Origin of the sequence: Actinomadura sp. NPDC048394, assembly GCF_040651755.1 — a bacterium.
Classification (GTDB): Bacteria; Actinomycetota; Actinomycetes; order Streptosporangiales; family Streptosporangiaceae; genus Spirillospora; species Spirillospora montaniterrae.
Map to the genome: position 1 here is coordinate 1 of NZ_JBEZJL010000075.1, position 54788 is coordinate 54788.

Below are 54788 nucleotides of genomic sequence, written 5' to 3' on the forward strand. Positions count from 1 at the left end.
ACGTCGCGCGCCCCCGGGCGGCCCCCGCCCCGGCGCCCGCGCACCCCCCCCCCCCCCGCGTCGCCCGCGGGGGCGGGGCCCGCCCCCCCCCCGCCCCCGCCCGGCCGCCCGGTGCGGCCTTAAGAACCTCTTATGCGGGGCGGCCACCGTGGGCGCATGGCCAAGACAACCAAGACAACGATGCTCGGGCTCGGCGCGATCACCGCGGGGGCGGTCGCGGCGGTGACCGCGTGCGGCGTGCCCGTCGCGGCGGCGCCGGCGGCCGCGAAGGAACCGGTGAAGGTCGAGGGCGGGCAGGTCGTCGTCCCGGTCAGCGGCGGTTCGGCGCGGGTGGACGTCGCCGGCCTGGCCGTGACCGCGCGGACCGGCGGCGGCGCGCCGCTGACGCTGTCCGCGCCCGTGCGGGGGCTCGGCGCGCCGAGCCGGATCACGCACAAGGACGGCGCCGCGAGCTGGTCTTACCCGTCGCGCGGCATCACCGTCACCGCGCGGGCGCGCGCCGGGCGGCTGGCGATGCACCTGCACTCCGACCGCGCCGGCGACCTCCGCTGGCCGCTGACGGGCACGGACCGCTCGACGTCGCGGCTGTCCGTCCCGACGGGCGAGGGCCTCGGCATCCCGGTGGACGACCCGTTCTGGAACTCCGGCGAGGCGAGGTTCGCCGGCTCCGAGATCGCCATGGCCGGCGGGATGACGATGCCGTTCTGGGGGTTCCAGGACGGCTCCCGATCGGCGACCTACATCGTCCCGACCGACATCGGCACGTCGCTGACGTTCGTCTCGTCCGGCGGGCGCCTGCACGGCGAGACCGCGCACGACTTCGGCGAGGCCAAGGACTACGACGTGGAGTTCTCGCTCGGGGACTCCTCCCCGGTGGCGTCCGCGCGGGACTACCGGCTCTGGCTGGCCCAGCACCATCAGCTCGGGTCCCTGCGCAAGAAGATCGCGCGCGATCCCCAGGTCGGCGAGCTCGTCGGCGCCTACCACGCCTACCTGTGGGGTCCGGCGCGGTCGGCGGCGTCCGTCCAGAAGATGAAGCGGCTCGGGCTGGACCGGAGGTGGCTCGGCTACGACTCCGGCGCCGACCCCATGAAGCCGGACGCGGTGGACGCGGCGAAGAAGAACGGCTACCTCGTCGGGCCGTACGACTCGTTCGCGAACGCCCAGGACCCGAAGACCGCCGACAACCCGTCCTCCAAGTGGCCCACCGGCGTGTACCCGGACGGGTGCGTCCACGATGCGCAGGGCAGGCCGGAGAGCGGTTTCGGTGACCGCGGCTGCTACCTCAGCTCCCAGTACCTCAAGCAGCAGGAGCCGTCGAAGCACTACCTGGCGCAGCGCACCAAGCAGATGACGGCGAACGGCGCGAACAGCTACTTCCTGGACGTCGACGCCGCCGGTGAGCTGTTCGACGACCGCAGCCCGTCCCACCCGATGACGCAGGCGCAGGACCGCGCCAACCGCGCCGAGCGGATGGGCAGGCTGTCCGGCGGCGGGCTCGTGCTCGGCTCGGAGAACGCCGCTGGGTGGGCGAACCAGGCGATCGCGTTCGACCACGGCGCCGCATCCGACGGCCTCAACGTGCTGTGGCCGCTGCAGAAGGACAAGGCCACGTGGGGCGGCTACTACCCCGCCAACGACCCGAAGTTCTTCTTCAAGCCGGTCGACCTGCCCGCCGACGCGGTGAAGAGCATGTACGACCCGGCCTACCGGCTGCCGCTGTACGAGACGGTGCTGCACGACTCGGTCGTCAACCTGGACCGCTGGGAGCTGTCGCTCTACAAGCTCCCCAACGTCAAGACGGCCAGGATCCTGCTGAGCATGCTCTACAACATCCCGCTGAACTTCGCCGTCGACGGGACGACCCTCGACCGGCACGGCAAGGAGATGGCGTCCCTGCAGCGGTACTTCCAGCCGCTGCACCAGATCGCCGCCACCAGGCCCATGACGGACTTCCGGTGGCTGACCTCCGACCACCTGGTCCAGCGGACCGTGTTCGGCGACGGCGCGCTCACCATGACCGCGAACTTCGGCACGAAGGCCTACCAGGGGCTCAAGCCGGGCTGCGTGCAGGCGACCGCGCACGGGCAGGCGCCGCGGACCCTGTGCCCCTGACGGGTCACCCGAAGACGGGTCACCCGAAGACGAGGCGGACGACCGTGCCGCCTCCGGGGGCGGGCTCCGCCGCCGCCCGCGCGCCGTGCTCGCGGGCGACCTGGGCGACGATCGCCAGGCCGAGACCCGAGCCGGGCAGGCCGCGGGCGGCGGCGGACCGGTAGAAGCGGTCGAACACGTGGGGGAGGTCGGCGGGGTCGATGCCCGGCCCGCGGTCGCGCACCGCGACCTCGCCGCCCTCCGCCGCCGGCCCCGGTCGCACCCGGACCTCCACGGGCCGCCCGCCGCTGAACTTGGCGGCGTTGTCCAGCAGGTTCGCCAGCGCCCGGCTCAGCCGCCGCGGGTTCCCGGCGACCACGGCGGGCTCGGCGTCCACCGCGAACTCGACGTCCGGCCACCGCGTCCGCGCCTGGTCCGCGCAGTGCCCGGCGAGGCGGTCGAGGCGGACGTCCTCGACCTCGCCGGCGGGCTCGTCGCCGCGCGCCAGCTCGATGAGGTCGCCGACCAGGTCGCCGAGCCCCGCGAGCTGCGCGCGCAGCCGCCGCCGGACGCGGTCGCGGCGCGGCGGCGGCAGCTCGTCCAGCAGCTCGATGTCGGCGCGCAGGCTGGTCAGCGGCGTGCGCAGCTCGTGCGAGGCGTCCGCGACCAGCCGCCGCTGCGCGGTGACCGACTCCTCCAGCGCGGCGAGCATCGCGTTGAAGCTGGCGGCGAGGCGCGCCAGCTCGTCGGACCCGGCGGCCGACATCCGCAGGCCGGGGTCGCCGGTCGCGGCGATCCGCTCGGCGGCCCGCGTCAGCCGCGACACCGGACGCAGCGCCCCGCGTGCGACGAGGTGTCCCAGCAGCGCCGCCACGACGACGCCGCCGACCACGGTGGCGAGCAGGGCCAGCCGGACCCGGTCCAGGGTGCGGTCGGTGTTGTCCGCGCGCGTCCCCACCTGCAGCGCGCGGCGCGAACCGTCCGGCCCGAGCGGGGCGGTGTACACGCGGACCGGCAGGCCGCCCGCCGTGGCGTCGGCGAAGAACGGCCTGCTCCGTCCGTTCGCGACCCGGACGACCCGGGGCGTGACCGGCAGGTTCGCCTCGTCCGGCTCGGTGGTGCCGTCACCGCGGACGATCTGCGCGCACGGCGCCGTCAGCCACGCGCACGTCCCGGTCCGCGTCGTCCAGCCGCGTGCCTGTACGTCCCGCGCCACCTGCGCGGCCTGCCGCTGCAGCGAGCGGTCCAGCTCGACGTGCAGCGCCTGCCGGACGGCGAGATAGCCGACGACCGCCGCCCCCGCCACCGCGACGGCCACCGCGAGCGCGGCCAGCACCGCCATCCGGGTGCGCAGCGGTACACGCCGCCACCAGGGAACCCGCCCGCCGTGCACGCGGCCGCTCATCCCGCCCTCAGGACGTAGCCGACGCCCCGGACGGTGTGCACGAGCCGCGGTTCGCCGCCGGCCTCCAGCTTGCGGCGCAGGTAGCCGATGTAGACGCCCAGCGAGTTGGACTCCGGCCCGAAGTCGTACCCCCACACCCGGTCCATGATCACCTCGCGGGGGAGGACCTGCCCGGCGTTGAGGACCAGCAACTCCAGCAGCGCGAACTCGGTCTCGCTGAACTGGACGAGCCGGTCGCCCAGCCGACCCTGCCGCGCCTCCGGGTACAGGGTGAGGCCCGCGTACCCGAGGGTCCCGGCGGACGGCGCCGCGCGGACGCGGCGCAGCAGCGCCCGCACGCGCGCCCGCAGCTCCTCCGGGGCGAACGGCTTGACGAGGTAGTCGTCGGCGCCCGCGTCCAGGCCGTCGACCCGGTCGCTCACCGCGTCCCGCGCCGTCAGCATCAGGATCGGCGTGCGGTCGCCGTTCTCCCGCAGGGACCGGCAGACGGCCAGGCCGTCCAGGCCCGGCATCAGGACGTCCAGGACGATCGCGTCCGGTGCCGCCGCGGCGGCCTCGCGCAGGGCCGACGCCCCGTCCGGCGCCGTCCGGATCTCGTAGCCGTCCAGGCCGAGCGTGTCGCCCACGGACTCGCGTACCGCCGGCTCGTCGTCGACGACCAGCACGCGAACGTCGTCCCCCACGTGCCGAACCTACCGAACGGGCCGGGCGGGCGCCGTCAGCCGGTGGGCGTGCCGGGCCGCCGGTCCCTGAGGAGGATCCAGGCGGCGACGGCGGTGGCCAGCAGGACGGCCGCGCCGACGCCCGCGGTGCAGCGCAGCCCCGCGGCGAACGCGTCGCGCGCGGCGGTGAGGAGCGCCTGGCCCGCGGGGCCGCCGAGCGCCTCGGCCGCCTGCGCGGCGCCCCCGATGGAGTCGTGCGCCGCGGCGGCGGCGCCGGCGGGGACCCCGTCCGGGGTCGCGAAGCCGCGGTAGACACCGGTGGTGATCGAGCCGAGCAGCGCGATGCCGAGCGCGGCGCCGAGCTCGTAGGCGGTCTCGGAGACCGCGGACGCGGCGCCGGCCTGCTCCTTCGGCACCCGGGAGACGATCATGTCGGACGTCGTCGCGAAGGCGAACCCGGCGCCCGCCCCGGCGAGCAGCAGCGCGGTGAACAGCAGCGGGTAGCCGGTGCCGGCGTGCAGGCCGGCGAGCAGCGCCAGGGCGAGGCCCATGGCCGCGAGCCCGCCCGCGACGACGGTGCGGGCCGACGTGCGCCGGACGGCCAGCGCGGCGAGCAGCCCGGTGACGACGGAGCCGATCGTGGCGGGGAGCTCGGCCAGGCCCGCCTCGAGCGGCGAGCGGCCCTGGACGAGCTGGAAGAACTGGGACAGGAAGAACACCAGCCCGGCCAGCCCGAGCACGGCGAGCATGTCGGCGGCGACGGCCGTGGAGAAGCCGCGGTCGCGGAACAGCCGGACGTCGATCAGCGGCGAGTCGAGGGTCCGCTGCCGGTGCACGAACCAGGCGAGCGCGGCGATCCCGACGACGGCGGCCGCGCCGACACGCGGCGCCACCCCGTGCGCGGCGGCCTCCTTGATCGCGTAGACCACCCCGATCATGCCGACGAGGGACAGCGCGGCGCTCGGCAGGTCCCACGGCCCGGGCGACGGGTCCTTGGTCTCGGGGAGCAGCCGCGCGCCCGCCACGACCAGCACGGCCATCACCGGCAGGTTGACCAGGAAGACCGACCCCCACCAGAAGTGCTCCAGCAGGAGGCCGCCGACCAACGGTCCCGCCGCGGCGCCCGCCGAGAAGCTGGACGCCCAGATCCCGACGGCGAGGGAACGTTCCCGGGCATCGGTGAAGATGTTCCGGATCAGCGCCAGCGTCGCCGGCATCAGCGTCGCGCCCGCCACCCCCATCAGGGCGCGCGCCGCGATGAGCATTTCGGGGCCGGTCGCGTAGGCGTTGAGCACCGAGACGCCACCGAACGCGGCGGCGCCGGTGAGCAGCAGCCTCTTGTGGCCGATCCGGTCGCCGAGGCCGCCCATGGAGACCAGCAGGCCGGCGATGACGAAGGAGTAGACGTCGCCGATCCACAGCAGCTGGGCGCCGGACGGCCGCAGGTCCTCGCTGATGAACGGGGTGGCGAGCCCGAGCACGGTCGCGTCGACGGCGACCAGCAGCACGGCGAGGACGAGCACGCCGAGCGAGATCCAGCGGCCGGAGGCGCGGTCGTGCCGAACGGGCGCGTGCGGCGGCGCGGTGGTCATGGTCCCACTGTCCTTACGGGTATTGCCTTACGGGTGTCGCGAAGAGAGGTGACGGGTGCGGCGGGTCAGGGCCGCGAGGTGCGGCGGGTCAGGGGCGCGGGGCGCGGCGCTCGACGCCGCCGAGCAGCAGCCCGGTGACCATCGCGGTGTAGTCGCGGGGCGCGGTCTTGCCGGACTGGATCGTCCAGGCGGCGGACGCGATGAGCCCGTACAGGGCCTCGGTGAGCCACGCGGGGGACAGGTCGATGCGGAACTCGCCGGACTCCTGGCCGCGCCGGAACAGCGCGGTGATGCGGGCGTCGAGCCGTTCCCAGCCCGGGTTGATCGCCTCGCCCTCGAACAGCTGGTTCTCGGTCGCGAGGAAGGCGAGGAAGGCCGCGACCGGGCGGCTGGCCTCGACCAGCCGGACCAGCGCGTCGGTCGCGGTGCCCTCGTCGGGCCGGGCCTCGTCCATCACCGCCTCCAGGCGGCGCAGGCCGAGCTCCTCGAGCGCGCGGACGAGGCCGTCCCGCCCCGCGAAGTGGCGGTGGAGGGTGGCGCGGCTGATCCCGGCGGCCTGCGCGATCTCGTCCTGGGTGGCGGTGGACTTGCGCGACAGCAGTTCCGCCGCGTCGGCCAGGACCCGCTCACGATCGAACGTCATGAGACGATGCTACCTCGTGTGAGACATCATTGTCTCACACGAGTGGTCAGTGTCACCCGCGAGCCGGGGGTGCCGAGAAGCGCCCGCCCGCCTTCGCCGAGCCGGCCTAACCTCTGCCCTGGGCGGGGTTAGGACGCGCTGCGGACGAGGTCGTGGACGGCCTCGCTCATCGTCACCGGATCGACGTCGCCGAGCGGCACGGAATTCTGCGGCGTGCGGGCCGGCGCCGGACCCGCCCACAGCGCGGTGACCTTCTGGTCCTCGCCCTCGCCGTACATGTAGTAGCCGAGGCCCGGGCTCAGGCTCGCCACGACGTACAGCCCCGCCGGGTCGCGCCGGGCGAGCCACCCGCCGGTGAAGTCGCCGTTGGCGTCCACGGACTCCCAACGTCCCTGCGAATGCCCCTTCGCCTTGCCGTACGACAGGACGAGGCCCTCCACCCGGGCGAGCCTGCGCGCGCTCCGCTCGTCGTCCGCGAGCCGGTAGACGGGCCGCCCGAGCTGCTCGAACGGCTGCAGGATCTCGTAGTCGGCGAACAGTTCCGCCCACGCCTTGAGGTCGTCGCCCAGCAGCAGCGGGTGGGCGATACCGATCCGGGCGTCCGGCGCGGGAGTGAAAGCGTCGTCGTCGATGTCGGCGTAGGTGCGGTCCTCGGCGACGCGGAACGCCGTGCCGTCACCGGTGATCCACACCAGCCGGCGGACGATGTGCCGCAGCAGCGGATGGTCGACGAACAGGCGGCGGAAGCCGTCCGGCGTCCAGCTCCGCCGGGTGATCATGGCCTTCTCCAGGCGCTTGATCTCCTGGTCGGCGATCGTCCGCAGGTCCGCGCGCAGGCCGGTGAACAGCGCGTGCGCCGCCGGGGCGAGCGCCGGGTCGTCCTTCGGGCCGGGCTTGGGCGCGCTCTTGCGGACCTTGCCGTTCGCCTCTACGACCAGCGGGACGAGTTGCTGGTCGAAGGTCACCGTGAACCGGCGCGGGCCGTAGTCCAGGACGAGCGTGCCCTGCTCGTCCAGGCCGAAGTCGGGGACGGCGCGGTCGGCGAGGTCGTCCGGCGTGATCCCGCGCGCCGCGGCGATCTCGTCGATCTTCTGCGCCGCCTTGGCCTTGAGCCCCTTGTACCTGCCGCGGCGCGTCAGCTCGAACAGGTGCGTGAGGGCGACGTCGGAGCCGATCCCGGCGAGCACGTCCAGCGCGGCGACGGCCCGGCCGCTGCCGCCCTCGCCCGGCCACTGCCTGATCAGCGGCGCGAGCCGCCGCACCGTCGTGTCGTCCCCGATCAGGCCGAGCTGCGCCAGCGCCCAGTTGTGCTTGGACGGCGCCCCGAGCGCGTACCAGCGCTGGAACACCGCCCAGGAGAACTCCGCGAGCGAATGCGGGTCGCAGAAGCCGCGGACGTCCGCCGCCTCGGGCGCCTTCTTGGCGAGCAGCCCCAGCAGGCGCTTCGTCGCGTCCTCCGGAAGCGCCCGGTCGCGGCCGCGGGTGAGTATCCGCGGGAGCAGCGCAGGGTCGGCCCAGTCCGTCTTCGTACTGCGGGCGGGCCGGCCGGCCAGAGCGGCGGGCAGGTCGTCGCAGTCGGGGACGGACCGGCGCGGCAGCAGCTCCTCGGCGGTCCCCGGCGGAAGCGCCTTCGCCAGTTCCGGCTCCGCGTGCAGCAGGCTCCGCACGAGCCCGGCCGCCTGCAGGCTCCGGACCGTCTGCCCCTGCACGAACGGCGCCAGCCCCCGGACCGCCTGCACCGGATACCGCCCGGCCGCCTCCTGCAGCGCGGCCGGCACGCCCTTGATCCCCATGCGGCCGAGCAGGACGGGGAAGAGCCGCTCGTCCGCGATCCCGAGCAGCGCCTTCAGCACGACCGGACGGGTCTCGTCGGGGTCCTGGTGGCGGTAGGCGAGGGCGGTCTCGAGCAGCGGCAGGGCGTCCGCCCCCAGCCCGTCGAGCAGCGTCGCGAGCACGCCCGGCACCACCGGAATCCAGCCGATCCGGTCGGTGTGGGCGGCGGTGGACAGCGAGCACAGCAGGTGCTCGTGCCCGAGGACGCTCATGCCGGGCGGATCGTCGAGGGTTTCGTCCATCCAGGCGGCCTCGGTCGGCACCAGGTAGGACGCCGTGGAGCGGCGCACCGGGTCACCGCGATGCGCCGCCAGCCGCGCGACGGCGTCGCGGTACTCGTCCTCCGGCGCCGCCGCCAGCAGCGCGCGGAGCCGCTTCACCACGGCGTCCTCGGCGATCCGCCAACTGGCGCCGGCCTGGCCGCCGCCCGAGCGCCGGACCTCGCCGCGCCACCCCTTCGGCGGGTTCACGTGGCTGTAGGCGACGCCGATCACTCGCATCACGCCGTTGGGGCCGGCCTTCGGCGGTTCCGGCGGCGGGCCGAGCGCGATGGAGGACGCTTCGGTGAGCGCGCACGCGGCGAACGCGAGCCCGTGGTCCAGCACCCAGGCGTCCACGAAGGGCGCGCCGTCGGCGGTGCCGTCCAGGTACCTCACCGCGATGGCGGCGAGGGCCGCCGCGCCCGCCGGGTCCGCCTCGCCGTCCAGCCGGGCGCGCAGGGCCTTCCCGAGCTCCGGGTCGGTGCGCTCGTGCTCCGCCATCTCCCCGGCGATCGCGCGCGCCTCGCGCTCCCACTCGCGCGCCCGCCGCGCTGCGTCCTCGTCCGGGACGACCTCCGGCCCGGCGACGCCGCCGTGCCGGGGATGAAGGTGCTCGCGCCACTCGACCGGAATGTCCACCGTCTCGATCATGGCCCCGGAACCTAACGGGTCCGGCCGACACTCTCGCGGCCGTCCGCTCGGGCGGCGGCGGGGTCCCAGCGGCTAGCATCACCGGATGCCGCTGATCGCAGCCGGTCGCTTCCACGCGTACGGGCCGTCCCACTGGGCGGCCGTCGGGCTGTTCGCGATCGGCTGCGCCGTGCTGGTGGTGCTCGGCCGCGCGCAGCGGACGCCGGGCTCGGAGCCGGGCTCGGGGGAACAGGCGCGGGGGTTCGGCCGGGCGTACGCGCTGGCGATCCTGTTCGTGATGATCGGCCTACAGGCGCACACGCTGCTGCCCCGGGAGTGGGACCTCGGCGGGTCGCTGCCCCTGCAACTGTGCGACGTGGCGTGGCTGACCGCGGCCGGCGCGCTGTGGACGTTCGGCCGCCGCTGGTACGCGCTGACGTACTACTGGGGGCTCACCCTGTCAGTGCAGGGGCTCCTCACGCCGGCGCTCAACGGCGGCGATTATCCGGACATCGATTATCTGGCCTTCTGGGGCATGCACCTGATGATCGTGTGGGCGGCGGTGTACCTGACCTGGGGGCTGGGGATGCGCCCGGACTGGCGCTGCTACCGGTTCGCGGTCGCGGTCACGGTGGTGTGGGCCGCCGGCACGTTCGCCTTCAACGAGATCGCCGGGACGAACTACGGCTACCTCAACGACAAGCCCGTGACGGGCTCGGTGCTGGACCTGCTCGGGCCCTGGCCCTGGTACGTGCTGGCCGAGGTCGTGATCATCCTGGCCGGCTGGGCGCTCATCACCTGGCCGTGGACGCGCGGGCACGGGCGTGAGCACGGGCGCGGGCACGGGGACGGGCGCGGGGACGGCGCGGCCGCCCGCTGAGCCGCGCTCCCGGTCTGAATTGGACCATTCCAAAAGCGCTCTGCTCTGCACCTTTTCGCCGTGCCGGATGCGCTGAATGGCGTTTTTGGGACGGCAAAACGCGGCCGACGGATGAGTTGGACATTGCGGACTAATTACAGCAAATCGAGCCCGGATCCCTGGAATCTCGGCATTCCGCGCGTCCTCGGTGAGGCGTTGTGTCAGCCTAGATACGGCTGTAGGCATACGAGTCCGTATTGCTCAGTTCTTTGATCTTCACTGTCCGACGCACCGAGGACGCCGATGCCTGACTTCTTCGAACCCGCCGCCGGGGCCGATCGCCGGGACGTCCAACGCTACGACAGGACCCCCGCCTACGGCAGGCACCGCCAGACCGGCATGCGCGTCGTCCACCTGTCCATCTCCGTGCTCCCCGCGGCCGTCGTCGCCCTCCTCGGGGCCGTCGCCGTCGCCGTGCTGTACGACGGCGGCGCGCTGCCGCGGCCGACCCGCATCGTCCTGGTCGCCGCCGCGCTCGGCGCCGTGACCGTCCTGCTCGCCGCCGCGTGGGCGGCGGACGCGGCGACCCGCCGGGTGGAACGCCAGCGGGTCCAGGGCGCCGGCCGCGACCTGGAGGCCGTCCGCCGGCGGCTCGGCGAGCTCGCGTTCCTGGCCGCCCGCGGCCGCCGCGAGCTGCGGGACATGGCCGAACGGCTGGGCGCGGGCGAACCCGTCGCGCGGTGGAGCGAGGAGCCGCCGCCCGCCGACCCGGCCGACCCCGCCGCGCAGCTCGCCTGCGAGCTGCGGCGGGCGCAGGGCGAGGCGTGGAACGCCGTGCTCGACGCCGCGAGCCGCAGGCCGGCGGGCGACCGGCGCGTCGGCGTCTTCGTCAGCCTCGCCCGCCGGATGCAGTCGCTGTCGCACCGCGCCATCCAGGGGCTGGACGGCCTGGAGAACCAGGTCGAGGACCCCGACCTGCTCAAGGGCCTGTTCAAGGTCGACCACCTCGCCACCCGCACCCGCCGGCAGGCCGAGAGCCTCGCCGTGATCGGCGGGGCCGCGTCCCGCCGCCAGTGGACCCGGCCGGTGACCGTGTTCGAGATGCTGCGCTCGGCCATCGCCGAGGTGGAGCACTACAAGCGGGTGAAGGTGGTGCCGCCCGCCGAGGGCAGCGTGCACGGCAGCGCGGTCGCGGACATCGTCCACCTGCTCGCCGAGCTCATCGAGAACGCGACGAAGTACTCGCCGCCGCACACCCAGGTGCTCGTCCGCGTCGAGAGCGTCGCCGCCGGCCTCGCCGTCGAGGTCGAGGACCGCGGCCTCGGCATCCCGCGCGAGGACCAGCGGCGGCTGAACGACCTGCTCGCCGACCAGGAGCGCGGCCACACCGAGGAGCTGCTGAGCGAGGGGCGCATCGGGCTGCACGTCGTGTCCGCGCTGGCCCGCCGGCACAAGGTCCGCGTGCAGCTCCAGACCAACGTCTACGGCGGGACGCAGGCCGTCGTCGTGGTCCCGACGGAGCTGACGGGCGGCCAGGAGGAGGAGACGGGCGCTCCGGCGCAGGCCGCGCGCGCCGCTCCCGCGCCGGCCCCGGCGGCGCCCCCGCCCGGGCCCCGGCACGCCGCGCCCCCGCGACCGGACCCCGCGTACGACGGACCCGCCTACGGCGGCACGCAGTACGACGGGCCTGCCTACGACGGCACGCAGTACGACGGGCCTGCGAACCACGGCCAGGGCGCGGCCCCGGTGTTCGCGCAAGGGTCGTCCGTGCCGGGAGCGCCCCACCGGCCCGCGGCGCCCACATGGGAGACCGGCCCGCAGCCGCCGGTGCCGGGTCCGGCCGCCGGGCCCGCCGTCCCGCCGCCGGACGGCGAAAGGCCGGAACTGCCGCGGCGGCAGGCGCAGAAGCATCTGTTCCCGGAACTGGCGAACGCCCCCGCGCGCCAGGAGCCCGACCAGGAGGCCGAGCACAATCCGGGGCTGATGGCGGCATTCCAGAAGGGCATGCGCAGCGCGCTCGAAAATGACGGCGCCGCGGACGGCCTGGACACCGGGAAATGACGAGCCACCACGAAATGACGAGGAGCTCCCCTTGAATGCTGTGTCCCCGAACGAGGCCCAGGACCTGGCGTGGCTTTTGCGGGGGCTGGGCGACGAGGTCCCGGCCATTCGCGGCAGCGTGCTGCTGTCCGCCGACGGCATGCTGAAAGCGGCGCACGGATTCGACCGCACCAGCGCGGAGCAGATGGCGGCGCTCGCCTCCAGCCTGTTCTCCATCACCCGGAGCGCCGGCACCCGGTTCGACGGGAGCAACGAGGTGCGGCAGGTCGTCGCCGAGCTGCGCTCCAGCCAGCTGTTCATCTCCTGGGCCGGCTTCAACTCCGTGCTCGCGGTGATGGCGAGCGCGGACGCCGACCCGGCCGTCGTCGGCTTCGAGATGGCCCGGCTGATCCGCGCGGTGCGGCCCTTCCTGCACACCGCGGCACGGCCGGCGGCCGCGGCGAGCGACCGCGCCCCCTCGCCATGACGGCCGGTGACGAGGAGGTCTGGGTCGACGCCGCCGCCGGGCCGCTCGTCCGCCCGTACACGGTCACCGCCGGCCGCACCCGACCGACCGTCCGGCTCGACCTGCTGTCGCTGGTGGTGGCGACCGGCCGGCGACCCCGGGAGATGGCCCCCGAGCACGCCGAGGCGCTCGCCTGCTGCCGCGCGCCGACGTCGGTCGCCGAGGTCGCGGCGCACCTGCGGCTGCCCGTGACCGTCACCAAGGTCCTCCTCGCCGACCTGCTGGACTGCCGCGCCATGAGCACGCAGGCGCGGCGCACCGCGGCCGACCCCACCGACCGAGCCCTCCTGGAGAAACTGCTCGATGGCCTTCAACGAGCCTGACCCGGCCGCCCCGTCCCCGACCCAGGTCAAGATCCTCATCGCGGGCGGGTTCGGCGTCGGGAAGACGACGTTCGTCGGCGCCGTCAGCGAGATCGAGCCGCTGAGCACCGAGGAGCTCATCACCACCGCCAGCGCCGGCTCCGACCACCTCGGCGGGATCGAGGGCAAGACCACCACCACCGTGGCGCTCGACTTCGGCCGCATCACGATCGAGCAGCACGGCATCGTGCTGTACCTGTTCGGCACGCCCGGCCAGCAGCGCTTCTGGTTCATGTGGGACGAGCTGTCCGCGGGCGCCCTCGGCGCCATCGTGCTCGCCGACACCCGCCGGCTCGAGGACTGCTTCGACGCCGTCGACTTCTTCGAGAACCGCGGGACCCGCTTCCTCGTCGCGGTCAACGAGTTCGACGGCGCGTTCCGCTACGACCCGGACGAGGTCCGCGCCGCCCTCGGCCTCGACCCGCGGGTGCCGATCGTCCTGTGCGACGCGCGGGACGGCGGCTCCGCGACGTCGGTGCTGCGCGCGCTGATCCGCCATCTCCTCGTCGCCGTCCCGTCCGCCTCCGTCTGACGCGGCCGTCCCCGGCCCAGACCCGCCACCCAGGAGCCCCCGTGATCCAAGAGCCGCTGTACGAGCCGCCCGGCCACCTGCTGACGCCCGTCGACCCCGACGTGCCCCAACGGGTCGTCCGGCTGCGGGAGCTGCGGCTCGGGCAGGCCCCGGACGCCGAGTTCGACGCGTTCGCGCGCGAGCTCGCCGAGGCCGCCCGCCACCTCGTCGGCACCGACCTGCCGCCGTTCGCGATGGTGAACTTCGTGACCGACCAGCAGTACCTCGGCGGCCTGTACGCGCCGCAGTCGCCGGGCGCCGACCCGGCCGACGCCGTCGAGCTGGGCCGCGAGGTGCCGCTCGACCACGGCTACTGCCCGCACGTCGTCGTGCGGCGCAAGGCGCTGGTCCTGGACGACGTGTGCGACTACCCGCGGTTCGCCGGCAACCCGGTCGTCGACAAGCTCGGCATCCGCACCTACGTGGGGGCTCCCCTCATCGACCGGACGGGGACGGTGCTCGGCACGATCTGCGTCATCGACCGCGAGCCGCGCCCCTGGGGCCATGCCGGGCTCGACCTCATCAAGGAGCGGGCCGCGGACCTGATGCAGGTGATCCGGCGGCGCGAGGAGCCGCTGGGCTGACCCCGGGGGCGGCGGTCAGGACCGCCGCGGCAGTCCCGTCCACGCCTCGGGCGCCGTCGGGATCGAGCGCGACGGCGGCGCGCCCGCCGTGGCGGCGACGCCGTCCTCCAGGCCGAGGACGCCGGTGGACAGCAGGCCGAACTCCGTGGCGACGCGCGCGATGTCGGCCTTCAGGAACTCGATCGCGGCGCGCGCCCGGCGCGGGTCCGCGCCCGTCTCGGCGGCCCACCGCATGACCTGGCCGATCGCGAACGCGTAGCCGATCGCGCGGCCGGCGAGCACGAGGTGCTCCTGGCGCAGCTTCCGGTCGAGGAACGCCAGGTCCAGCCGCTGCCCGTTGACCGCGGCGGCCGTGAGCGGCCATTCGGCGAGGAACCGGCTGAGCGGCCGCCCGGCGGTCCGGGACAGGCAGTGCTCGGCGAGCTGCTGGCTGAGCAGGTCGTTGGTGCCGTCGAAAATGGTGTAGACGCGGGCGTCGAGGAACGCCTGCCCGGAGATGTTGGTCGGCGACCCGCAGCGGTATCCCTCGCCGCCGGCGAGCTGCTGGTAATGGTGCGCCGAACTGAGCATCCGCTCGGTGGCGACCGTCTTGATGGCCTGGACGGCGGGAAAAGCGCCGATCATGCTCTCCTTCATGTCCAGGTCGTTCCGCAGGTAATGGTTGAGCGCCGCGCAGACGGTGTACGAGGCGTCGATGGCGGCCAGCCGGTAACGCACGAACCGGATATCCGAAAGCGGTCCCGGGCCGATCTTGCGGCGGTCGGCGTAGGCGTGCGCCTCGCGGCTGATACGGCGCAGGAATCCGCAGCCCATCGCCGCCATCATCGCCCGGGACGCCATGAGCATTTCCACCATCGGCCGCAGATTCCTGCCGTCGGCCGGGATGCGCCGGTGCCGCGGGACGACCGCGTCGATCTCGTTCAGCCCGTAGTCGATCGCCTTCAGGCCGAGCGGCTCGTACGGCTGGAGCGTGCGGAACCCCTCGCTGCGCTTGACGATGAAATAGCCGTACTCGCGGCCGTCGTCGTCGTTCTTCGCGCTGACCAGCCACCAGTGGGCGCTGATGCTGAACGCCTGCCAGTGCTTGCGGCCGCGGATCCGGTAACCGCCCTCGACCTCCTCGAAGGTGGTGCGCATCCCGGACATCGCGGAGCCGCAGCCGGGCTCGGTGGAGGCGAACCCGCAGATCGCGGGGTCGCCGCCGGCGTACAGCGGCAGCACCTCCTGCTTGGCCTCCTCGCGGGCCCACAGCACGATGGGGCGCAGCGCCACCGCCGTGATGACCGTGACGTACATGCCGACCGGCAGGTTCCATTCGGACACGGCCTCGACGACGCGGCACATCTCGGCGTGGTCGTCGCGGCCGCCGTACTCCTTCGGCAGGGTCGGCAGGAGGACGCCGGCCCGGGTCAGCAGGGTCCAGTCGTCGGCGGGCAGGTTCTGCTGCGGATAGGTCGCGGTGTCGAATCGGCGGGCGGCCGCCTCGATGCCGGCGATGAACGCGTTCGTCGACAGAGACAGAAGATCATTCATCATGGCGTCGGCTCTCATCGATCTGTCGTTGCTGGGAAGTCGTCCTCTTCCGGCGGTCAGGTGCACGCGGCCGCCCTGTTTCCGTGCGTTGCGGCGGGCCATTTCGCGCCGCTCGATTCGTCCCCCTCCGTGTGGTTCACGTCATCGTTAATCGATCGGTCACGGGACGCAAGGAACATCTGGCTTACCGTAAGTGGCGGTGGAAACCCCGTCGGCGGGAGCGACCTGCGCGAACTCGTGGCGCTGCTTTTTCTGCTGAGGCCCCGGACAACGCTACCGGCGGTGCGCGGGTTCCGATCGTGAACGAATGAATCTTGTAGGGTGCGACAACATCTCCGCGTTCCGCGGACACGTCCGGGGCGCGGGAAAATCGGCGAGGCGCCGCAGCGGGGCGGGCATGCGTCGGCCCCTCCGCCGCGCGTGGCCGGACGAGCGGCGGAGGGGCCGGTGTTCGTAGGGCCGGGCTAGGGCGCTGTCACCGTCTCCCTCCCGTAGCGGGTGAGGACGGCTGCGCCGGACCGGTCGGCCGACAGGCACTCCAGGTACGCGGGCGGGCCGCCGGCCGGGAACAGCCGCTCGCCGGTGCCGAGGACGGTCGGGAAGGTCAGCAGCCGGTACTCGTCGACCAGGTCCTCGGCCATGAGCGCGTGCACGACGCTCAGGCTGCCGGTGACGATCACGTCGCGGCTCTCGTTCCGGACGGCCTCCGCGAGGTCCCCTTCGAGGACCCGCGAGTTCGCCCACGCCGAGGCGTCGGTGAGCGTGCGGGAGGCGACCAGCTTCGGGACCGCGTTCATCCGCGCGGAGAACGGGTCGTCGCGGCCGGGCCACAGCCGCGAGAACAGCTCCCAGGTCCGGCGTCCCAGGAGCATGACCCCGTCGTCGAGGACGGAGCCGAGCCGGAACTTGTCCCCGGCGACCGTGCCGGGGCCGTGCCGGAAGGCCCAGCCGCCGTCCGGCGTGCCGCCGGAACCGTCGGGGTCGGACACGATGCCGTCGAGGGTGACGAACTCGATGACGATGACGCTCACGATGGTCGTTCCTTTCGGCCGATGCTCACCGGTACCTACCGGCGGCGCCGCCCGGACTCATCGGTCGCGCCGGAATTCGATGCGCGGAGACCCGGATCGCCGTGCGCGCGGCGACCCGGGTCCGGGAAACGGCGGTCAGCCGTGGCCGGTCAGCCGTGGCCGGTCAGTCGCGGCCGGGGAGGAGCAGGATCCCGTCGCCGACGCTGCGCTCGCCCGTCGCGTCGGACGGGCGGTTGACCAGGACGCCGCCCGCCGTGGCCATCGTCGTGGAGCCGCCGCCGTCGAAGTTCATCGCCTGCACCGCGCCGAGCGACCGCATGACCTTCGCGGCCTCGTCGATGGACAGGCCCTCGCTGTAGCCGGGCGCGCGGCCGTCCGCCGCGACCATCAGCAGCCGCCCCTGACGGTCGACGCCGACCATGGTGCGCGGGTTCCGGCGCAGCACCCAGTTGTAGTAAAAGGACTGGTCGTCGCCGGTGTGGACGAGCCCGTCGGCGTACGCGTCGACCCACGCCCGGCCGTCCCGCACGAGCTGCGGCCCTGCCCCGAGGATCGAGGTCCCGGGGTCGAGGCGGACGGGACGGCCGTGGTCGAGCACCCGTTCCGAGATCGCGAGCCTCGTGCCCGGGCGGGCGCGGGCGCGCAGCCAGTCCGCGGCCGTCCCGATCGCCTGGACGGTGCGGCCGCCCGCCGGGATGGCGGTGCCCCGCGAGTCCCGCAGCTCCGTCACGCGCCCGGAGGCGTCCAGGACGGCCTCCGCTCCGGCCCCGGCCGGGCTCGACGCCCCGTACACCGGGGTGAAGGCGACCAGTTCGTCGGGATCGGTGCAGGTCACGTCGTGTTGCGGGCGTTCGGTCGGCTGGTCGCCGCCGACGCCGCCGCAGTTGTCGACCAGGCCCGGCAGCCGGTCGACGCCGTCGAGCTCGCGGGTCGCGCGGTCCTGCGCGCGGACGCGCAGGTCGGTGCCGAGCTGCGCGATCCGCACGCCGCGCCCGCTGCGCGGCAGGATCATCGCGGTGCGGCCGTTGTTCGCCTCGCTGGTCAGCTCGCCGTCCAGCACGTGCAGCCCGGCCGAGCCGCCCTTGCCGGCGGAGGTGAAGTAGGTGCCGTTGACGCCGGCGACGGCGCCGCTCGCGCGCACCAGATCCGTCACCTTGTCGGTGGCGGTGAGGGTGCCGCCGACGGAGGAGACCACGCGGCCCCCGAACCGGCGCGGGTCGACGGTGATCACGTTGAGGCGCCACGGACCGGTCGCCGCCGTCCCGTCCTCGGCCGTGTAGGACGTGCCGGCCGAGAACCCGGCGGCGGTGACGGCCGGGAGGTCCTTCTTGGCGTCGGCCTCCGTCGCGTACCGGCCGACCCGGACGACGTAGCCGACGCGTCCGGCCGGCACGTCGGCGAAGCGCGGGCCGTCCACGGCCTCGACGCGCGGGTGGAGGCCGGCCGCCTCCAGGCGGCGGGCCGCGTCCTCGGCGGTCGCCTCGGGCGCGATCACGGCGGACGCGTTGCCGGGCACGGGCAGCCGGACGTGCAGCGTCCAGACGTCGGCGGCGGACTTCTCGCCGCGGACGATCGTGGTGAGCGTGACCCCCGGCGCGAGCGACCGCGTCTCGCGCTGCTCGTGCAGGCCGGAGGGTCCGAGGGGGAGGGACGGGGTGCGGGGCGAGGCGGTGGCCGGGGCGGCGAGCGCGGCCAGCGCGGCGGCGGACAGCGCCGCGGCGAGGAGGGGACGTCTCATGCGGTCATGATCGTCGCGCCCGGTGACGCGGGGGTGGCCGCCAGATGATCACTTCCGCGGCGCCGGCGGGCCGTTCACCCCGGCGGGCGCCGGCCGCCGGTTAGGCGTGCCGTCCCTCTCCGGTGAGGGGGACGCTCGACTCGGCGGTGACGGACAGGAAGGTCAGCGTCTCCTGGAGGTAGAGCCGGACGTGGTCGGCGTCGTGCGACAGGTAGCCGATCGAGAGGTCCTGGCCGAGGTGCAGCTCGTAGTCGCCGCCGCGGGTCGACACCAGCAGGGCCCCGTCGAGCGCGGGCGCCCAGATGATCTCGCCGTCGGGCAGCAGCCGCGCGAGATGGTGGTGGACCGGGTAGCCGTGGTCGGTGGTCTCCGCGACCGCGGTGTACGCCTCGGCGGACAGCAGCAGGCTGTACGGTCCGCCGACGCCGGCCAGCCGCAGCGCGCTCAGCGCCTTCGCGACGGTGTCGGGGACCAGCCGCGCGTCGGCCGGCAGCGGCAGCGCGCCGTTGGAACTGCCCGGCACGATCCCAGTGATCCCGGCCGGGCCCGACCCGTGGAACACGGCGCGGTCCTCGGCGAACGCGATCCGCTTCGCCGCGTCCTTCGCCGGCTGCCAGTCCGGGTCGCGGGCGCCGCGCTCGACGTCGTCCACGTCCTGCCGCGCGACCTCGAACGGGACCCGCAGCTCGATGATCGGCTGCGCGCGCCGCCGGTGGACCAGCACCCCGTCGGCGGGCGAGCCGAGCGGGTCGACGTGCCCGGTGCCCACGGCGGACAGCGCCGGGCCCGCCGGGCCGACCAGGTCCACCACGCGGCGGCCCGCGACGTGCCGGGTGAAGGTGCGGCGCACCTCCGCCTCGAGGTCGGTCCAGGCGGCCTCCGAGATCGGGGCGAGCTCGCGGTGCAGGTTGTTCATGAGGTGCCGTTCCTTCTCAGGCTGCCGATGCCGAGCGAGCCGTCGCCGACCGAGCCGTCGCCGACCGGGCCGTCATCGGGTGGAGGCGGCGGGCCGGCCGCGGCCGCGGCGGACGCCAGGGCGAGACGCGGCGACGGGTCGTCGAGGAAGTCCGCCGTGGGCACGAAGAACAGGCCGCCGGTGACCGCCGTCGAGAAGTCCAGGATCCGGTCGTGGTTGCCCGGCGGGTCGCCGATGAACATCTTCTCCAGCATCGTCTCGATGACGCCGACGTCGCCGGCGTAGCCGATGAAGTAGGTGCCGAACTCGTCGGCGCCGATCGAGCCGAACGGCATGTTGTCGCGCACGATCTGGTGCTGGGTCCCGTCCGCGTCGACGATCGTGTTCAGCGCGACATGGGAGTTCGACGGCTTCCGCTCGTCCGGGAGCTCGATGTCGCTGAGCTTCTCCCGGCCCATCGCCAGCTCCTGCGCCTCGACCGGCAGCGCGTTCCAGCCCCGCATGTCGTGGACGTACTTCTGGACGACGACGTAGCTCGCGCCGGTGAAGGCCGGGTCCTCGCCGCCGACGCGCACGGCGGCGACGGCGTCCGGACCCGACGGGCTCTCGGTGCCGTCGACGAAGCCGAGCAGGTCCCGCTCGTCGAAGTACCGGAAGCCGTGCACCTCGTCGGCGACGTCGGCGTGCCCGGCGAGCCGGCTCATGAGCTGCCGCGCCAGCTCGAAGCACAGGTCCGGGCGGCGGGCCCGGAGGTGGAACAGCAGGTCGCCGGGTGTCGACACCGCCGTGTGCACGGCCCCGGCCAGCGCCCGGAACGGGTGCAGCCCGCGCGGGCGCGGCGGGCCGTACAGCCGGTCCCACAGGTGCGCGCCGAGGCCGGTCACGCAGCTCAGGCCGTCCTCCGGGGACCGGAAGCCCACGGCGCGGGTCAGCCCCGCGATGTCGGGCAGCAGCCCGCGCACCGCGTCCTCGCCGCCGGGGCGGACCGTGACCACCAGGAAGATCGCCGCCGTCGCGGGCGGCGCCAGCACGTCCTGCGGCTGTCCCTGCTGCGGCATCGCGTCCCCTCGCTCGTCGTCAGCGCCGATCTACCCCCGGCGCCGAGCGTGCGAAACGGCCCGTGAGCGGGACGGACGCAGTTTTGCCCGCGGCGACAGCGGACTTTGGTGCGCCCCACACGGACGGCGCGGACGAAACGCGGGCCTTCACCGGCGCAGCAGTGCCGCTCCCATGGCGACGGCCACCGAGAGCCAGGCGGCGAAGCCGGCCCACACCTCGACCCGCGCTATGTCGACCATGAACCCGAGGTCCCGCGTCCGGCCGTAGGTCGCGGTCGCCGCCGCGTACATGCCGAGGGGGAACACCATGCTCCACAGCGTGGGCTCGTAGCTCACCGGCGCGCCGCGCACCAGGTGCCGCCACACCGCGAAGAACAGCAGGAGCGGGATCCACCAGGTGCCGAACGCCCACAGCAGGAACGCGAGCCCGGACACCACCTGCCCGGTCGACGCCAGGACCGGCAGGTCCGCGGGCAGCGCCAGGATCTTCGCCGCGGCGAGGACGGTGATGGCGGTCGCGCCCATGTAGACCCAGTACGTCGGGCTCAGCGCGTGCGGCGTGACCGGCTCGTCCAGCAGGTGGGCGGTGACGAGGCTCGCCAGCATGAGGTACAGGACGACCCCGACGCCCCACAGCGCCACCGCCAGCGGCGCGAGGGCGTTCGCCCACCCGTGCCTCGCGCCGGCCAGCGTGGCCGCGGAGACGGCGAGCGACTGGGTCCCCACCACCCACAGGAACCAGCTCCCGTTGATCCTGGGCAGGACGGGGTCCTCCCGGTGGCCGACGATGAGGGCGCCGGGGATGCCGTAGGTGAGCACCAGCCAGATCGGGGCGCTGACCAGCGCCAGCACCGCGCTGGTGGTGACGTGGTGGTCGAGCGCCAGCCGGACGCCCACCACGTTGGGGGCGGCGACCAGCGAGAAGTACCCGAAGCCCTTGCCCGGGTCCCGGGCGTCGGCGAGGAGGCGCCGCGGGTAGGCGACCGCCCGCCAGGCGTACGCCGCCGCCAGCACGACCAGCGCGGCGGCCGCCACCGCGAGCAGCGCCGCCGACAGCGCGTCCCAGCCGAACAGCTCCAGCCCCGTCGAGACGATCCCGGTCGCCATGACCAGCGCGGCGTAACCCGGATGCAGGTCGGCGACCTGCCGGCGGACGCGGTCCATCAGGGGCGTCTCGCCCGGGCCGGTCCGCCCATCAGGTCTCGAACCGGACGCAGGTGCCGTACGCGATGTACTGGGTCTCGGTGTGGATGCGCATGACGTCGGTCGTGGTGAAGTCGGTGCGGCCCACCACGTTCGGGACGGCGAGAAGGCACACCCCGAGGACCGCGTCGGGCCGCAGGTCGGCGCTGGCGCGTTCGAGGTTGGTGAATGCGGACTCGGGGCTCGAAGCGGGCTGGCCGGCCCTGATCCCCAGCGTGGTGACCCCTTCCTGGTCGTCCGGGATGCGGTCCGTCGTGTACATCGGTGTGCTCACCGGTGGTTGATTCCCCGCCGCGGCCGTGCCCGCCGCCGATCCACCGATCCTTTCCGCTGTTTTGCGGCGTCTTGGGAAATCCCATTTGCCCTGTATGTGCGATTCGTGGGAGGTCTGGGTAGGCCCCGGGGATGGCGGAGGTGGATCTGGCCACGGTGTTCGACGCGGAGCCGGTCGCGTGCGCGGTGATCTCGCCCGACCTGGAGTTCGTCGCGGTGAACCAGGCCTACGAGCGGCTGGCCGGGCCGCGCGAGCAGCTGATCGGCCGCCGCGTCTTCGACGTCCTGCCCGGCGGCACGGACGGCGAGAACGCCGCGCACTGGCGGTCCGCCCTGGAGTGGGTGCTCGCGGAAGCGCAGCCGTACGTCATGCCGTGGGGGCGGTACGACGCGCAGGTGCCCGGCCGTCCGGGCGTGTACGAGAAGCGCTACTGGAGCACGGTGAACGCCCCGCTGCTGGACGCCGACGGCCGGGTGGCGCTCATCATCCACCGGATCGAGGACATCACCGCGTTCATCGAGCAGCTCCGCGACGAGCGGCCGCAGGGCGTCGAGGTGCCCGTCGACCTGCTGCGGGTGGAGGTCGAGCTGTACGTCCGCTCGCGGGAGCTGCAGAGCGTCAACCACCGGCTCCGGCAGGCGCAGCGGGAGGAGCGGCAGGCCTCGGCCGAGCTGCGGGAGACCGTGCGGCGGCAGCGGCAGGAGGTCGCCGACGCCTCCCACGACCTGCGCAGCCCCCTCACGGGGCTGCAGATGCGCCTGGAGTCGGCGCTCGCCGAACCCGACGTCGACTCGCGGGAGGTTCTGCACGCGGCGCTGCAGGACGCCGAGCGGCTCAGCGACATCGTCTCCGACCTGCTCGAACTCGCGCGCCTCGACTCCGGTGCCCCCGCCGCGACCGAACCGGTGGAGCTGTGCGACCTCGTGCGCGACGCCCTGGCCCGCCACACCTGCGCGCTCGCGCTGCACACCAGCCTGGAACCGCCCGCCGTGGTGGACGGCTCCCGCACGGGCCTGCTCCGTCTCCTCGCCAACCTGCTGGCCAACGCCGAGCGCCACGCCCGCAGCCGGGTCGAGGTGTCGGTGGCCTGCGACGGCGGCGAAGCGGTCCTGCAGGTGGCCGACGACGGGCCCGGCATCCCGCCGGACGAGCGCCAGGCGGTCTTCCGCCGCTTCTACCGGAGGGCGGACGCGCGGCGCGCCGACCCGAACGGGACCGGCCTCGGCCTGGCGATCGCGTTGCAGACGGCGAAGGCCCACCACGGCACGCTGCAGATCGCGGACCGGCCGAGCGGCACCTGCATGGTCCTGCGCATCCCGCTCCAGCCGGCCGCCTGAGCGCGTGCGGCGGGCCGGACGGCCGGCCCGCCGCACGCGGCGAGCCCTAGCAGTGGTGGACGCGGCCCTTGATGATCCTGATGTAGCGGCTCGACACCCATTCCGGCGTGCTGATGCCCAGCCGGTACCAGGTGCGGACGCCCCGGACGGGCTGGCCCCACGTCCAGCACTTGATGTCGACGATCTGCCCCGGGTGCAGTGAGCCCAGGCGCTGGGAGCGGGTGGTGGGCCTGCTCCGGATCGCGAGCCGCGAGCGGGACGTCACCCGTCCCTTGGGGTAGGCGTTGGCGAGCTGCGCCGTGGCGGCGACCTGTGCGGGGCCTGCCTGGCCCGTGTCCGCCGTTGCGGCCGGCACGGTCGCGACGCCGGTGCCCATGATGCCCGCCATGGCGGCAATCGCCGCTTTATGTTGAATTTTCACGGAATTCTCCTGATTGACCCTGATTGACGCGGAATCGTCGCTGCGGCCGGAGGGTCGGCCGCGGGGGCGCGACGATGTCACCTCCCGCTTTTTAACCGTTTCAATCCGCGCGGACGCGCCGCCGGACGGCCGTTGCGGCGAACGGCGGGCGCCGAGCGCCGAACGGTCGGCGGCACCCGATCCCGCCGCGTGTAGATCGTTATTTTCGCAGGTCAGTGCGTATCTGTACGCCGACGGGCGGCCCGCCCGGCTATGTTCGCAAAAAGGGATGAAGTCGACGCGAGACGGAGTGGTGACGATGGCTGGAACGAGCCCTCCCGACACTGACACCACCGGCAAGCGCGAATCCGCCCGGAACGCCGCGGACGGCCTTCCCGTCGACCAGCTCAAGGAGGCCGGCCAGGAGTTCGTCCAGGCGCTGATGGTGAAGGCCCTCAAGAGCGCCAGCGGCACGGTGAAGCACATGACCGAGCGGCTCGGCGGTCCCGCCGGGGACGGCGGCGGCAGCGGTGACGGCGGTGGCGGCGACAGCGGCGGCACCGGGGCGAAGATGGTCGCCGCGGGCGCCGAGAGCCTCCAGGAAGGCAAGTCCCCGCTCAAGGCGGGCCTCAAGGCGGGCATGACGGGCGCCAAGGAGACGGCCAAGAAGGCCGTCGGAGCCGGGGACGGCGGCAAGGGCGGCGGCGAGGACGAGGCCAAGGTCATCAACATCGTCGAGAAGTTCGACGTGGGGCTGCCGCGGCGGGTGGCCTACGACCAGTGGACGCAGTTCGCCGAGTTCCCCAGCATGACCAGCAAGGTCGAGAAGGTCGAGCAGGAGTCCGACGAGAAGCTCAACTGGCGCGCCAAGATCTTCCTGTCCCATCGCGACTGGAAGTCGACGATCGTCGAGCAGGTGCCCGACGAGCGGATCCTCTGGAAGTCGGAGGGGCCGAAGGGCTACGTCGACGGCGCGGTCACGTTCCACGAACTGTCCCCCGACCTGACCCGGATCCTGCTGGTCGCCGAGTACCACCCCGACGGCTTCCTGGAGAAGACCGCGAACCTGTGGCGCGCCCAGGGCCGCCGGCTCCGCCTCGACTTCAAGCACATCGAGCGCCACATGATGACGCGGACGCTGCTGGAGCGGGACGACATCGAGGGCTGGCGCGGCGAGATCCGCGACGGCGAGGTCGTCAGGACGCACGAGGACGCGGTCAAGGAAGAGAAGCAGGCGGCCGAGGGCTGACCCGCCCGCCCCGATCCCCGGCTTGGAGGAGCGATGGCCGAGAACGGCGACGGCACGAACCGCGAGCACGACGACCGGAGCGAGTCCGGCGAGGTCGAGGAGAGGACCGGGCGCGACCGCGACGACCGGAGGGGCTCCGGCGAGCTCGAGGAGAAGACCGGGCGGATCGTCCCGCCGGAGGCGGAACGCCCGTCCGCCGAGGGGCCGGACGTCCACCTCAACGTCCCGGAGCTGAAGGTCGACGAGATCTCGCTGGAGGTCAACGACCTGGAGGCGCACGTCTCGCTGGTCGCCGAGGTGCTCGACCTGCTCAAGCTGAACGTCGGCGCGGACGTGGGCCTCGGCCGGGTCAAGCTGGAGATCAAGGGCGTCGCGGCGCAGGCGCTGCTGCAGGTCCGGCTCGACAACGTGGCCGAGATCGTCGACCGGGTGCTGACCACCCTCGACCGGAACCCGGAGATCCTCCAGCACCTGGGACGCGGCCTGGAGTCCCTCGCGCGCGACGTCGGGTCCGGCACCGGCGAGGCGGTAGGCGAGGTCGGCCACGGCGCCCGGGGCGCCGTCGAGGACGTCGGGAAGGGCGCCGGACGCGCCGTCGAGGACGTCGGCGAGGGGGCCGGTGGCGCGGTCGACAAGGTCGGCGAGGGCGCCGGTGGTGCGGTCAAGGACGTCGGGAAGGGCGCCGGCGGTGCCGTCGAGGACGTGGGCAAGGGCACCGGACGCGCGGTCGAGGACGTCGGCGAAGGGGCCGGTGGCGCGGTCAAGGACGTGGGCAAGGGCACCGGCGGCGCGGTCGACAAGGTCGGCGAGGGCGCCGGCGGTGCGGTGAAGGACGTCGGCAAGGGCACGGGCGGTGCCGTCGACAAGGTCGGCGAGGGAGCGGGCGACGCCGCCGGCAGCGTCGGCGAGGGGGCCGGTGCCGCGGCCGAGAACGCGGGCAAGGGCGCGGGGAAGGCCGCCGAAGGAGCCGGCAAGGCCGCCGAGGGCGCGGGGAACGCGACCGCCGGCGCGGCGGGCACCGCCGACGACGCGGGGAGCAGCGGCGAAGACACCGAGAACACCGGCGAGGGGTCGGAGAACACCGGCGAGCACCCCGGCGAGGACGCCGCGCCGTCCGGCTCCGGCGACGGGTCGTCCGACCGGCGCCGCTCCGAAGAGCCCGCCCAGGACGCAGAGGACGGCAAGGACGCCGAGGACAGCGAGGGCGGCGAGGAGAGCGAGGACGGCAAGGACAGCGGGGAGGGCGCCAGCGACCTGCAGAGCGCGTTGCACGAGACGGAGGACTCCGTCCGCGAACTCGGTCGCGCCCTGCTCCGGATGGTCACCAGGTAGCCCGCCCGGTCAGCTCCCCGTGATGCGGCGGACAGCGTCCGCGTACCGGCGGACGGCCTGCGCCGGAAGCCGCCCGCCGGGGAGCTCGACCACGAACGCGCTCCGTCCGACGACCGTGTTCTCCCAGCCCGTGGCGCTTCCTGGGTAGACGGTAAGCGCGCGCAGCGGGAGGCCGACGTCGCGGGCGAAACGGTGCTGGACATCGCTCGGCCCCTGGGAGTCGTCGACCACCGCCAGATGCTGGTGGAACCAGATCGCCACGGTCGGCCGCACGCGACGGACGAGGCGCGCAGCCGCCGCCGACTCCGGCTCCGAGAGCGGCGCCGCACCGGAGTAGTGGGCCGATCCCGGGGCGTCGATCCGGCGCCAGCCTGCCGGGAAGTTGCGGTTGAGGTCCACGCCGTGCGCGTTGCCACGCGTCCGGGCCGCCATCCCGTCCGGGTTGAGCACGGGCACGACCCACAGGTCCGCGTGCGCCGGGCCCGGTCCGGCGGCCAGTGCGTCCGCCACCGCCACTCCGGCCGGCTCGTCGCCGTGCACGCAGCCGACGACGAGCACCCGCCGCGCCGCGTGCGGGTTCCCCAGCTCGACCGCCGAGATCGGACGTCCCTGGACGGACCTGCCCAGCACCACCGTCCGGTGGATCGAACCGCCGGCCGACGAGCCGCCGGCGTCCCCGCATGCGGCCAGCAAGACCGCCACGGCACCGAGAAGCGCACCGCGCCCGCGCAGGCCCGCCGCCCACCGCCCCACCACGCCCCCCCGATGCGCGCCATCCAGCCGGTCCCGGGGGAGTGACGGTCCAATGCCCCCTCAGCCGCCGCTGATTCACCGGGCGGCGGTGCTGCCGGACGGAGGACGGCGGGCCCGTGCTCCCGGTGGCCGGGAATGTCGGGCGCGGTGTCGGGCGGGCGCGGCTAGCGTTGCGCGATCCACTCTGAGAGGGGCTCGACATGGCGGAGGACGCAGGGCGCCGTTCCCTGGAGCAGCGGGTGGCCGACCTGGAGCGGATCGAGGCGATCAAGGCCCTCAAGCACCGGTACTGGAGCGCGTGCGACGCGAAGGACCCCGTGGCGTTCCGGGAGAGCTTCACCAAGGGGCCCGCGTCGATCGACTACGGTTCGCTCGGCACGTTCGAGGACGCCGACGCGCTCACGCGGGTGTTCAGCGAGATCGCGCTGCGGAAGGTCGACGGCGAGTACGCGGTGCTGGACATGCACCACGGCTTCCACCCCGTCATCACCGTGCTGGACGACTCCGCGGCGACAGGCACCTGGTCTCTGCGCTTCCGGCAGCTGAACCGGGTCGACAACACCGAACTGCTCATGGCCGCGGAGTACGACGACGAGTACGTGGTCGAGGGCGGGCGGTGGAAGATGGTGAAGTCGCACGTCCGGACGCTGTGGACGGTGCTGCGCCCGCTGCCCGAGGGCACCGTGGTGAACCAGGTGATGGGGCACTAGGCCCCGCTCGGGGCCGGGTTCGTGGAGAGCGCCCAGAAGGCGGCGTAGCGGCCGCCGCGGCGCAGCAACTCGTCATGGGCGCCCTCATCCGCGATCCGGCCGCCGTCCAGGAAGACGACGCGGTCGGCGCGGCGGACGGTCCGCATCCGGTGCGCCACCATCACCACCGTCCGGCCCGCGACGAGGCGTTCGATGCCGTCGTGGACGGCCGCCTCGTTCACCGGGTCCAGCGCGGACGTCACCTCGTCCAGCAGCACGATGGGCGCGTCCTTCAGCAGCGCCCGCGCGATCGACACGCGCTGGCGCTCGCCGCCCGACAGCAGCTCGCCGCCCTCGCCGACGTTCGCGGCCCAGCCGCCGGGCAGCCGCTCGACCACCTCGTCCAGCCGCGCCGCGCTCGCCGCCGCCCGCACCTCCGCGTCGCTCGCGTCCGGGCGGCCGAGGCGGACGTTCTCCTCGATCGTGCCGTCGAAGAGGTGGACGTCCTGGAACACGACGGCGATCCGGGCCATCAGCGCCTCGGTGCCGATGTCGCGGACGTCCGCGCCGCCGACGCGGACCGCGCCCGCGTCCACGTCGTAGAACCGCGCGATCAGATTCAGCAGGGTGCTCTTGCCCGCGCCCGACGGCCCGACCACGGCGAGCCGCCGTCCTTCCGGCACCGACAGCGACACATCGTCGATGACCGTCCGGTCGCCGTGCCGGAACGTGACGGACGCGAACTCCAGGCCGCCGTGCTCCGGCCGGACCGGGTCGCGGGGCTCCGGCAGCGGTTCGGTGCGCAGCACCGCGTCGAGGCGGGCCAGTTCGGACCGCGCGCCGCGCAGCCGGCCGCCGAGCTCCGACAGCGACAGCAGCGGGTCCGCGCAGCGGGCGGCGAGCACCAGGACCGCCAGGACGTCCGCCGCGCCGATGTCCCCGCCGAGCGCGAGGTAGGCGCCCAGGGCCAGCAGGACGGTGAAGAACGCCTGCACCGTGAGCGTCAGCCCGAGGATGCCGGGCAGCGCCGACAGCGTGGACCGCCGGGACGCGCGCTGGAGCCCGCGGAGCGAGTCGTCGAGCATCCCGAAGCGTTCGGCGGTCCGTCCGCCGGCCCGCAGCACCGGCTGGGCCTGCAGATACTCGACGACCCGCGCGGCGGCCTCGTGGTCGCGGTCGGCGCGCTCGGCGTCGGCGGCGGCCATCGCGCGTCCGGCCCGGACCTGGACCGCCGCCACGACCGGCGCGGCGAGCAGCGCGGCCAGGCCCATCCGCCAGTCGAAGGCGGACATCACGGCGACGATCGTCAGCGGCGTCACGCAGGCCGACACGAGCGGCGCCAGCAGGTGCGCGATCACGCTCATCGCCTGCAGGAGGCCGCGGCCGGCCAGGACGGACACCTCGCCGACGCGGCGCGGCCCGTACCAGCCGACGGGCAGCCGGGCCAGATGGTCGCCGAGCCGGTCGTACATGCCGTGCAGCAGCGTGGTCCCGACCCGGAAGCCCGACAGGTCGCTGACGTACCGCAGCACCCCGTACACCGCGACCGCGGCCCCGAACGCGATCAGCCAGGGCCGGGCGTCGCCGGGCGCGTCGCCGAAGAGCGCCCGGAGGACGGGGACCAGCAGCGCGTAGGACAGGCCCTCGAACACGGCGGTCGCCGTCATCAGCGCCACGGTGCGGCGCACCGGACGCGCGTACCGAGGGCCCAGCACGCGGAACAGCATCGGAATCATCACAGGTCGTCTCCTCGCGGGGCGCCGGGCCGGGCCGCGGTCTCGCCGTCGGCGGCCGCCAGGTGGGTGCGCCAGAACGCGGCGAACCTCCCGTCCCGCGCCAGCAACTCGGCGGGGGCGCCGCGCTCGGCGACCGCCCCGTCCTCCAGCATCACGATGGTGTCGGCGTCGGCGATCGTCTCCAGCCGGTGCGCGATGACGAGGACCGTCCGGTCGCCTCCCGGTGCCGTCAGGGCCCGCCGCACGGCCAGTTCGGTCTGCGGGTCGGCGAACGCGGTCGCCTCGTCGAGGACCAGGACGGGGGTGTCGGCGAGCAGCGCGCGGGCGATCGCGATCCGCTGCGCCTCGCCGCCCGACAGGCCGGCCTCCTCGCCGATCACCGTGTCGTAGCCGCGCGGCAACTCGAGGACGCGGTCGTGGACGTTCGCCCGCCGGGCGGCGCGGACGATGTCGTCCCTGCCCGCGTCCGGTACGGCGAGCGCGATGTTGTCGGCGACCGACGCGCGCAGCAGGCGCACGTCCTGGAAGACGAACGAGACCGTCCGGTAGAGGTCGCGTGCGGCGATGTCGCGCAGGTCGGCGCCGCCGAGCGCGACCGTGCCCCGGGTCGGGTCGAAGAACCGTGGCAGCAGCCGGACCAGCGTCGACTTCCCGCTGCCGGACGGCCCGACGACCGCGGTGACCGTGCCCGGTTCCAGCACCAGGTCGATGCCGCGCAGCACCTCGCGGTCGGGCCGGTAGCCGAAGCGGACGTCCCGCAACTCCACCCGGTGCCCTCGCGGCGCGACCGGGTTCGCGGGCTCGGGCAGCGGCGGCACCGCGAGCACCTCCCGGATCCGGCCGACCGCGCGACGGGCGCCCTGCAGGTCGTCGAAGCCGTGGAAGAGAGCGCCGACCGGAGCGGTCAGGGCCAGCCCGAGCAGCAGGAAGGGGAGCAGGTCCGCCGGCGCCATGTGGCCGCCGGTGATCAGGACCGCGCCGCCGGTCAGCACGGCGAGCAGCACGAACGGCGGCGACAGCACCAGCTGGATCGCGGCGGCGACGCCGGAGAGGGCGCGCACCATCCGGTAGAAGGCGGTGACGAACTCGTCCACGGCGGCGGTGAACCGCCGCAGGGCGCGGTCGCCGCCGCCGAACGCCTTGACGACCGCGATGCCCTGGACGAACTCGACGACGGAGTTCGCGATCCGGCCCATCGCCGCGTCGAACCCCCGCTGCTCGCGCAGCCGGCCCGGCGTCATCATCAGCGGGACCAGCGCCACCGCGAGCAGCACCGGGACCAGCGTGATCAGCGTGAGCCGCCAGTCGACGGCGAACAGGTAGGCCAGCGACACGAGCGGGACGACGAACGCGGAGGCGAGCTCGCCGGGGGCGTGGGCGATGAACGGGTGCACGGCGCTGACGTCGTCCCCGACGAGCTTCGCCAGCTCGCCGGTCCGGCGGCCGGACAGCCAGCCGATCGGGACGCGGCCCAGCCGCGCGGCCAGCCGCCGCCGGAACGCCAGCTGCACGCGGCCGTCGAGCAGGTGCCCGATCCCCGAGGACGCGGCCGTGCACAGCAGCCGGACGAGCAGCCCCGCCGCGCCCGCGACCACGGCCGTCCAGACGCGGCCGTGGTCGGCGGGGCCGGGCGCCAGGAGGGCGCGGCCCAGTTCGGCGACCGCCAGGAGCGGCGCCAGTCCCGCGACCGCGCCGACCACCTGGAGGACGACGACCGCGGCGAAGCTCCGGACGTGCGGGCGCAGCAGCCCGGCGGAGCCCGGGTCCGCCGCGGCACCGGCCTCGGACGTCGGCGCGGGCCGCGCCTCGGCGACGCCGGTGACGGTCATCGGCGCGCCTCCAGCCGGCTGCCCTGCGGCAGGGTGACGGCCATGATGCTGCTGGGGACGTCCAGCGCGATGCGGTGCCACCGCCCGCGCGGGACGATCGCGGCGGTCCCGGCGGGCAGCCGGACCACTTCCTCCTCCTGCCCCGGCTCCTCCGGACGCAGGTAGAGGCGGAACTTCCCGATGAGGCACGACACGACCTCCTCGGACTCGGGGTGGACCTCCCAGTGGCCGCCGTGGACGTCGGCGTCGGTCTTCGCGTGGAAGGCCGTCAGCCGCCAGCCGTCGTGGCCGGAGCACACGGTCCTCTTCTCGGCGTGGATCGTGCCGCCCTGGCGGAGGTGGAGCAGGGACGCGAACAGGTCGATCGGGGTGACGGGCATGCCGGGCCGTCCTTCCTGCGGTGAGATGCGGATGGGGGCGCCGGTCAGTCCATGGCGGCGGCCGGCTCGGGCCCGCCGGACCGTCCGGCCGGCGCGGGCGGGCCGCCGCGGCGCAGCACGGTGAGGGCGATGAGGACGGAGCCGAGCAGCAGCACCGCGCCGAGGGTGAAGCCGAGCGCGTACCCGTCGCTGAGCGACGCGCGCGTGACGGTGCCGCCGGTGCGGTCGTGCGCCGCGGTGCCGAGGGCGGCCAGCCCGAGCGAGGCGCCGATCTGGCGGACGCTGTTGAGCAGGCCGGACGCGGCGCCGGCCTCGTGCGGCGCGACGCCGGCGGTGGCGGTGGAGACGATCGGGGCGAGGCAGAGCCCGAACCCGACGCTGGCGACGATGGAGGGCCCGAGGACGTCGGTGAGGTAGGCGCCGTCGGCGTCGATCCGGCCGAACCAGGCGAACGCCGCCGCGGTCATGAGCCCGTCGGCGATCAGCAGGGTGCGGGCGGGGAGGCGGTAGCCGAGCTTGACGGCGAGGAAGGAGCCGGCGACCACGCCGAGCGCGAACGGCACGAACTCGAGCCCGGTCAGCGCGGGATCCGTCCCGAGGACCCGCTGCAGGTAGAGGGACATGAAGTAGAAGGACGACGACAGCGCCGCGCCGGTCAGCAGGTTGTAGGCGTTCGCGCCGGCGACGGAGCGGTTCGCGAGCAGCCCGAGCCGGATCAGCGGCTCCCGGGCGGTGGTCCGCTCGACGAGGACGAACGCGGCGAGCAGCGCGGCCGCGGCCGCCAGCGTCGTCACGGTCACCGCCGACGTCCAGGCGTGCCGGTCGGTGCGGACGACGCCGAACACCAGCAGGGTCATGCCCGCGGTGGCGAGGACCGCGCCGAGCACGTCGGGGCGGCCCCGGCGGGCGGGCGGCGGGTCGGCGGCGACGCCCCGCCAGGCCATGGCGAGCGCGGCGGCGGCCATCGGCACGTTCACGAACATCACCCAGCGCCAGCCGGCGTACTCGGTGAGCAGGCCGCCGATCAGGACGCCGAAGGCGCCGCCGGCGGCGTTCATCGCGCTCCAGATGCCGAAGGCGCGGACGCGGGCCCGGCCCGCGGGGAACGTGGCGGTCAGCAGCGCCAGCGCGGCCGGTGCCAGCGCGGCGGCGCCGACGCCCTGGGCGACGCGGGCGGCGACCAGGTGGCCGGGTTCCTGCGCGAGGCCGCCGAGGAGGGACGCGAGGCCGAACAGGCCGAGCCCGAGCCGCAGCACCCGCTTGCGGCCGTACCGGTCGGCGGCCTTGCCGCCCAGCAGGAGCAGCCCGCCGAACGTGAGGGCGTAGGCGTGGATCACCCAGGTCACGCCGACCGCGCCGAACCCGAGGCCGGACGCGATCCGCGGGAGCCCCACGTTCACGACCGACAGGTCCAGCGACACCATGAACTGCACGACGGCCACCGCGGCGAGCGTGAGCCCGGGCCGGGCGGCCGGTTCGGCGGCCGCCCGGGCACGGGGCGTTTTCCGGATCGTGTACATGCCGGAAATGGTGCTGTTCGTGCCGGTCGGCGGTCATCGTGCGGGGGAAGACTCCTTCGCCTGGCACCGCGGAAGCAGGCCCGGCCCGCCTACTACGCCGGGAGTAGCCGGCACTTACGCCGTCCAGCGGAGGATTTCCACGAAAACGGCCCATAACCTACCTGGATGAGGTTCCTGGACCGGAGGCGGCCGCTCGCCGAGGACGGCCTGCTCGCCGCGGCGATGGCCGTCCTGCTGACGGTCGTCATGCTCTACTCGCCGCGCGCGGGCGCGCTGGACGTCGCGGCGGGCGTCGCGGGGTCGCTCGTGCTCGTCGCCTGGCGGCGGGCGCCGCTGGTGGCGCTGCTCGGCAGCGCGGCGTTCATGCTCGTCGTCGCGGCCCGCACCCAGCCGGGCCCCGCGGCGGCCTACCCGGTCATGGTGGCGGTGTTCGCCGCGGTGCGGGCCGGTCACCGGGTCGCCGCGGCGCTGGTCAGTGCGGCGTTCCTCGGTATCGCCGTGGCGGTGAACCTGCCCGGCGCCGACGGGACCGGGGAGAACCTCCAGAGCGTCGCGCTGCTGGTCGGCTGGTTCGTGGCGGCCGGCGTCGCGGCGACCGTAATCCAGCACCGGCAGGCCTACCTGGAGGAGGCCGAGCAGCGCGCCGCCGAGGCCGAGCGCACCCGCGAGGAGGCGGCCCTCCGCCGCGCGGGGGAGGAGCGGCTCCGCATCGCCCGCGAGCTGCACGACTCCCTCACCCACAGCATCTCCGTCATCAAGGTCCAAGCCGGGGTGGCCGTCCACCTGGCGCACCGGCGCGGCGAGGACGTCCCGCCGGCGCTGCTGGCCATCCAGGAGGCCAGCGGCGACGCCATGCGCGAGCTGCGCGCCACCCTGGAGGTGCTGCGCGACTCCGACTCCGACGGCGGCGACGGCTCGGGCGGCGAGGCCGCGGCGTCCGGCCTCGACCGCCTCGACGACCTGGTCGAACGGGCCCGCTCCACCGGCCTGGACGCCACCGTCACGGTCTCCGGGACCCGCCGAGACCTGCCGTCCGAGGTGGACCGCGCCGCGTACCGGATCGTCCAGGAGGCGCTCACCAACGTCTCCCGGCACGCCGGCGGCGCGGCCGCCACGGTGTGCGTCGAGTACGCCGGCGACGCACTGGTCGTGCAGGTCGAGGACGACGGCAAGGCCGACCCGGACGCGCCGCCGGTGCCCGGCAAGGGACTGCTCGGCATGCGCGAGCGCGTCGCGGCGCTCGGCGGCCGGCTCCGCGCCGAACCCCGCGCCGAGGGCGGCTTCATCGTGCGCGCCGAGCTGCCCCTGGAGGGAGCAGCATGATCCGCGTGCTCCTCATGGACGACCAGGCGCTCATCCGCGGCGGCTTCCGCGCCCTGCTGGAGATCGAGGACGACATCGAGGTGGTCGCCGAGGCCGCCAACGGCGAGCAGGGCGTCGCGCTCGCCCGCGAGCACCGGCCCGACGTCGCCCTCGTCGACATCCAGATGCCGGTGATGGACGGCATCGAGGCGACCCGGCTGATCGCCGCCGACGAGCGGCTGGCCGGCGTCCACGTCGTCATCCTCACCAACTACGGCCTCGACGAGTACGTCTTCAACGCGCTGCGCGCCGGCGCCTGCGGCTTCATGGTCAAGGACACCGAGCCCGCCGACCTGCTGCAGGGCGTGCGGGTCGCCGCCCGGGGCGACGCGCTGCTGTCGCCCGCGATCACCCGCCGGCTGATCGCCGAGTACGTCGCGCGCCGTCCCGAGCCCGTCCCGCAGGCCCTCGACGTGCTGACCAACCGGGAGCGCGAGGTCGCCGCGCTGGTGGCCCGCGGGCTGTCCAACGACGAGATCGCCGCCCGGATGGTGATCAGCCCGACGACCGCGAAGACGCACGTCAGCCGGGCGATGACGAAGCTGCGGGCCAGGGACCGCGCCCAGCTCGTCGTGTTCGCCTACGAGTCCGGCCTCGTCACCCCCCGCCGCGCCTGACGGCGGGCGCCCGGGTCACCAGGGGATCGGGCCCTCCGCGCCGAAGAAGCCGCCGGTCGGTCCGTCCGCCCCGAGCGTGGCCAGCCGCACCAGCACCGCGGCGCCCTCCTCGACCGTGAGGACGCCGGTGTGGTCGTTGGCGTCCGTGGCGACGAAGCCGGGCGCGGCGGCGTTGACCAGGACGCCGTCCTTGCCCAGCTCGTTCGCGTACTGCACGGTCAGCGCGTTCAGCGCGCTCTTGGACGGCGAGTACGCCGCCGACGGCGGCAGCGCCGTCATCGGCCCGGCCGGGTCGCTGAAGATCGTCATCGACGCGGCGTGGCTGCTGACGTTGACGACGCGCGGCTCCGGCGACCGCCGCAGCAGCGGCAGCATGGCGTTGGTCACCGCGATCACCCCGAAGACGTTGGTCTCGAACACCGTCCGGACCATGTCGAGGTCGACGGTGCTCGGGATCTGGTCGTGGGCCTGGTCGGGCGCGACCTTCCCGGAGCCGCTGATGCCGGCGTTGTTGATCAGCACGTCGAGGCGGCCGAAGCGCTCCTCCACCTGCTCCGCCGCCGCCCGGACGGACGCCGCGTCGGTGACGTCCAGCGCGAGCGCGTGCACGTCGCCGCCCGGTTCGCGCAGCGCCGCGGCGGCCTCCTCGCCGCGCCGCGGGTCCCTGGCACCGACCAGGACCGTCATGCCCGCCGCCGCGAGCTGCGCGGCGGCCCCGCGTCCGATGCCCTTGTTCGCCCCGGTGACCAGCGCGACCTTCCGGTGTTCGCCCATGTCCCGCTCCCTGTCTCGGAAAGGGTGCGTCCTGCCCGGCACCCGTTGTCGGACCCGAGACGACACAGCCCGCCCGCCTGTGACATGCGGGGAGGAACGGGGTCAGTGTTCGTGCGCCTCTTCCAGGGACGCTCCCGCCATCCGCGCCGCGAGCACGCCGGCGAAGTTCGGGCACTCGAAGACGTTGTCGTGCGGGCAGGCCAGCCCGTGCGCGATCGCTTCGCGCGCCGCCTGCATCCGGGCGATCTGCTCGTCCAGTTCGGCGAGCTTGCCCCGCTGCAGCTCCCGCCAGTCGCCCCCGGACGTGCGGGCCCCGACGAGGGCCTTGATCTCGCGCAACGTGAAGCCGACGTCGCGCAGCAGCAGGATGAGACCGACCTGCTCCACCGCCGACGGCGGGTACCGCCGCTGCCCCGAGACCCGGGACGGCTCCGGCAGCAGGCCGACCTCCTCCCAGTAGCGCAGAGCGGAGGTGGCCACACCCGTCCGGTCCGCCACCTCGCCGATCGTCAGCCGCTCGTCCGCCATGGTGCCTCCGAGCGTACGCGAGGCCCGTGCCCCGCGATCACGAGGCGGCCTGGGCGCGGAGGCCGCGGACGAACAGGTCCAGGTGGCGGCGGGCGAGGGCCTCCTTCTCCTCGGGCGGCAGGGGACCGGGGAGCGGGCGGGCGATGCGGACCGCCATCATGCCGATGTCGGCGAACGTGACGTCCTCCGGCAGGCTGCCGGAGTCGTGCGCCGCCGCGACCAGGCCCTCCAGGAGGCGGAGGCTCTCCGCGCGCAGCGGCGCCAGTTCGGGATCGTCCTCGAGATCGACCCGGCCGAGCAGCGCCGGCAGCACCGCGGAGACGCGCAGCTCCAGCGTCCGCCGCAGGTAGCGGGCCAGCGCGTCGAACGGGTCGGCTTCTTGCTCGCAGGCGTCCCGGGCGGCCTCGACGGTGCCGGTCAGCGCGTCCAGCGCGACGGCGTGCAGCAGCGTGGCGCGGTCGGGGAAGCGGCGGTACAGCGTGCCGCTGCCGACCTCGGCGCGGCGGGCGACGTCGTCGAGCGGGACGTCGGGGCCGCGTTCGACGATCATGTCGCGCGCGGCCGCCAGGATCCGCTCCAGGTTGCGCCGCGCGTCGGCCCGCATCGGCCTGGCCATCGTCCACCTCCTCGCGTCGTAGGGACACGGTAGCAGCAAAGCGGGGAAAGTTTCCCCGCTTGCTCTTGCCGGTCCCGCGGCGGCGTGCCACAGTTAAGTGGAGAGATTTTCCCCGCTTCGTGGAGAGGAACGGTCATGACGGGCAGCAACCCCCAGGTCGGCCCCCAGCGGGGCGGCCTCGCCGCCACCGCCGCGATCGTGGTGGCGGGCGCGATCCTCACCGTGCTCGACGCGACGATCGTCAGCGTCGCGATCGGCGCCCTGGCGCGCGACCTCGCGGCGCCGCTGCCGGCCGTCCAGTGGGTGATGACCGGCTACGCGCTCGCGCTGGCCGCGGTCATCCCGCTCACCGGCTGGGCCGCCGGGCGGTTCGGCGGCAAGCGGGTGTGGATCGCGTCGCTCGCGCTCTTCACCGCCGGCTCGCTGCTGTGCGCCCTGGCCTGGTCGGCGCCCAGCCTGATCGCCTTCCGGGTCGTGCAGGGGCTCGGCGGCGGCATGGTCGCGCCGGTCGGGATGACGCTGGTGGCGCAGGCCGCCGGGCCGCGCCGGATGGGCCGGGCGATGAGCCTGGTCGGCGTCCCGATGATGCTGGGCCCCATGCTCGGCCCGGTCCTCGGCGGGCTGCTGGTCTCCGCCGCCGCCTGGCAGTGGATCTTCCTCGTCAACGTGCCGGCCGGGCTGGTCACCCTGCTGCTGTCGTGGCGGCTGCTCCAGGGCGCGCCGGGCGGACGGTCCGACCGCCTCGACGTCCCCGGCCTGCTGCTGCTCTCGTCCGGCCTGGTCGCGATCGTCTACGCGGTCTCCCGGCTGGCCGGCGACGGCGCGCTCTCCCTCGGGACGCTGGCGCCGGCGCTGTCCGGAGCCGTCCTGCTGGCGCTGTTCGCGGTGCACGCGCTGCGCGCCGGCCGGCCGCTCCTCGACCTGCGCCACCTCGCCGACCGGACGTTCGCCTCCGCAGCCGCGATCCAGGCCCTGCTCGGCGCCGTCCTGCAGGGTTCGATGCTGCTGCTGCCGCTGTACTACCAGCTCGTCCACCACGAGTCCGCGCTGGACACCGGGCTGCTGCTCGTTCCGCAGGGCGCCGGCGCCGCTCTCGCGCTGGCCGTCTCCGGACGGCTCGTGGACCGCGGCCTCGGCAAGCCGATCATCCTGACCGGGCTGCCGCTGCTGGCCGCCGGCCTCCTCGTCTACACCCAGGCGGGCGCCACCGCCGGCGCGCTCCCGGTGACCGCGGCGTTGCTGGTCATGGGGCTCGGCACCGGCTGCCTCATGGCGCCCGCCATGTCCATGGCGTACCGGCGCGTCGACCAGGCCGCGATCCCGCGCGCGACCGCGCTGCTGAACATCACGCAGCGGGTCGGCGGCGCGATCGGCACCGCGCTGTACGCCGTCGTCCTGCAGCACAACCTCGACACGACCGGGGTCGCCGCCGCGTTCGGCCGGACGTTCTGGTGGCCGCTCGGGCTCACCGCGCTCGCCGTCCTGCCGGCGCTGCTGCTGCCCCGCCACCAGGCCCCCGACCCCGCCCCCGCGCAGCCGCACGACAACGCCCCCAAGCCCGCGAACGCATGACCGGGCGCACCGCAACGGAAAGGAACAGCGCGATGAGCCGCCAGCAGATCCTCGACCTCGTCCACCGCTTCGCCGACGCCGAACTCAACGGCGACACGGCCGCCTACGAGCGGCTGCTCAGCCCCGACTTCACCGGCATCGGCCCCGTCGGGTTCGTCCTGGACGGACGGCAGTGGGCCGCCCGGCACGAGGACCTGACCAACCACGCCTTCGAGGTGCTCGACCCGCAGGTCCGCCTGTACGGGGACGCCGCGGTCGTCACCGCCGTCCAGCGGCAGCGCACCACCGCGCGCGGCCACGACGCGAGCGGCTCGTTCCGGCTGACGCTCGTCGCGGTCCGCGACGGCGACCGCTGGGCCATCGCGAACCTCCAGCTCAGCGGCCCTCTCCGGCCGCCGACGGCACCGCCGCCGTCCACCCCCGCCACCGCGGGCCCCGAGACGATCTCCCGCGACGAGCTCCGCACCGCCATCGACGCCGGAACCGCCGTCACCGTCGACGCGCTGCCGGCGCCCGCCTACGACCGCCGGCACCTCCCGTCGGCCCTCAACCTCACCGCCGAGGACGCGCCCGCGTCCGCCGGCGACGTCCTGCCCGACCGCGCCGCGCGGATCGTCGTGTACTCGACCGACACGTCCTGCACGCGGGGTCCCGACCTCGCCGCGGAGCTGAAGCGACTCGGCTACCGGAACGTCCGCCTCTACGCCGACGGCATCGAGGACTGGGTCGCGGCGGGCCTGCCGATCGAGGCCGGGGGAGGAGCGTAGGCCGCGGTCTAGGTGGACGGGTGGCGTGCCAGGAAGTCGAGGGCGAAGCCGAGGTCCATCGGGTCGGGCATCGGGTAGAGCGGACGCGCCGCCGCCAGGTCCCGGTGCATGCGGACGAACGAGGCGAAGTCCCGGGGATAGGCGCGCGCGTCGACTCCGGTGAAGGAACCGAGGGTGCGCGCCCGGGCGAGGACGTCCCGCCAGGCGGGGATCGGCGCCTGGCCCAGGGCGCGCACGCCGTTGGAGAACAGGGTCAGGCGGATCTCGTCGTAAGGCGCGGCCCCGTCCAGGTACTCCAGCAGGCGGCGGTTCGCCGGGTCGGTGTTGAACGCCAGCCAGTACGGGACGGAGCCGGTCCGCAGCGTCCACCAGGGCTCCATGAGCAGGAAGCAGGAGGCGAACAGCCGCGTGTCGGGGACGCCGCGCCGGCGGTACCAGTCGCGGTACAGGTCGGCGACGGCGGCGCTGAGCGCCTGCGGCTCCGAGAACGAGAGCCGGTGGGTGCGGAACTCGCCCAGGTCGTCCAGCAGGGCGGGGTCGAACCCCCACTCGGCCTCGGGGCTCTCGCCGTCCGGCGGCGGCGCCCGCCAGGCGCGGAACGGGGAGCCGTCCCGGGCCAGGAACCCGGCGACGCGGTCGCCTCCCTCATGGAACTCGGCCGCGCCGATGCCGCCGAACGCGCCGTGCTGGAACAGGTGGCGCTCCCCGGCGCGGGTGGTCGGCCAGCGCAGCCCGCAGTCCGACACGACGAGGGTCGCGTCCGGGGCGAGGCACTCCCGCAGGAACTCCCGGTACGCGGCGGGCAGCCGCCGGAACTTGACCCGGAAGTACGACATCCCGGCGATCATGAGCCGGTCCTGGTTCGGGTCGTGCATGTGGTGCAGGACCAGGTCCGGGCCGGCGTCGGCGAGGTCCTGGCCCGCCCGCCGCGACGCCCGCAGGCACGCGGCCGGGTCGTCGGGATGGCCGCCGCGGCGGCGGACCGGGATCAGGACGGTCTGCGGCAGCCACGGCGCGCCGACCGCCGCCGCGAGATGGATCATCGCGCCGTCCGCCGAGCCGATGAACGCGGCGGGGTAGCGCCGCCGCGGGTAGTGGGACACGATCCACTCCGCGAGGGCGTCCGAGCGGACCTCGCCGGTCCGGCCGGGCGCGACGGCCTCCGCCCAGCCGGACGCCGCGAACGCCCGCTCGGTGATCCGGCGCGGCAGCCGGTTCGCCGCCCCCAGCAGGACCGACATCGGCGCCTCCAGCGCCCCGGGAAGGATCCCGAGCAGCGGCGCGTCCCGGCCGTCCAGGAACCTCGCGAGGACGCGCAGCATCGCGGTCGCGGAGTCGAACCCGGCGACCTGCCGGCCCGGCGACGTCATCGCCCGTCCTCCCCGCCGCCCTCGGCGAGGGTCCGGATCGGCTCCGACCACGCGTCCGGGTACGGCCACACGAACGTGTGCGCCCCGGGGACCTCCAGGAACCGGCCGTCCGGCGCCGTCCGGGCCAGCTCGCGCGCCCAGCGCGCGGTGAGCAGGCGGTCCCGCCGGCCGCGCAGCACGAGGACGGGGAACGGCAGGTCGGCGAGCACGTCCTCGACATGGTCGTCGAGGTGCGCGCGGACGATGTGCCACAGCCGGCGCGGCCCGGCCCGCAGCCACTCGGGATGGTGCGAGCGGCCGAGCTCGCCGGGCTCGCGGCGGGCGTCCAGCCGCCAGTGCAGCAGCAGGCGGGGGACCGAGCGGGCGACCGGATCGACGGTCGGGCTCGCCAGCACCAGCGCGGCCGTCCGTCCTGGCCGGAGCGCGGCGGCGTGCGCGGCGACCTGGGTGCCGCTGCTGTGCCCGGCCACCACGACGGGCCCGAGCGCGGCGTCGTCCAGCCACGCCGCCATCGCCCGCCCGTACCCGGGGACGTCCAGTTCCTGCGGAGGGTCGCCGCTGCCCGCCAGGCCCGGCAGGTCCACCAGGTGCGCGCGGGTCCACTCGCCCAGTCGCGCCAGCGCCGGCATGAGGTAGTCGGACACCGCCATGCCTTGCACCACGACGACCTCGGGAACGCCCGGCACCGCACGTCCCACCGTCCGCGCCCGCATCCTGGCGCACGGCAGGCTCCGGTAGGTCACCTCGAATCGATCGGGCGCCTGCGGATGATTGATGTCCACCTTCGCCCCCTACCCGCACGCACCGCGGTCTCCCGGAATCAGCAGCGGCGCGTCCGGCCGCCCAGGGGCCCCGGGGACGAGTCGGTTTTCGCTGAGGGCGAGAGCCGCCCGGGCGGCGCCGGACGCTGCCATGATCGACGGGTCATGCCACCGACCTTCCCGGAGGGGCCATGCTCGGGGTGACGGACGACGACGTCGCGTGGGCCGACGACGGGACGCTCGGCGAGGTGTTCTGCCTGACCTTCGTCAGAGGGCTGGACGAGACCGAGGCGCTGTCGCGGCTGGGCGCCCTGCCGGACGAGCTGCGCCCGCGCACCCTCGACGAGGCCACCGAGGCGAGCGGCTCCTTCGCGGCGGGCTACCCGGACTTCGCGTTCGCTCTGGACCTGGGCGAATGGATGGTGCTGATCGAACCGGACGGCTTCCAGGGCTCGCTCACCGGGCCGCTGACGGCGCTGTCCCGGGGCACCGAGGCCGTCTCGGTCCAGCGGCACGATTACGCCGACCACGGTTTCTCCTACGCCGTCGACGGCACGCTGGTCACCGGATTCGAGCCCACCTGGCCCGACCAGCGCTGGGGCAGCGAGCCGGACCGGCTGCTCGGCCGGATGCGCGCGGTGGGCCTCGACCTGGACGCCGAGGACGACGACGACCACGTGCCGGGCGCCTACGTCCCCGCGCTCCTGCTGGCGGGACTGATCACCGGCGCCGTCCCGCACGCGGACGCCCTGGCCGGGGAGCTCCCGTCCGCCCCGGTCGAACCCTGGTTCGGCCCCGCTCCGGCCTCGCCCTCCCACGGCCCGTCCGACCCCGCGATGGTCGCGGCCCTCGACGCGGCTCCGCCACAGCTGCTCCGCGCGGTCGCCGCCCGCGAGACGATGCGCCTGGCCTCCGTCCTGGACCTGGACGGCACCCCGGGGCTCGCCGACGCGGTCGCCGCGGCCGAGCGCGGCGAACCGGTCACCGTCGCCCCCGGCTCCGACCTCGGCATGCACGTCCGGTCCTGGCTGACGCGCTCGCGTCAGGCGGGACGATCGCTCAACGACCCGTCCGCCCGCTCCAAGATGAGCGACGACGAGCGGACCGCCGCCCACATGCTGGGCTGGTTCGCGCAGGCGCTGAAGGCCGCGCTGTCGCCGGATCCGCACGCCGCCGCCCGCGCCGCGCTCCGCCCGCTCACGCAGGGGCCTCCCCTCCTCCGGGATCCCGCCGAGGAGGCCGCGATCCTGCAGACCCTCCGCGGCACCGCGACCTGACCGTGCCCGCTCAGGCCAGCGTCGAGAGCAGGCGGGCCAGGGGGACGGCCAGGTCGGGCCGGCTGGAGCGGGCGGTGTGCTCGCGGAGCCGGTCGAGGCAGTGCAGGTAGAGCGGCAGTAGTTCCCGCTGGAGCAGGTCGGCGGCCGCCGCGGTGTCGTCGATGCCGCCGGATCGCCACCGGCCGGCCGCCGTGACCAGGCCGCTGGACGGCTGCGGCGGATCGGCGTACCAGCGGGCGGCGTCGTCGTTGCGGCCGAGCAGGCCGGTCGCGGCGGTGTAGAGGAGGCGGACGGGGAACAGCACGGTCTTGGTGACGGTGCGGACGCCCTGCTCAGCGAGGCCCGCCGGGTGCTTGAGCGCGTGCACGTAGTCGGGCTCGGCGAACCGCTTCGCGGCGAAGGCGGCGCTGTCCAGAAGAAGTGCGTCCGCGTCCGGCCGCGCACAGCCGGAACGGCGGTCGGCGCCGTACAACAGGATGCCTGAGTCAAGGAGGTCGAGCCGGTCGGTCGCGGGGAACCGGCCGGCTTCGGAGCCGTCCGCCAGGCTCTCCCAGTCGCTCCAGAAGAGGGAGAGGCGTTCCGCCAGGGTGTGGTGAGGGGTGCCCGCGTAACGCTGGACCGTGTCCTGGCGGATCGCGTCGACGGCCGCCGCGGTGGCGGCGTCGGCGCGGTCGACGACGAGCGCCACGTCCACGTCGCTGACCAGGGGAGCGAACCCGCCGTGCGCGAGGCTGCCGATGGCGAAGGCCGCCGCGAGCCGCCCGTCGAGCCGTTCCCCGGCCCGGGCGAGCGCGGTCTCCACGATCTCCTGGCCGATGGGATCGGACATCTGCCGGCGCATGGGTCAGCGGTGGCCGTGCAGGACGGCGTGGTGGTCGGTTCCGTCCGTGCCGTCCGGGTCGGCGTGGACGGTGGCGGCGCGCAGCCGGAGCAGGCCGTGGATCAGGCGGTGCTCCGCCTCCACCGCCACCGCGTGCGCCTGCACCAGCGACAGGTCCGGGTCGAGCACGATGTCGGTCTCCGCGCGGAGCGTGTGGCCGACCCAGCGCATCCGGACGCCGCCGACGCGCCGGACGCCGTCCACCCGGGCCAGGATCCGCTCGGCGTCGGTGACCAGCACCGGATCCACCGCGTCCATCAGCCGGTGGTAGACCTCCCTGATCGCGTCGCGCAGCACGAAGCAGATGGCGACGGTGATGAGCAGGCCGACGACCGGGTCGGCGACGGGCAGGCCGAGGGCGGATCCGGCGGCGCCCGCCAGCACGGCGAGCGAGGTGAAGCCGTCGGTCCGCGCGTGCAGGCCGTCGGCGACCAGGGCGGCGGAGCCGATCTCGCGGCCGACCCTGATCCGGTACCGGGCCACCCACTCGTTGCCGAGGAACCCGGCGACGGCGGCGGCCGCGACCCAGCCGAGCGCCCGGACGTCCTGCGGGGCGACCAGCCGGCGGAACGCCGCGTAGCCGGCGAGGGCCGCGGAGACGGCGATGACCACGACGATCACCAGCCCCGCCAGGTCCTCGGCGCGGCCGTACCCGTAGGTGAACCGGCGCGTCGCGGCGCGCCTGCCGAGCAGGAACGCGATGCCGAGCGGGACCGCGGTCAGCGCGTCCGCGACGTTGTGCAGGGTGTCGCCGAGGAGCGCCACCGACCCCGACATCGCCACGATCGCGGCCTGGACGACCGCGGTGGCGGCGAGTACCGCCAGGGAGAGCCCGAGCACGCGCAGCCCGCGGCCGCTGGTCTCCAGCGCCTCGTCGGTCTTGTCGGCGGTGTCGTGACTGTGCGGGGCGATCAGGTGCTTGGTGCGGGAGAGGAAGGACGCGGCCCTCCCGCGCTCCCGCCCGTGCCCATGGTCGTGACCGTGTCCGTGGCCATGCCCGTGGCCGTGTCCATGTCCGTGACCTGGCGGGCGTCCGGGGTCCGTGGGGTGCGACATGGGCCTCCTCGGTTGCGAGCGAGCCGTCCGGCCAGTATATGTAGTCAGGTATGCACGCGGCTACATTGCAGGTGCGAGGTCCATGCAGGAGCATCCTTCGAGCGCGCAGATCGAGGCGGCCACGGCGGCGTTCCGGATGCTCGCCGACCCCACCCGGCTGCGGCTGATGTGGCTGCTCACCTCCGGCGAGTACGACGTCACGTCGCTCGCCGAGCGTCTCGAGGCGTCCCGTCCCCTCGTCTCCCAGCACCTGGCGAAGCTCCGGATGACCGGTCTGGTGCACACCCGGCGCGAGGGGCGCAGGGTCCTGTACCGGGCCCGCGACACCCACGTGCGGACGCTGATCACCGAGGCGTTCTTCCACGCCGGCCACGAGGTGACGGGCAAGCCCCGGCACGACGACTGATTCCGCCCGGCAAACCGGCCGGGACGGGCCCGGCTGCGGCGGATCGGCTCAGCCCGCGAGGGCGCCCGGTTCGGGGCCAGGGCGGCGCGGAGCGCTGACGGCCGCGTAGAGCAGCACCATGCCCAGGATCTGGGCGAGGTGGTACAGCGACGTCGGATCCAGCGCGACGCGATGGGCCACGTCCGGGTCGATGGCCTTGGCCGCCGCGGCCGCGCCGTCGGCGACGAGCGCGATGATCACCGGGCCGGCCAGCGGGTGGCGGCGGCGGGCTGCCCGCCCCCACAGGACGATGATGCTGAGCATCGTCAGGCTCTCGCAGGCCAGCAGCGCGTCGACGCCCGCGTGCCCGGTGGCCGCCAGCACCGCGTACGCCGCGATCCCGATCGACCGCAGGAGCCAGAACGTCCGCTGGTGGCGCGGCCCGAGCACTTCGGCGACGGTGGCGGCCAGCAGGTAGGACACCGCGATGACGACCATCGCGCTGATGACGGCCCAGCTCGGCCCTGTCCAGCGCGCCGAGTGCTTCACGACGCCGTGGTGGACGAAGCCGGCCAGCGCCGCGGCCCCCGCCCACCAGAAGGACGTGCGCCAGTGCCGGTGCGCGACGGGCGAGCGACCCAGCCGGACGGCGAGCACCACCACGACCAGCCCTAGCGCGAGGTCGCTGAGGGCGGGCGCGGGTTCGGCGAGCACACCTGAACGTTACCGACAAATCGCCCATCCGCCTCGTCCATGCGGCCCGCAGTCGCCGCCCCGGCCGGCGCGCCGGGCTCAGGCGCGGTAGGCCGGGAGGACGGTGCGGGGGATGGGGCCCTTGTTGCGCTGACCGCTCTGGCTCTCCTCCCAGGCGTGGGCGAGGACGCCGATGCTGCGGCTGAGGACGAACAGGCCGCGTGCCAGCGGCGCGGGGAACCCGAGCTCGGCGTAGATGATGGCGGTGGCCCCGTCGATGTTCATGGGGACGGGCTTGGCGCGGCCCTCGGCGAGCCGCGCCTCGATCGCCTTGCCGGCCCGCAGGTGGCGGCCGGGGACGGCGCCGTCCCGCACGGCGTCCTCGACCAGCGCGAGCAGCGGGTCGCGGCGCGGGTCGCGGGGGTGGAAGCGGTGGCCGAAGCCCGGCAGGTAGCGGGGCCCGTCCGCGATGGCCTCGCCGGCCGCCGTGCGCAGGTCGAGCCCGGCGTCCTCGCGCCGCAGCACGTCGTCCAGCAGCCGGACGCACTGCTCGCCGGCCCCGCCGTGCGCGTCGCCGAGCGTGTTGACGGCGCTGGCGACGGCGTTGTTCAGGCCGACGCCGCAGGTGGCGGCCATCCGGGCGATGGCGATGGACGGCGCCTGCGGGCCGTGGTCGACGGCCGCGACGAGCGCCGCCTCGAGCAGGGCGGCCTGCCGGGGCGCGGGGAGGTCGCCGCGCAGCATCAGCCAGATCACGGACGTGAGGCTCGTCGTGCCGATGAGGTCCTGGACGGGGCGGCCGCGCAGCTCGATGACGCCGGGTTCCATCCGGGAGACGGCGGTCGCCCACCAGTCCGCGACGGCGCCGGTCGGGTCGATGTCGGTCACGGGAGCCTCCTGCGCTGGGCGGTCGGTCATGGGGTGACGGCGTTCTCGGTCCGGCCGTTCCAGCGGTCCGCGAGGGCGGCGCGGTCGGCGTTCTGGTCGCCCAGCAGGGGCGGGGGCCCGGTGGGGCGGAGGGGTTCGCCGTCGTGCAGGACGCCGCTGCCGGTGACCTTGAGCACCCGTCCGGAGCCGTCGGGGAAGGGCATCTCGGTGAAGAAGCCGCGGTGCTCGAGCTGGTCGAGGCCGAGGGCCTGCGGGACGGTCACGACGCGGGCGGCCGGGACGCCGGCCGGGCTGAGAATCCGTTCCCATTCCCCGGCGGTGCGGCGGCCCAGGGCGCGGTTGAGCTCGCCGGTCAGCGCGTCGCGGTGCGCCTTGCGCTGCTCCCGGTCGGCGAAGCGCGGGTCGTCGAGCAGGTCGCGCCGGCCGACCAGGTCGCACAGCGTCTCGAACTGCCGCTGCCGGTTCGCGGCGATGTTGAGCGGGCCGTCGGCGGCCTGGAAGGTGCCGGACGGGGCGGCGGTGGCGTTCTGGGTGCCCATCGGCTCCGGCGGGACGCCGCTGACCAGGTAGTTCGAGACGGCCCAGCCCATCGCCGAGACGGCCGACTCCAGCATGGAGACGTCGAGGAACGTTCCCTTCCCGGTGCGGGCGCGGCCCGCGAGGGCGGCGGAGATGTGCAGCGCGGCGGTGAGGCCGCCGACGGTGTCGCAGACGGGGAAGCCGATCCGCAGCGGGGCGGTCTCCTCGGTGCCGGTGATGCTCATCATGCCGGAGAGGCCCTGGATGATCTGGTCGTAGGCGGGGGCCTGGCTCATGGGCCCCGTCTGGCCGAAGCCGGAGATGGCGCAGTAGACCAGCCCGGGGTTCAGCTCGCGCAGCCGCGGCCAGCCGAACCCGAGCCGGGCGAGGACGCCCGCGCGGAAGTTCTCCAGCAGCACGTCGGCGCCGCGGACCATGTCCTCGAAGGCGGTGCGGCCCGCGGCGTCCTTGAGGTCCAGCTCGACGGACTTCTTGCCGGCGTTCTGCGCCAGGAACGAGGCGCCGATCCCGGACCGGTTCAACTCGGCGTCCGGGCCGAGGTGCCGGGCGAGGTCGCCCTGCCCCGGCACCTCGATCTTGACGACCTCGGCGCCGAGCAGCATCAGCTGGTAGCTGCAGTACGGGCCGGCGAGGACGTTGGTGAGGTCGAGGACGCGTACACCGCTGAGCGGTCGCTCTGACATGCGCATGGCTCCTTCAGGTCACGCCGTGGGTCCGGGAGTGGGTCCGGCCGCGGGTCAGCGCGCGGGGCTGAGCGGGTGGTCGAAGCCGCGCTCCGACATCTCCGCGGCGACCTGGCGCAGGTCCGCGGCGTACTGCTCGACGACGTCGTCGGGGAAGCGGACCGTCGGGCCGCTGAGGGACAGGGCGGCGACGACGGTCCCGGACCGGCCGAGGACCGGGACGGCGACGGCGGACAGGCCGTCCTCGCGCTCCCCGTGGCTGACGGCCCAGCCGCGGTGCGCCGCCTCGTCGATCCATTCGCGCAGCCGCTTGACGTGGCCCTCTCCGTAGGGGGAGCTGACGGCGACGCGCCTGAGGAGGGAGTCGGGGGCGTCGCGCAGGAGGGCCTTGGACGAGGCGCCGGCCCAGAGCGGGAGCTCGTCGCCGACGTGGACGACGTGGCGGAGCGGCTGCGGGCTCTCCTGCTGGGCGACGCAGACGCGGTAGATGTCGCGGAGCATGTAGAGGTTGACGGTCTCGCGGCGGCGGGCGCCGAGGTCGCGCATGTGCTTGCGGGTCTCCGGGGGCAGCTCCCAGCTGCTGCGCGCGAGGTGGGCCCAGCGCCAGAGGCCGGGGCCGGGGAGGTAGCCGTTGGGCGCCGCCCACAGCAGGCCGTTCTGCTCCAGGGTCTGGACGAGCCGGATGACCGTGGTCTTCGCCAGCCCGGTCGCCTCGACGATCTCGCGGATCGAGATCACCGGGCGTTCCTCGCTGAGCAGCGACAGGATCTCGACGGCGCGCTGGACGCTGCGGACGCCCTGGGAATCGGCGGCGGGCTGGGCGTCGGCGGGCTGGGCGTCCGCGGCGGGCCGGGCGTCGGCGGCCGGTCCGGCGGCGGGCTTCTTGGCTGGGCTCACTGGTCCTCGATCTCCCCGATGTCGGCGGTAGGGTCCGGGAAACCCGGCGTGCTGCGCTCGGCCGCGGAGGGGGAGCGGGAGCCGGTGCGCGGCGCCGCGCCCGGTGCGGCCGGGGACGGCTCGTACGTTACACGCAGTCCACACAGTGGTCTAGTTGGACCGTCAGTCGGTATTTCTGGGCGGTTCTGGGAACTTTCTGCCGCGCTCTTCCCCTGGTGAGCCGCGTCACCTATAACTAACTCACTGGTTCGAACATTAGGTGCCGACCGGGGAGGTGGCAGTGCCGTGCGACCCGCCGTTCCGGGCGCTCTCCGGGCCCAACTTTCTCGCCGCCGACCCTTGTCAGCGCGCGGCGCCGCCCCGTACGTTGGCTCGAAGTCCACATGATGGCACTAATGGTCCGCTTGGTGGATCTGGAGGAACGGATGCTGGAAGCGCTGCTCGCGGCCGCCGCCGGGGACGAACCGGTGCAGGCCGCGGCGCTGGTCGCCGGCCGGTGGGAGCCGGCGGGTCCGCAGAGCGAACGCGTCGGACCGTACGTGCGCCGGCCGGTCAGCCGGGCTCCGGCCGCCGGCCCGGACGACGTCGAGGCGGTCCGCCGCCACGCCCGCGCCTTCGCCCGGACGGTGGCGCGCATGGCGCCCGCCTCCCGGGCCGAGATCCTGGAGAACGCCTCGCGCGCCGCCGCCGAGCACCGCGAGGGCCTCGCCCGGCTGCTGGCCCTCGAACTCGGCAAGCCGCTCAAGGACGGGCGCGGCGAGATCGACCGGGTCGCCGACACGTTCGCGGTGTGCGCCGCCGAGGCGCGGCGGATCGGGGGCGACACGCTCCCGGTCGCGGGGTGGGCGCGCGGCGCCGGCACCACCGCCTTCACCTACCGCGCGCCGGCGGGCGTGGCCCTGGCCATCACGCCGTTCAACGCCCCCGCGAACCTGCTCGCGCACAAGCTCGGCGCCTCGTTCGCGGCCGGCAACACCACCATCGTCAAGGCCCCGCCGCAGGCGCCCGCCGTGTCCACGGCGATCGTCGCGCTGCTGGTCGAGGCCGGGATGCCGTACGAGGCCGTCCAGCTGCTGCACGGGGACGGCTCCGTCGGCGCCGAGCTGTGCGCGGCGGACGAGGTCGCCGTCATCAGCTTCACCGGCGGCGCCGCGACCGGCAACGCGGTCGCCCGCGCGGCCGGGGCCAAGCGCCTCGTCCTGGAGCTGGGCGGCAACGCCGCGACGATCGTGTGCGAGGACGCCGACATCGCCGAAGCGGCCCGCGTGTGCGCGCGGACCGGCTACAGCAACTCCGGGCAGAGCTGCATCTCCGTCCAGCGCGTCTACGTCCAGCGTTCCCGCTACGAGGAGTTCCTCGAGGCGTTCACCGGCCAGGTCGCGAAGCTGACCGTGGGCGACCCGCTCGACCCGGGCACCGACGTCGGCGCGATGGTCGACGAGGACGCCGCCGAACGCGTCGTGCGGTGGAGCGCGGAGGCCGCCGAGGCCGGCGCCCGCGTGCTGCTCGGCGGCGAGCGCGACGGCGCCACCGCGATGCCCACGGTCGTCGCCGGCCCGCCCCCGACCTGCTCGGTCGTGAAGGACGAGGTGTTCGGCGCGCTCGTCGCCGTGCTGCCCTTCGACGACCTGGACCGGGTGATCGAGGAGTGCAACGAGAGCCGGTACGGGCTCCAGGCGGGCCTGTTCACCCGCGACATGGACCGGATCATCACCGCGTGGCGGGACCTGGAGGTCGGCGGGCTCGTCGTCAACGGGTCGTCCAACTTCCGGCTGGACCACGTGCCGTTCGGCGGCGTGAAGGACTCCGGCTTCGGGCGCGAGTCGCCCCGCTGCATGATCGACGACTACACCGTCGTCAAGACGATGATGCTGCGCGGGACCTCGCTGTGGGGTGCCGCGTGAGGGCGGCCGTCCTCGCCGCGCCGGACGAGGTCGCCGTGCTGGACGACCTGCCGGAGCCGTCCTGCGGGCCGCGGGACGTCGTCGTCGCCGTCCACGGGGTCGGGCTCTGCGGCTCCGACCTGGCCGTCGTCTCCGGCCACCGCCCGGTGCCCGCGCTGCCGTGGGTGCTCGGGCACGAGGCGTTCGGCGTCGTCGCCGCCGTGGGCGAGGACGTCACCGACCGGTTCCCCGGGCAGCGCGTCGTCGTCGAGCCGAACTACCCGTGCCTGGCGTGCCCCGCGTGCCGCACCGGCGCGACGGCGGGCTGCCCGAACCGCAGGGCCGCCGGCATCACCGACCCCGGGCTGCTCGCCGAGCGCGTCGCCGTTCCCGCCCGCTTCACCTGGCCCGTGCCCGGCTCCTGGGACGACGCCGACGCCGTGTGCGTCGAGCCGTTCACGGTGGCGCTCAACGCCGTCCGCATGAGCGGCCTGCGAGCGGGGGACGAGTGCCTGGTCGTCGGCGCCGGCTCGCAGGGGCTGCTGGTCTCGATGGCCGTGGCGCACGCCGGGGGAGTGCCCTTCGTCGTCGAGCCGCACGAAGGGCGCCGCGCGCTGGCCCGCGACCTCGGCGCGCGGGACGCCGCCCCCGGCACGGCCTGCCCCGTCGTGATCGAGACGTCCGGCGCGCCCGAGGCGTTCGAGGAGGCGCTGGAGCGCACCGCGCCCGGCGGCACCCTCATCGCCGTCGGGCAGAGCGCCCGGCCCGCCCGGCTCTCCACCTTCTCCCTCGTGCAGCGGCGCCTGACCGTGCGCGGCTGCCTCATCTACGACCACCCGGCCGACTTCCCCCGCACCATCGCGACGCTCGCCGCGCACGACCTGCGCCCCGGCCGGATCCTGCGCGAGCGCTTCGACCTCGCCGACGCGCCGAAGGCGTTCGCACGCGCGGCGGAGACCGCCGGCAAGACCTGGATCGGCATCGCCCGCGAGGAAACGAGCCCCCGCACCCCCCGAACCGAGGAGAGCCCTTCATGACCGTGGACGTCCAGCCCCAGAGCGACCCCGCCGTGTCGGTGTCCGCGGCGGAGGCGCTCGTCCGGCAGCTCGAGCGCTACGGCGTCGAGTACGTCTTCGGGACCTGCGGCCACACCAACATCGCCCTGCTCGACGCGCTGGGCCGCAGCCCGATCGAGTTCGTCATCGCCCGGCACGAGCAGGCCGCCGCGCACGCCGCCGACGGCTACGCCCGCGCGTCCGGGCGGCCCGGCGTGCTGCTCGTGCACGTCGGCCCCGGCATGATGAACGCCGTCACGGGCGTGGCGACCGCCGCGCTCGACTCCGTCCCGCTGGTCACCATCGCGGGGGACGTCCCGTCCTATTACCGGGGCCGGCACCCGCACCAGGAGGTCAACCTCCACAACGACGCGGACCAGACGGCGATCTACCGGCCGTTCGTCAAGCGCGCCTGGCACGTCCACCGCGCCGAGGACCTCGGGCGGTTCACCGAGCGCGCGTTCTGGACGGCCGCGTCGGGCCGTCCCGGCGCGGTGCTGCTGAACGTCCCGATGGACCTGTTCTCCCGGCCGGTCACGCCCGGGGACCACCCGCTGCCGGAGCACGACGCCGCCCCCGACCTGCCGGCCTCGACCGCCGAGCGGATCGCGGCGCGGCTCGCCGGGGCCGAGCGCCCGCTGATCTACCTCGGCGGCGGGCTGCGCGGCGAGGCGGGCCGACGCGCGCTGCTGTCGCTCGCCGAGCATCTCGACGTCCCGATCGTCCATTCGCTGATGGGCAAGGGCGCCGTCCCCGACGACCACCCGCTGCTGCTCGGCATGCCGGGCTTCTGGGGGCTGGAGACCACCAACGACTACGCGCGCAACGCCGACGTCGTCCTCGCGCTGGCGACGCGGTTCGCCGAGACCGACGCCAGCTCCTGGGACGAGCGCTACACCTGGAACCTCGGCGGCCCCGGCGCGCCGGAGACGCGGGGACGGCTCATCCAGATCGACATCGACGCCGCCGAGATCGGCCGGAACTACCCGGTGGAGATCGGCGCCGTCGCCGACGTGACCCTCGCCGTCCAGGCCATCGGCGAGGCGGTACGGGCCGTCCACCCCGACCCCGTCGACCGCCCCGGGCTGCGCGAACGGATCCGCGCCGCGCGCACCGAGCTGTTCGAGGGGAGCCGCGAACGCGGCCGGGCCGCCGACTTCCCGCTCCGCCCCGAACGCATCCTCGCCGACCTGCGCGAGGCGCTGCCCGCCGACGCGGTGCTGGTCACCGACGTCGGCTGGAACAAGAACGGCGTCGCGCAGTGCTACGAGCTGCCCGCCGAGGGCCGCTTCATCACGCCCGGCGGCGCGTCCACCATGGGCTTCGGCCCGGCGGCGGCGGTCGGCGTGCAGATCGGCGCGCCCGGCCGCGTCGTCGTCGCGCTCGTCGGCGACGGCGGGATGAGCGCGCAACTCCCCGCCGTCCCCATGGCCGTCGAGCAGGGCCTGCCGGTGATCTTCGTGGTGATGAACAACCGCGCCCACGGCACGATCGCCGACCTCCAGGCCGCGAACTTCGGCGCCAGCTACGGCTGCGAGTTCCGCGACCCCGAAGGCCGCCCCTACAGCCCCGACTTCGCCGCCTACGCCGAGGCGTGCGGAGCCGACGGACACCGCATCACCGCACCGGACGCCCTCGCGCCCGCGCTGCGCGCGGCCATCGCCGCGCGCCGCCCGGCCGTCCTGGACGTGCCGATGGTCAACGAGCCCGTGCCCACACCCGGGCACTGGAACATCAACGACATCTACCAGGGTGTCTTCCCCGGCGACAGCGGCCACCCCTCGCCGTCCGCCCCCTGAGCCGACCCCACCCACCCCGACATCCCCACCCACCGAGGTGAATCCATGCGCACCATCCCCCGACTCCGTGTCTCCGCCCTGGCCGCCGGAGTCCTCGCCGCGGGCCTGACCGCGGCCTGCGGCGCCCCCGGTGAGTCGAAGGACTCCGGCTCCGGCGGCAGCGGCCCCATCAAGATCGCCGTGGTCGACGCGCAGAGCGGGCAGCTCAGCTCGCTCGGCAAATGGGAGTACAAGGGCGCCAAGCTCGCCGTCGACGAATGGAACAAGGCCGGCGGCATCGCCGGCCGCACCATCAAGCTGGACGTCTTCGACGACCAGGGCGACCCGACCGTCGGCACCAACATCGCCCGCAAGATCGGCAGCCAGCACTACATCGCGATGATCGGCACCGCCGAGAGCGCCGTCACCATCGCCATGGCGCCGACCCTGCGCCAGGAGGAGATCCCGAACATCGCCTCGGGCCAGTCCAACGGGATGGTCGCGCTCAAGAGCCCGTTCCTGTTCCTCAACGGGCCCACGTCCACCACCTACGACGAGACCCTCGCCAAGTACGTCGTGGACACCAAGAAGATGAAGAAGATCGCGATGATCAGCAACAACGGCTCCTACGGGAAGGGGGAGCACGACGCGTTCCTCAAGGCGCTGACCGACCGCGGCGTCAAGCCCGTCGCCGACGAGGTCGTCACCACCGACCAGAAGGACTTCAGCGCCCAGCTCACCAAGATCCGGCAGAAGGCGCCGGAGGTGGTCTTCATCGGCTCGGAGGAGGTCGAGTCCGGCCTCATCGTCAAGCAGGCCCGCGACCTCGGCATCGACGCGCCGTTCGCCGGCGCCGCCCCGCAGGGCACCCCCGTGTACCGCGACACCGCGGGCGTGAAGAACGTCGAGGGCACCATCGTCAGCTCGCCCTACCTCAGCAACGAGGTCAGCGACGCGTCCAAGAAGTTCGCCGCCGCCTACAAGGCCGCCTACGGCGAGGACGCCGAACTGCACGGCGCGAAGGCCTACGACGGCACGTCGATCCTGCTCACCGCGCTGAAGAACAGCAACGTCGCGACGGGGAAGAAGCTGGCCGACGCGATCCGCGCCGTGCAGTACCAGGGGCTGCTCGGCGACTTCCGCTACGACGAGACCGGGGTCGGGATCAAGGCGACCTCCATCGGGATCATGAAGAACGGGACGGTCGTCAAGGCCGACGGCTGACGGCGGACCACCCGGACGACCGAGGGCGGCCGGGCCCGCGGGCCCGGCCGCCCCGCCCGCGTGCCCGCCGGCTCCGACGCCGGGCGCGCAGAAAGAGAACCAAGCAGGTCTTCCGGCAGACACAGATATGCGGACAGAGCCTC

The 54788-nt window shown here is 74.5% G+C and carries 50 protein-coding genes; 21 read left to right on the forward strand and 29 right to left on the reverse strand.

The features are described 5' to 3' along the window. Positions 1 to 156: 156 nt before the first annotated feature. Positions 157 to 2115: a glycoside hydrolase gene (locus AB0C78_RS39285; protein ID WP_360758382.1), complete on the forward strand. Its 1959-nt coding sequence runs from the start codon at positions 157 to 159 to the stop codon at positions 2113 to 2115. Between the two features lie 19 nt (positions 2116 to 2134). On the opposite strand, the gene AB0C78_RS39290 is transcribed toward AB0C78_RS39285, so the two are convergent. The 5 genes from AB0C78_RS39290 to AB0C78_RS39310 form a co-directional block, all read right to left on the reverse strand. Continuing rightward, on the reverse strand, positions 2135 to 3499 hold the full coding sequence (locus AB0C78_RS39290; protein ID WP_360758384.1) for a HAMP domain-containing sensor histidine kinase: 1365 nt from the start codon (positions 3497 to 3499) through the stop codon (positions 2135 to 2137). Then, positions 3496 to 4182: a response regulator transcription factor gene (locus tag AB0C78_RS39295; RefSeq protein ID WP_360758386.1), complete on the reverse strand. Its 687-nt coding sequence runs from the start codon at positions 4180 to 4182 to the stop codon at positions 3496 to 3498. Before AB0C78_RS39295 ends, AB0C78_RS39290 begins: the two co-directional genes overlap by 4 nt. Before the next feature lie 35 nt (positions 4183 to 4217). Then, positions 4218 to 5753 carry an MFS transporter gene (locus AB0C78_RS39300; RefSeq protein WP_360758388.1) on the reverse strand — a complete coding sequence of 512 codons (1536 nt, stop codon included), beginning with the start codon at positions 5751 to 5753 and terminating at the stop codon, positions 4218 to 4220. 88 nt (positions 5754 to 5841) lie between these two features. Beyond that, on the reverse strand, positions 5842 to 6396 hold the full coding sequence (locus tag AB0C78_RS39305; protein ID WP_360758390.1) for a TetR/AcrR family transcriptional regulator: 555 nt from the start codon (positions 6394 to 6396) through the stop codon (positions 5842 to 5844). A 128-nt stretch (positions 6397 to 6524) separates the two neighbouring features. Further along, the gene (locus tag AB0C78_RS39310; protein ID WP_360758392.1) at positions 6525 to 9140 is read right to left on the reverse strand and encodes a DUF4132 domain-containing protein; all 2616 of its coding nucleotides are present in this window, start codon (positions 9138 to 9140) and stop codon (positions 6525 to 6527) included. An 85-nt stretch (positions 9141 to 9225) separates the two neighbouring features. On the opposite strand from AB0C78_RS39310, the gene AB0C78_RS39315 reads away from it, so the two are divergent. The 6 genes from AB0C78_RS39315 to AB0C78_RS39340 all read left to right on the forward strand — a co-directional run bounded on the left by AB0C78_RS39315 (position 9226) and on the right by AB0C78_RS39340 (position 14061). Continuing rightward, positions 9226 to 9999: a TIGR02206 family membrane protein gene (locus tag AB0C78_RS39315; RefSeq protein WP_360758394.1), complete on the forward strand. Its 774-nt coding sequence runs from the start codon at positions 9226 to 9228 to the stop codon at positions 9997 to 9999. 282 nt (positions 10000 to 10281) lie between these two features. Further along, positions 10282 to 12039 carry an ATP-binding protein gene (locus AB0C78_RS39320; RefSeq protein WP_360758396.1) on the forward strand — a complete coding sequence of 586 codons (1758 nt, stop codon included), beginning with the start codon at positions 10282 to 10284 and terminating at the stop codon, positions 12037 to 12039. Between the two features lie 40 nt (positions 12040 to 12079). Continuing rightward, entirely contained in the window at positions 12080 to 12505 is a 426-nt protein-coding gene (locus AB0C78_RS39325) for a roadblock/LC7 domain-containing protein (protein ID WP_225991547.1), read from the forward strand. Further along, on the forward strand, positions 12502 to 12867 hold the full coding sequence (locus tag AB0C78_RS39330) for a DUF742 domain-containing protein (protein WP_151539968.1): 366 nt from the start codon (positions 12502 to 12504) through the stop codon (positions 12865 to 12867). The genes AB0C78_RS39325 and AB0C78_RS39330 overlap by 4 nt, the downstream gene beginning before the upstream one ends. Beyond that, complete coding sequence (locus tag AB0C78_RS39335) at positions 12848 to 13438, forward strand: ATP/GTP-binding protein (protein WP_360758398.1); 591 nt, start codon at positions 12848 to 12850, stop codon at positions 13436 to 13438. The genes AB0C78_RS39330 and AB0C78_RS39335 overlap by 20 nt, the downstream gene beginning before the upstream one ends. Before the next feature lie 41 nt (positions 13439 to 13479). Continuing rightward, on the forward strand, positions 13480 to 14061 hold the full coding sequence (locus AB0C78_RS39340; RefSeq protein WP_225991546.1) for a GAF domain-containing protein: 582 nt from the start codon (positions 13480 to 13482) through the stop codon (positions 14059 to 14061). A 15-nt stretch (positions 14062 to 14076) separates the two neighbouring features. On the opposite strand, the gene AB0C78_RS39345 is transcribed toward AB0C78_RS39340, so the two are convergent. From AB0C78_RS39345 to AB0C78_RS39375, 7 genes are all read right to left on the reverse strand, one after another. After that, positions 14077 to 15597 carry an acyl-CoA dehydrogenase family protein gene (locus AB0C78_RS39345; protein WP_360758400.1) on the reverse strand — a complete coding sequence of 507 codons (1521 nt, stop codon included), beginning with the start codon at positions 15595 to 15597 and terminating at the stop codon, positions 14077 to 14079. Positions 15598 to 16058: 461 nt separating this feature from the next. Then, positions 16059 to 16625, reverse strand: a complete 567-nt coding sequence (locus AB0C78_RS39350) for a dihydrofolate reductase family protein (RefSeq protein ID WP_360758402.1) — start codon at positions 16623 to 16625, stop codon at positions 16059 to 16061. Positions 16626 to 16788: 163 nt separating this feature from the next. Continuing rightward, positions 16789 to 18363 carry a phosphodiester glycosidase family protein gene (locus AB0C78_RS39355; RefSeq protein WP_360758404.1) on the reverse strand — a complete coding sequence of 525 codons (1575 nt, stop codon included), beginning with the start codon at positions 18361 to 18363 and terminating at the stop codon, positions 16789 to 16791. Between the two features lie 100 nt (positions 18364 to 18463). After that, positions 18464 to 19279, reverse strand: coding sequence for a family 1 encapsulin nanocompartment shell protein (locus AB0C78_RS39360; RefSeq protein ID WP_360758406.1), 816 nt, complete (start codon positions 19277 to 19279; stop codon positions 18464 to 18466). Then, a complete protein-coding gene (locus tag AB0C78_RS39365; protein ID WP_360758408.1) occupies positions 19276 to 20337 on the reverse strand; it encodes a Dyp-type peroxidase in 1062 nt (353 codons plus the stop codon). The genes AB0C78_RS39360 and AB0C78_RS39365 overlap by 4 nt, the downstream gene beginning before the upstream one ends. A gap of 147 nt (positions 20338 to 20484) precedes the next feature. Beyond that, a complete protein-coding gene (locus tag AB0C78_RS39370) occupies positions 20485 to 21501 on the reverse strand; it encodes a tellurite resistance/C4-dicarboxylate transporter family protein (RefSeq protein ID WP_360758410.1) in 1017 nt (338 codons plus the stop codon). A gap of 31 nt (positions 21502 to 21532) precedes the next feature. Beyond that, on the reverse strand, positions 21533 to 21814 hold the full coding sequence (locus AB0C78_RS39375) for a hypothetical protein (RefSeq protein ID WP_151539960.1): 282 nt from the start codon (positions 21812 to 21814) through the stop codon (positions 21533 to 21535). A 131-nt stretch (positions 21815 to 21945) separates the two neighbouring features. Here AB0C78_RS39375 and AB0C78_RS39380 point away from each other — a divergent pair, with 131 nt between their 5' ends. Next, the gene (locus AB0C78_RS39380; protein ID WP_360758413.1) at positions 21946 to 23151 is read left to right on the forward strand and encodes a PAS domain-containing sensor histidine kinase; all 1206 of its coding nucleotides are present in this window, start codon (positions 21946 to 21948) and stop codon (positions 23149 to 23151) included. Between the two features lie 46 nt (positions 23152 to 23197). On the opposite strand, the gene AB0C78_RS39385 is transcribed toward AB0C78_RS39380, so the two are convergent. Further along, positions 23198 to 23539: a hypothetical protein gene (locus AB0C78_RS39385; protein ID WP_360758415.1), complete on the reverse strand. Its 342-nt coding sequence runs from the start codon at positions 23537 to 23539 to the stop codon at positions 23198 to 23200. A 331-nt stretch (positions 23540 to 23870) separates the two neighbouring features. On the opposite strand from AB0C78_RS39385, the gene AB0C78_RS39390 reads away from it, so the two are divergent. Both AB0C78_RS39390 and AB0C78_RS39395 read left to right on the forward strand, forming a co-directional pair. After that, the gene (locus AB0C78_RS39390; RefSeq protein WP_360758417.1) at positions 23871 to 24800 is read left to right on the forward strand and encodes an SRPBCC family protein; all 930 of its coding nucleotides are present in this window, start codon (positions 23871 to 23873) and stop codon (positions 24798 to 24800) included. A 33-nt stretch (positions 24801 to 24833) separates the two neighbouring features. Then, on the forward strand, positions 24834 to 26132 hold the full coding sequence (locus AB0C78_RS39395) for a hypothetical protein (protein WP_360758419.1): 1299 nt from the start codon (positions 24834 to 24836) through the stop codon (positions 26130 to 26132). A 9-nt stretch (positions 26133 to 26141) separates the two neighbouring features. Here AB0C78_RS39395 and AB0C78_RS39400 read toward each other — a convergent pair whose 3' ends face one another. Further along, positions 26142 to 26834, reverse strand: a complete 693-nt coding sequence (locus tag AB0C78_RS39400) for a DUF2817 domain-containing protein (RefSeq protein WP_360758421.1) — start codon at positions 26832 to 26834, stop codon at positions 26142 to 26144. A 251-nt stretch (positions 26835 to 27085) separates the two neighbouring features. Between AB0C78_RS39400 and AB0C78_RS39405 the strand changes: the two genes are divergently transcribed. After that, positions 27086 to 27595 carry a nuclear transport factor 2 family protein gene (locus AB0C78_RS39405; protein ID WP_360758423.1) on the forward strand — a complete coding sequence of 170 codons (510 nt, stop codon included), beginning with the start codon at positions 27086 to 27088 and terminating at the stop codon, positions 27593 to 27595. On the opposite strand, the gene AB0C78_RS39410 is transcribed toward AB0C78_RS39405, so the two are convergent. Genes AB0C78_RS39410 through AB0C78_RS39425 form a run of 4 tightly spaced genes read right to left on the reverse strand, consistent with a single transcriptional unit; the run spans position 27592 to position 33039 of the window. Continuing rightward, on the reverse strand, positions 27592 to 29310 hold the full coding sequence (locus tag AB0C78_RS39410) for an ABC transporter ATP-binding protein (protein ID WP_360758472.1): 1719 nt from the start codon (positions 29308 to 29310) through the stop codon (positions 27592 to 27594). The two genes, AB0C78_RS39405 and AB0C78_RS39410, sit on opposite strands and share 4 nt — an antisense overlap. Then, entirely contained in the window at positions 29310 to 31139 is a 1830-nt protein-coding gene (locus tag AB0C78_RS39415) for an ABC transporter ATP-binding protein (protein WP_360758425.1), read from the reverse strand. The genes AB0C78_RS39410 and AB0C78_RS39415 overlap by 1 nt, the downstream gene beginning before the upstream one ends. Continuing rightward, entirely contained in the window at positions 31136 to 31519 is a 384-nt protein-coding gene (locus AB0C78_RS39420) for a cupin (protein ID WP_360758427.1), read from the reverse strand. Before AB0C78_RS39420 ends, AB0C78_RS39415 begins: the two co-directional genes overlap by 4 nt. Positions 31520 to 31563: 44 nt before the next feature. Then, positions 31564 to 33039, reverse strand: coding sequence for an MFS transporter (locus tag AB0C78_RS39425; protein WP_360758429.1), 1476 nt, complete (start codon positions 33037 to 33039; stop codon positions 31564 to 31566). Between the two features lie 165 nt (positions 33040 to 33204). On the opposite strand from AB0C78_RS39425, the gene AB0C78_RS39430 reads away from it, so the two are divergent. Continuing rightward, the gene (locus tag AB0C78_RS39430; protein WP_360758431.1) at positions 33205 to 34362 is read left to right on the forward strand and encodes a sensor histidine kinase; all 1158 of its coding nucleotides are present in this window, start codon (positions 33205 to 33207) and stop codon (positions 34360 to 34362) included. Beyond that, positions 34359 to 35018 carry a response regulator transcription factor gene (locus tag AB0C78_RS39435; RefSeq protein ID WP_360758433.1) on the forward strand — a complete coding sequence of 220 codons (660 nt, stop codon included), beginning with the start codon at positions 34359 to 34361 and terminating at the stop codon, positions 35016 to 35018. Before AB0C78_RS39430 ends, AB0C78_RS39435 begins: the two co-directional genes overlap by 4 nt. A 15-nt stretch (positions 35019 to 35033) precedes the next feature. Here the strand turns inward: AB0C78_RS39435 and AB0C78_RS39440 are convergent, their stop codons facing one another. From AB0C78_RS39440 to AB0C78_RS39450, 3 genes are all read right to left on the reverse strand, one after another. After that, complete coding sequence (locus AB0C78_RS39440) at positions 35034 to 35792, reverse strand: SDR family oxidoreductase (protein WP_360758436.1); 759 nt, start codon at positions 35790 to 35792, stop codon at positions 35034 to 35036. 102 nt (positions 35793 to 35894) lie between these two features. Then, a complete protein-coding gene (locus AB0C78_RS39445) occupies positions 35895 to 36320 on the reverse strand; it encodes a MerR family transcriptional regulator (protein WP_360758438.1) in 426 nt (141 codons plus the stop codon). Between the two features lie 37 nt (positions 36321 to 36357). Further along, positions 36358 to 36936 carry a helix-turn-helix domain-containing protein gene (locus tag AB0C78_RS39450; RefSeq protein WP_360758440.1) on the reverse strand — a complete coding sequence of 193 codons (579 nt, stop codon included), beginning with the start codon at positions 36934 to 36936 and terminating at the stop codon, positions 36358 to 36360. A gap of 135 nt (positions 36937 to 37071) precedes the next feature. Between AB0C78_RS39450 and AB0C78_RS39455 the strand changes: the two genes are divergently transcribed. Then, positions 37072 to 38508 carry an MDR family MFS transporter gene (locus AB0C78_RS39455; protein ID WP_360758442.1) on the forward strand — a complete coding sequence of 479 codons (1437 nt, stop codon included), beginning with the start codon at positions 37072 to 37074 and terminating at the stop codon, positions 38506 to 38508. Positions 38509 to 38540: 32 nt separating this feature from the next. Beyond that, positions 38541 to 39275, forward strand: a complete 735-nt coding sequence (locus tag AB0C78_RS39460; protein WP_360758444.1) for a DUF4440 domain-containing protein — start codon at positions 38541 to 38543, stop codon at positions 39273 to 39275. An 8-nt stretch (positions 39276 to 39283) separates the two neighbouring features. Here AB0C78_RS39460 and AB0C78_RS39465 read toward each other — a convergent pair whose 3' ends face one another. Both AB0C78_RS39465 and AB0C78_RS39470 read right to left on the reverse strand, forming a co-directional pair. After that, a complete protein-coding gene (locus tag AB0C78_RS39465; RefSeq protein ID WP_360758446.1) occupies positions 39284 to 40645 on the reverse strand; it encodes a hypothetical protein in 1362 nt (453 codons plus the stop codon). Then, positions 40642 to 41427, reverse strand: a complete 786-nt coding sequence (locus AB0C78_RS39470) for an alpha/beta hydrolase (RefSeq protein WP_360758449.1) — start codon at positions 41425 to 41427, stop codon at positions 40642 to 40644. Before AB0C78_RS39470 ends, AB0C78_RS39465 begins: the two co-directional genes overlap by 4 nt. A gap of 170 nt (positions 41428 to 41597) precedes the next feature. Here AB0C78_RS39470 and AB0C78_RS39475 point away from each other — a divergent pair, with 170 nt between their 5' ends. Then, positions 41598 to 42683 (forward strand): DUF6461 domain-containing protein, encoded by a 1086-nt coding sequence (locus AB0C78_RS39475; RefSeq protein WP_360758450.1) that lies wholly within the window; start codon positions 41598 to 41600, stop codon positions 42681 to 42683. A 10-nt stretch (positions 42684 to 42693) separates the two neighbouring features. Here the strand turns inward: AB0C78_RS39475 and AB0C78_RS39480 are convergent, their stop codons facing one another. Both AB0C78_RS39480 and AB0C78_RS39485 read right to left on the reverse strand, forming a co-directional pair. Continuing rightward, positions 42694 to 43512 carry a hypothetical protein gene (locus AB0C78_RS39480; protein WP_360758452.1) on the reverse strand — a complete coding sequence of 273 codons (819 nt, stop codon included), beginning with the start codon at positions 43510 to 43512 and terminating at the stop codon, positions 42694 to 42696. A 15-nt stretch (positions 43513 to 43527) separates the two neighbouring features. Further along, the gene (locus AB0C78_RS39485) at positions 43528 to 44619 is read right to left on the reverse strand and encodes a cation diffusion facilitator family transporter (protein WP_360758454.1); all 1092 of its coding nucleotides are present in this window, start codon (positions 44617 to 44619) and stop codon (positions 43528 to 43530) included. Between the two features lie 82 nt (positions 44620 to 44701). Here AB0C78_RS39485 and AB0C78_RS39490 point away from each other — a divergent pair, with 82 nt between their 5' ends. Beyond that, positions 44702 to 45025 carry a metalloregulator ArsR/SmtB family transcription factor gene (locus tag AB0C78_RS39490; protein ID WP_360758456.1) on the forward strand — a complete coding sequence of 108 codons (324 nt, stop codon included), beginning with the start codon at positions 44702 to 44704 and terminating at the stop codon, positions 45023 to 45025. A 48-nt stretch (positions 45026 to 45073) separates the two neighbouring features. On the opposite strand, the gene AB0C78_RS39495 is transcribed toward AB0C78_RS39490, so the two are convergent. The 4 genes from AB0C78_RS39495 to AB0C78_RS39510 form a co-directional block, all read right to left on the reverse strand. Next, the gene (locus AB0C78_RS39495) at positions 45074 to 45718 is read right to left on the reverse strand and encodes a hypothetical protein (protein ID WP_360758458.1); all 645 of its coding nucleotides are present in this window, start codon (positions 45716 to 45718) and stop codon (positions 45074 to 45076) included. A 78-nt stretch (positions 45719 to 45796) separates the two neighbouring features. After that, positions 45797 to 46585, reverse strand: a complete 789-nt coding sequence (locus AB0C78_RS39500; protein ID WP_360758459.1) for a citryl-CoA lyase — start codon at positions 46583 to 46585, stop codon at positions 45797 to 45799. Positions 46586 to 46611: 26 nt separating this feature from the next. Continuing rightward, positions 46612 to 47808, reverse strand: coding sequence for a CoA transferase (locus AB0C78_RS39505; RefSeq protein ID WP_360758461.1), 1197 nt, complete (start codon positions 47806 to 47808; stop codon positions 46612 to 46614). A gap of 54 nt (positions 47809 to 47862) precedes the next feature. Then, positions 47863 to 48705, reverse strand: coding sequence for an IclR family transcriptional regulator (locus AB0C78_RS39510; protein ID WP_360758463.1), 843 nt, complete (start codon positions 48703 to 48705; stop codon positions 47863 to 47865). A gap of 407 nt (positions 48706 to 49112) precedes the next feature. On the opposite strand from AB0C78_RS39510, the gene AB0C78_RS39515 reads away from it, so the two are divergent. From AB0C78_RS39515 to AB0C78_RS39530, 4 genes are read left to right on the forward strand one after another with little or no spacing between them, the layout of a single operon-like run. After that, a complete protein-coding gene (locus tag AB0C78_RS39515; RefSeq protein WP_360758465.1) occupies positions 49113 to 50609 on the forward strand; it encodes an aldehyde dehydrogenase family protein in 1497 nt (498 codons plus the stop codon). Further along, positions 50606 to 51625 carry an alcohol dehydrogenase catalytic domain-containing protein gene (locus tag AB0C78_RS39520; protein WP_360758467.1) on the forward strand — a complete coding sequence of 340 codons (1020 nt, stop codon included), beginning with the start codon at positions 50606 to 50608 and terminating at the stop codon, positions 51623 to 51625. Before AB0C78_RS39515 ends, AB0C78_RS39520 begins: the two co-directional genes overlap by 4 nt. Beyond that, positions 51622 to 53442: a thiamine pyrophosphate-binding protein gene (locus AB0C78_RS39525; protein ID WP_360758469.1), complete on the forward strand. Its 1821-nt coding sequence runs from the start codon at positions 51622 to 51624 to the stop codon at positions 53440 to 53442. The genes AB0C78_RS39520 and AB0C78_RS39525 overlap by 4 nt, the downstream gene beginning before the upstream one ends. Positions 53443 to 53487: 45 nt before the next feature. Further along, entirely contained in the window at positions 53488 to 54645 is a 1158-nt protein-coding gene (locus tag AB0C78_RS39530) for an ABC transporter substrate-binding protein (RefSeq protein WP_360758470.1), read from the forward strand. Positions 54646 to 54788 lie beyond the last annotated feature (143 nt).

Coding starts and splice junctions, on each gene's coding strand:
- AB0C78_RS39355 (WP_360758404.1), bottom strand. CDS start 18,363: ATGAGACGTCCCCTCCTCGCCGCGGCGCTGTCCGCCGCCGCGCTGGCC.
- AB0C78_RS39450 (WP_360758440.1), bottom strand. CDS start 36,936: ATGGCCAGGCCGATGCGGGCCGACGCGCGGCGCAACCTGGAGCGGATC.
- AB0C78_RS39390 (WP_360758417.1), top strand. CDS start 23,871: ATGGCTGGAACGAGCCCTCCCGACACTGACACCACCGGCAAGCGCGAA.
- AB0C78_RS39360 (WP_360758406.1), bottom strand. CDS start 19,279: ATGAACAACCTGCACCGCGAGCTCGCCCCGATCTCGGAGGCCGCCTGG.
- AB0C78_RS39415 (WP_360758425.1), bottom strand. CDS start 31,139: ATGACCGTCACCGGCGTCGCCGAGGCGCGGCCCGCGCCGACGTCCGAG.
- AB0C78_RS39445 (WP_360758438.1), bottom strand. CDS start 36,320: ATGGCGGACGAGCGGCTGACGATCGGCGAGGTGGCGGACCGGACGGGT.
- AB0C78_RS39310 (WP_360758392.1), bottom strand. CDS start 9,140: ATGATCGAGACGGTGGACATTCCGGTCGAGTGGCGCGAGCACCTTCAT.
- AB0C78_RS39335 (WP_360758398.1), top strand. CDS start 12,848: ATGGCCTTCAACGAGCCTGACCCGGCCGCCCCGTCCCCGACCCAGGTC.
- AB0C78_RS39460 (WP_360758444.1), top strand. CDS start 38,541: ATGAGCCGCCAGCAGATCCTCGACCTCGTCCACCGCTTCGCCGACGCC.
- AB0C78_RS39485 (WP_360758454.1), bottom strand. CDS start 44,619: ATGTCGCACCCCACGGACCCCGGACGCCCGCCAGGTCACGGACATGGA.
- AB0C78_RS39315 (WP_360758394.1), top strand. CDS start 9,226: ATGCCGCTGATCGCAGCCGGTCGCTTCCACGCGTACGGGCCGTCCCAC.
- AB0C78_RS39410 (WP_360758472.1), bottom strand. CDS start 29,310: ATGATTCCGATGCTGTTCCGCGTGCTGGGCCCTCGGTACGCGCGTCCG.
- AB0C78_RS39395 (WP_360758419.1), top strand. CDS start 24,834: ATGGCCGAGAACGGCGACGGCACGAACCGCGAGCACGACGACCGGAGC.
- AB0C78_RS39490 (WP_360758456.1), top strand. CDS start 44,702: ATGCAGGAGCATCCTTCGAGCGCGCAGATCGAGGCGGCCACGGCGGCG.
- AB0C78_RS39455 (WP_360758442.1), top strand. CDS start 37,072: ATGACGGGCAGCAACCCCCAGGTCGGCCCCCAGCGGGGCGGCCTCGCC.
- AB0C78_RS39290 (WP_360758384.1), bottom strand. CDS start 3,499: ATGAGCGGCCGCGTGCACGGCGGGCGGGTTCCCTGGTGGCGGCGTGTA.
- AB0C78_RS39435 (WP_360758433.1), top strand. CDS start 34,359: ATGATCCGCGTGCTCCTCATGGACGACCAGGCGCTCATCCGCGGCGGC.
- AB0C78_RS39480 (WP_360758452.1), bottom strand. CDS start 43,512: ATGTCCGATCCCATCGGCCAGGAGATCGTGGAGACCGCGCTCGCCCGG.
- AB0C78_RS39305 (WP_360758390.1), bottom strand. CDS start 6,396: ATGACGTTCGATCGTGAGCGGGTCCTGGCCGACGCGGCGGAACTGCTG.
- AB0C78_RS39380 (WP_360758413.1), top strand. CDS start 21,946: ATGGCGGAGGTGGATCTGGCCACGGTGTTCGACGCGGAGCCGGTCGCG.
- AB0C78_RS39525 (WP_360758469.1), top strand. CDS start 51,622: ATGACCGTGGACGTCCAGCCCCAGAGCGACCCCGCCGTGTCGGTGTCC.
- AB0C78_RS39420 (WP_360758427.1), bottom strand. CDS start 31,519: ATGCCCGTCACCCCGATCGACCTGTTCGCGTCCCTGCTCCACCTCCGC.
- AB0C78_RS39370 (WP_360758410.1), bottom strand. CDS start 21,501: ATGGACCGCGTCCGCCGGCAGGTCGCCGACCTGCATCCGGGTTACGCC.
- AB0C78_RS39475 (WP_360758450.1), top strand. CDS start 41,598: ATGCTCGGGGTGACGGACGACGACGTCGCGTGGGCCGACGACGGGACG.
- AB0C78_RS39530 (WP_360758470.1), top strand. CDS start 53,488: ATGCGCACCATCCCCCGACTCCGTGTCTCCGCCCTGGCCGCCGGAGTC.
- AB0C78_RS39505 (WP_360758461.1), bottom strand. CDS start 47,808: ATGTCAGAGCGACCGCTCAGCGGTGTACGCGTCCTCGACCTCACCAAC.
- AB0C78_RS39300 (WP_360758388.1), bottom strand. CDS start 5,753: ATGACCACCGCGCCGCCGCACGCGCCCGTTCGGCACGACCGCGCCTCC.
- AB0C78_RS39440 (WP_360758436.1), bottom strand. CDS start 35,792: ATGGGCGAACACCGGAAGGTCGCGCTGGTCACCGGGGCGAACAAGGGC.
- AB0C78_RS39385 (WP_360758415.1), bottom strand. CDS start 23,539: ATGGCGGGCATCATGGGCACCGGCGTCGCGACCGTGCCGGCCGCAACG.
- AB0C78_RS39425 (WP_360758429.1), bottom strand. CDS start 33,039: ATGTACACGATCCGGAAAACGCCCCGTGCCCGGGCGGCCGCCGAACCG.
- AB0C78_RS39405 (WP_360758423.1), top strand. CDS start 27,086: ATGGCGGAGGACGCAGGGCGCCGTTCCCTGGAGCAGCGGGTGGCCGAC.
- AB0C78_RS39365 (WP_360758408.1), bottom strand. CDS start 20,337: ATGCCGCAGCAGGGACAGCCGCAGGACGTGCTGGCGCCGCCCGCGACG.
- AB0C78_RS39320 (WP_360758396.1), top strand. CDS start 10,282: ATGCCTGACTTCTTCGAACCCGCCGCCGGGGCCGATCGCCGGGACGTC.
- AB0C78_RS39465 (WP_360758446.1), bottom strand. CDS start 40,645: ATGACGTCGCCGGGCCGGCAGGTCGCCGGGTTCGACTCCGCGACCGCG.
- AB0C78_RS39345 (WP_360758400.1), bottom strand. CDS start 15,597: ATGATGAATGATCTTCTGTCTCTGTCGACGAACGCGTTCATCGCCGGC.
- AB0C78_RS39285 (WP_360758382.1), top strand. CDS start 157: ATGGCCAAGACAACCAAGACAACGATGCTCGGGCTCGGCGCGATCACC.
- AB0C78_RS39330 (WP_151539968.1), top strand. CDS start 12,502: ATGACGGCCGGTGACGAGGAGGTCTGGGTCGACGCCGCCGCCGGGCCG.
- AB0C78_RS39430 (WP_360758431.1), top strand. CDS start 33,205: ATGAGGTTCCTGGACCGGAGGCGGCCGCTCGCCGAGGACGGCCTGCTC.